Annotated in this window: 55 protein-coding genes and 1 riboswitch (1 of these 56 running past the window's edge); of the genes, 19 read left to right on the forward strand and 36 right to left on the reverse strand. The window is 45.7% G+C overall.

Annotated features, from left to right (window positions below; translation table 11 throughout):
- Nucleotides 1-66 precede the first annotated feature (66 nt).
- Both VOR_RS0114260 and VOR_RS0114265 read left to right on the forward strand, forming a co-directional pair.
- Complete coding sequence (locus VOR_RS0114260; protein ID WP_010320368.1) at nucleotides 67-1,227, forward strand: D-alanyl-D-alanine carboxypeptidase family protein; 1,161 nt, start codon at nucleotides 67-69, stop codon at nucleotides 1,225-1,227.
- A 159-nt stretch (nucleotides 1,228-1,386) separates the two neighbouring features.
- Nucleotides 1,387-1,731 carry a helix-turn-helix domain-containing protein gene (locus VOR_RS0114265; RefSeq protein ID WP_010320369.1) on the forward strand — a complete coding sequence of 115 codons (345 nt, stop codon included), beginning with the start codon at nucleotides 1,387-1,389 and terminating at the stop codon, nucleotides 1,729-1,731.
- Nucleotides 1,732-1,765: 34 nt separating this feature from the next.
- Here VOR_RS0114265 and VOR_RS0114270 read toward each other — a convergent pair whose 3' ends face one another.
- Both VOR_RS0114270 and VOR_RS0114275 read right to left on the reverse strand, forming a co-directional pair.
- The gene (locus VOR_RS0114270) at nucleotides 1,766-2,323 is read right to left on the reverse strand and encodes a hypothetical protein (protein ID WP_010320370.1); all 558 of its coding nucleotides are present in this window, start codon (nucleotides 2,321-2,323) and stop codon (nucleotides 1,766-1,768) included.
- Between the two features lie 243 nt (nucleotides 2,324-2,566).
- Nucleotides 2,567-2,962, reverse strand: a complete 396-nt coding sequence (locus tag VOR_RS0114275; RefSeq protein WP_010320371.1) for an ACT domain-containing protein — start codon at nucleotides 2,960-2,962, stop codon at nucleotides 2,567-2,569.
- A 249-nt stretch (nucleotides 2,963-3,211) separates the two neighbouring features.
- Here VOR_RS0114275 and VOR_RS0114280 point away from each other — a divergent pair, with 249 nt between their 5' ends.
- The 11 genes from VOR_RS0114280 to VOR_RS0114330 all read left to right on the forward strand — a co-directional run bounded on the left by VOR_RS0114280 (nucleotide 3,212) and on the right by VOR_RS0114330 (nucleotide 14,555).
- Complete coding sequence (locus VOR_RS0114280) at nucleotides 3,212-3,799, forward strand: class I SAM-dependent methyltransferase (RefSeq protein ID WP_010320372.1); 588 nt, start codon at nucleotides 3,212-3,214, stop codon at nucleotides 3,797-3,799.
- On the forward strand, nucleotides 3,796-6,723 hold the full coding sequence (locus VOR_RS0114285) for a DEAD/DEAH box helicase family protein (RefSeq protein ID WP_010320373.1): 2,928 nt from the start codon (nucleotides 3,796-3,798) through the stop codon (nucleotides 6,721-6,723). Before VOR_RS0114280 ends, VOR_RS0114285 begins: the two co-directional genes overlap by 4 nt.
- 293 nt (nucleotides 6,724-7,016) lie before the next feature.
- Nucleotides 7,017-7,379, forward strand: coding sequence for a transcriptional regulator (locus tag VOR_RS0114290; RefSeq protein WP_010320374.1), 363 nt, complete (start codon nucleotides 7,017-7,019; stop codon nucleotides 7,377-7,379).
- Nucleotides 7,370-7,738 carry an SFCGS family glycine-rich protein gene (locus tag VOR_RS0114295; RefSeq protein ID WP_010320375.1) on the forward strand — a complete coding sequence of 123 codons (369 nt, stop codon included), beginning with the start codon at nucleotides 7,370-7,372 and terminating at the stop codon, nucleotides 7,736-7,738. Before VOR_RS0114290 ends, VOR_RS0114295 begins: the two co-directional genes overlap by 10 nt.
- On the forward strand, nucleotides 7,735-8,028 hold the full coding sequence (locus VOR_RS0114300) for a DUF4312 family protein (protein ID WP_010320376.1): 294 nt from the start codon (nucleotides 7,735-7,737) through the stop codon (nucleotides 8,026-8,028). Before VOR_RS0114295 ends, VOR_RS0114300 begins: the two co-directional genes overlap by 4 nt.
- Before the next feature lie 24 nt (nucleotides 8,029-8,052).
- Nucleotides 8,053-8,829, forward strand: a complete 777-nt coding sequence (locus VOR_RS0114305; RefSeq protein ID WP_010320377.1) for a DUF4311 domain-containing protein — start codon at nucleotides 8,053-8,055, stop codon at nucleotides 8,827-8,829.
- Nucleotides 8,830-8,839: 10 nt separating this feature from the next.
- Nucleotides 8,840-9,487, forward strand: a complete 648-nt coding sequence (locus VOR_RS0114310) for a DUF4310 family protein (protein WP_010320378.1) — start codon at nucleotides 8,840-8,842, stop codon at nucleotides 9,485-9,487.
- Between the two features lie 45 nt (nucleotides 9,488-9,532).
- The gene (locus VOR_RS0114315; RefSeq protein ID WP_081480769.1) at nucleotides 9,533-10,696 is read left to right on the forward strand and encodes an amidohydrolase/deacetylase family metallohydrolase; all 1,164 of its coding nucleotides are present in this window, start codon (nucleotides 9,533-9,535) and stop codon (nucleotides 10,694-10,696) included.
- Nucleotides 10,680-11,804, forward strand: coding sequence for a DgaE family pyridoxal phosphate-dependent ammonia lyase (locus VOR_RS0114320; protein WP_010320380.1), 1,125 nt, complete (start codon nucleotides 10,680-10,682; stop codon nucleotides 11,802-11,804). Before VOR_RS0114315 ends, VOR_RS0114320 begins: the two co-directional genes overlap by 17 nt.
- A complete protein-coding gene (dagF, locus tag VOR_RS0114325) occupies nucleotides 11,795-12,541 on the forward strand; it encodes a 2-dehydro-3-deoxy-phosphogluconate aldolase (RefSeq protein ID WP_010320381.1) in 747 nt (248 codons plus the stop codon). Before VOR_RS0114320 ends, dagF begins: the two co-directional genes overlap by 10 nt.
- Nucleotides 12,542-12,629: 88 nt before the next feature.
- Nucleotides 12,630-14,555: a BglG family transcription antiterminator gene (locus VOR_RS0114330; RefSeq protein WP_286118490.1), complete on the forward strand. Its 1,926-nt coding sequence runs from the start codon at nucleotides 12,630-12,632 to the stop codon at nucleotides 14,553-14,555.
- A gap of 138 nt (nucleotides 14,556-14,693) precedes the next feature.
- On the opposite strand, the gene katG is transcribed toward VOR_RS0114330, so the two are convergent.
- Both katG and VOR_RS0114340 read right to left on the reverse strand, forming a co-directional pair.
- Nucleotides 14,694-16,868, reverse strand: a complete 2,175-nt coding sequence (katG, locus tag VOR_RS0114335) for a catalase/peroxidase HPI (protein ID WP_010320383.1) — start codon at nucleotides 16,866-16,868, stop codon at nucleotides 14,694-14,696.
- A gap of 305 nt (nucleotides 16,869-17,173) precedes the next feature.
- Nucleotides 17,174-17,494, reverse strand: coding sequence for a DOPA 4,5-dioxygenase family protein (locus VOR_RS0114340; protein ID WP_010320384.1), 321 nt, complete (start codon nucleotides 17,492-17,494; stop codon nucleotides 17,174-17,176).
- Nucleotides 17,495-17,710: 216 nt separating this feature from the next.
- Between VOR_RS0114340 and VOR_RS0114345 the strand changes: the two genes are divergently transcribed.
- Complete coding sequence (locus VOR_RS0114345) at nucleotides 17,711-18,316, forward strand: DedA family protein (RefSeq protein WP_010320385.1); 606 nt, start codon at nucleotides 17,711-17,713, stop codon at nucleotides 18,314-18,316.
- A 20-nt stretch (nucleotides 18,317-18,336) separates the two neighbouring features.
- Here the strand turns inward: VOR_RS0114345 and VOR_RS0114350 are convergent, their stop codons facing one another.
- The gene (locus tag VOR_RS0114350; RefSeq protein ID WP_010320386.1) at nucleotides 18,337-19,314 is read right to left on the reverse strand and encodes an ion channel; all 978 of its coding nucleotides are present in this window, start codon (nucleotides 19,312-19,314) and stop codon (nucleotides 18,337-18,339) included.
- A gap of 525 nt (nucleotides 19,315-19,839) precedes the next feature.
- On the opposite strand from VOR_RS0114350, the gene VOR_RS0114355 reads away from it, so the two are divergent.
- Nucleotides 19,840-21,384: an alanine/glycine:cation symporter family protein gene (locus tag VOR_RS0114355; RefSeq protein ID WP_010320387.1), complete on the forward strand. Its 1,545-nt coding sequence runs from the start codon at nucleotides 19,840-19,842 to the stop codon at nucleotides 21,382-21,384.
- Between the two features lie 92 nt (nucleotides 21,385-21,476).
- Here the strand turns inward: VOR_RS0114355 and VOR_RS0114360 are convergent, their stop codons facing one another.
- The 5 genes from VOR_RS0114360 to guaB form a co-directional block, all read right to left on the reverse strand.
- Nucleotides 21,477-22,085: an acetate uptake transporter gene (locus VOR_RS0114360; RefSeq protein WP_010320388.1), complete on the reverse strand. Its 609-nt coding sequence runs from the start codon at nucleotides 22,083-22,085 to the stop codon at nucleotides 21,477-21,479.
- Nucleotides 22,086-22,264: 179 nt separating this feature from the next.
- Nucleotides 22,265-23,953 carry a chitinase gene (locus VOR_RS0114365; RefSeq protein WP_010320389.1) on the reverse strand — a complete coding sequence of 563 codons (1,689 nt, stop codon included), beginning with the start codon at nucleotides 23,951-23,953 and terminating at the stop codon, nucleotides 22,265-22,267.
- Nucleotides 23,954-24,233: 280 nt separating this feature from the next.
- Nucleotides 24,234-25,091 (reverse strand): bifunctional hydroxymethylpyrimidine kinase/phosphomethylpyrimidine kinase, encoded by an 858-nt coding sequence (gene thiD, locus VOR_RS0114370; RefSeq protein ID WP_010320390.1) that lies wholly within the window; start codon nucleotides 25,089-25,091, stop codon nucleotides 24,234-24,236.
- A 100-nt stretch (nucleotides 25,092-25,191) separates the two neighbouring features.
- Nucleotides 25,192-25,302: riboswitch (TPP riboswitch) on the reverse strand.
- Between the two features lie 48 nt (nucleotides 25,303-25,350).
- Complete coding sequence (gene guaA / locus VOR_RS0114375; protein ID WP_010320391.1) at nucleotides 25,351-26,904, reverse strand: glutamine-hydrolyzing GMP synthase; 1,554 nt, start codon at nucleotides 26,902-26,904, stop codon at nucleotides 25,351-25,353.
- 95 nt (nucleotides 26,905-26,999) lie between these two features.
- Nucleotides 27,000-28,463 carry an IMP dehydrogenase gene (gene guaB, locus VOR_RS0114380; protein WP_010320392.1) on the reverse strand — a complete coding sequence of 488 codons (1,464 nt, stop codon included), beginning with the start codon at nucleotides 28,461-28,463 and terminating at the stop codon, nucleotides 27,000-27,002.
- A 230-nt stretch (nucleotides 28,464-28,693) separates the two neighbouring features.
- Here guaB and xseA point away from each other — a divergent pair, with 230 nt between their 5' ends.
- A complete protein-coding gene (xseA, locus tag VOR_RS0114385; protein ID WP_010320393.1) occupies nucleotides 28,694-30,025 on the forward strand; it encodes an exodeoxyribonuclease VII large subunit in 1,332 nt (443 codons plus the stop codon).
- 4 nt (nucleotides 30,026-30,029) lie between these two features.
- On the opposite strand, the gene VOR_RS0114390 is transcribed toward xseA, so the two are convergent.
- The 19 genes from VOR_RS0114390 to trmJ all read right to left on the reverse strand — a co-directional run bounded on the left by VOR_RS0114390 (nucleotide 30,030) and on the right by trmJ (nucleotide 47,827).
- A complete protein-coding gene (locus VOR_RS0114390; protein ID WP_010320394.1) occupies nucleotides 30,030-30,254 on the reverse strand; it encodes a zinc ribbon domain-containing protein in 225 nt (74 codons plus the stop codon).
- Nucleotides 30,255-30,873: 619 nt separating this feature from the next.
- Nucleotides 30,874-32,361: a ribosome biogenesis GTPase Der gene (gene der, locus VOR_RS0114395; protein WP_010320395.1), complete on the reverse strand. Its 1,488-nt coding sequence runs from the start codon at nucleotides 32,359-32,361 to the stop codon at nucleotides 30,874-30,876.
- A 149-nt stretch (nucleotides 32,362-32,510) separates the two neighbouring features.
- A complete protein-coding gene (bamB, locus tag VOR_RS0114400) occupies nucleotides 32,511-33,671 on the reverse strand; it encodes an outer membrane protein assembly factor BamB (RefSeq protein ID WP_010320396.1) in 1,161 nt (386 codons plus the stop codon).
- A 12-nt stretch (nucleotides 33,672-33,683) separates the two neighbouring features.
- Nucleotides 33,684-34,298 carry a YfgM family protein gene (locus tag VOR_RS0114405; protein WP_010320397.1) on the reverse strand — a complete coding sequence of 205 codons (615 nt, stop codon included), beginning with the start codon at nucleotides 34,296-34,298 and terminating at the stop codon, nucleotides 33,684-33,686.
- Between the two features lie 38 nt (nucleotides 34,299-34,336).
- Nucleotides 34,337-35,605, reverse strand: a complete 1,269-nt coding sequence (hisS, locus tag VOR_RS0114410) for a histidine--tRNA ligase (RefSeq protein ID WP_010320398.1) — start codon at nucleotides 35,603-35,605, stop codon at nucleotides 34,337-34,339.
- Nucleotides 35,606-35,630: 25 nt separating this feature from the next.
- Complete coding sequence (gene ispG / locus VOR_RS0114415; RefSeq protein WP_010320399.1) at nucleotides 35,631-36,755, reverse strand: flavodoxin-dependent (E)-4-hydroxy-3-methylbut-2-enyl-diphosphate synthase; 1,125 nt, start codon at nucleotides 36,753-36,755, stop codon at nucleotides 35,631-35,633.
- 8 nt (nucleotides 36,756-36,763) lie between these two features.
- Complete coding sequence (gene rodZ / locus VOR_RS0114420) at nucleotides 36,764-37,732, reverse strand: cytoskeleton protein RodZ (protein WP_029627235.1); 969 nt, start codon at nucleotides 37,730-37,732, stop codon at nucleotides 36,764-36,766.
- 301 nt (nucleotides 37,733-38,033) lie between these two features.
- A complete protein-coding gene (gene rlmN / locus VOR_RS0114425) occupies nucleotides 38,034-39,155 on the reverse strand; it encodes a dual-specificity RNA methyltransferase RlmN (protein WP_010320401.1) in 1,122 nt (373 codons plus the stop codon).
- Between the two features lie 209 nt (nucleotides 39,156-39,364).
- Nucleotides 39,365-39,790, reverse strand: a complete 426-nt coding sequence (gene ndk, locus VOR_RS0114430) for a nucleoside-diphosphate kinase (protein ID WP_010320402.1) — start codon at nucleotides 39,788-39,790, stop codon at nucleotides 39,365-39,367.
- Between the two features lie 72 nt (nucleotides 39,791-39,862).
- A complete protein-coding gene (gene pepB, locus VOR_RS0114435; protein ID WP_010320403.1) occupies nucleotides 39,863-41,158 on the reverse strand; it encodes an aminopeptidase PepB in 1,296 nt (431 codons plus the stop codon).
- A gap of 184 nt (nucleotides 41,159-41,342) precedes the next feature.
- The gene (gene iscX / locus VOR_RS0114440; RefSeq protein ID WP_010320404.1) at nucleotides 41,343-41,537 is read right to left on the reverse strand and encodes a Fe-S cluster assembly protein IscX; all 195 of its coding nucleotides are present in this window, start codon (nucleotides 41,535-41,537) and stop codon (nucleotides 41,343-41,345) included.
- 50 nt (nucleotides 41,538-41,587) lie between these two features.
- Nucleotides 41,588-41,926: an ISC system 2Fe-2S type ferredoxin gene (gene fdx, locus VOR_RS0114445; protein WP_010320405.1), complete on the reverse strand. Its 339-nt coding sequence runs from the start codon at nucleotides 41,924-41,926 to the stop codon at nucleotides 41,588-41,590.
- 11 nt (nucleotides 41,927-41,937) lie between these two features.
- Nucleotides 41,938-43,791: a Fe-S protein assembly chaperone HscA gene (hscA, locus tag VOR_RS0114450; RefSeq protein WP_010320406.1), complete on the reverse strand. Its 1,854-nt coding sequence runs from the start codon at nucleotides 43,789-43,791 to the stop codon at nucleotides 41,938-41,940.
- Between the two features lie 21 nt (nucleotides 43,792-43,812).
- The gene (gene hscB, locus VOR_RS0114455) at nucleotides 43,813-44,328 is read right to left on the reverse strand and encodes a co-chaperone HscB (protein ID WP_010320407.1); all 516 of its coding nucleotides are present in this window, start codon (nucleotides 44,326-44,328) and stop codon (nucleotides 43,813-43,815) included.
- A 66-nt stretch (nucleotides 44,329-44,394) separates the two neighbouring features.
- Nucleotides 44,395-44,718 carry an iron-sulfur cluster assembly protein IscA gene (iscA, locus tag VOR_RS0114460; RefSeq protein ID WP_010320408.1) on the reverse strand — a complete coding sequence of 108 codons (324 nt, stop codon included), beginning with the start codon at nucleotides 44,716-44,718 and terminating at the stop codon, nucleotides 44,395-44,397.
- 62 nt (nucleotides 44,719-44,780) lie between these two features.
- Nucleotides 44,781-45,164, reverse strand: a complete 384-nt coding sequence (gene iscU, locus VOR_RS0114465; protein WP_010320409.1) for a Fe-S cluster assembly scaffold IscU — start codon at nucleotides 45,162-45,164, stop codon at nucleotides 44,781-44,783.
- A gap of 56 nt (nucleotides 45,165-45,220) precedes the next feature.
- Nucleotides 45,221-46,435, reverse strand: coding sequence for an IscS subfamily cysteine desulfurase (locus tag VOR_RS0114470; RefSeq protein ID WP_010320410.1), 1,215 nt, complete (start codon nucleotides 46,433-46,435; stop codon nucleotides 45,221-45,223).
- Nucleotides 46,436-46,461: 26 nt separating this feature from the next.
- A complete protein-coding gene (gene iscR, locus VOR_RS0114475; protein ID WP_026027698.1) occupies nucleotides 46,462-46,983 on the reverse strand; it encodes a Fe-S cluster assembly transcriptional regulator IscR in 522 nt (173 codons plus the stop codon).
- Nucleotides 46,984-47,098: 115 nt separating this feature from the next.
- Complete coding sequence (gene trmJ / locus VOR_RS0114480; RefSeq protein ID WP_010320412.1) at nucleotides 47,099-47,827, reverse strand: tRNA (cytosine(32)/uridine(32)-2'-O)-methyltransferase TrmJ; 729 nt, start codon at nucleotides 47,825-47,827, stop codon at nucleotides 47,099-47,101.
- 177 nt (nucleotides 47,828-48,004) lie between these two features.
- On the opposite strand from trmJ, the gene suhB reads away from it, so the two are divergent.
- Nucleotides 48,005-48,808 (forward strand): inositol-1-monophosphatase, encoded by an 804-nt coding sequence (suhB, locus tag VOR_RS0114485; protein WP_010320413.1) that lies wholly within the window; start codon nucleotides 48,005-48,007, stop codon nucleotides 48,806-48,808.
- Between the two features lie 177 nt (nucleotides 48,809-48,985).
- On the opposite strand, the gene secF is transcribed toward suhB, so the two are convergent.
- The 5 genes from secF to queA all read right to left on the reverse strand — a co-directional run bounded on the left by secF (nucleotide 48,986) and on the right by queA (nucleotide 54,576).
- The gene (gene secF / locus VOR_RS0114490; RefSeq protein ID WP_010320414.1) at nucleotides 48,986-49,933 is read right to left on the reverse strand and encodes a protein translocase subunit SecF; all 948 of its coding nucleotides are present in this window, start codon (nucleotides 49,931-49,933) and stop codon (nucleotides 48,986-48,988) included.
- 14 nt (nucleotides 49,934-49,947) lie between these two features.
- A complete protein-coding gene (secD, locus tag VOR_RS0114495) occupies nucleotides 49,948-51,804 on the reverse strand; it encodes a protein translocase subunit SecD (RefSeq protein ID WP_010320416.1) in 1,857 nt (618 codons plus the stop codon).
- A 20-nt stretch (nucleotides 51,805-51,824) separates the two neighbouring features.
- Nucleotides 51,825-52,157 (reverse strand): preprotein translocase subunit YajC, encoded by a 333-nt coding sequence (yajC, locus tag VOR_RS0114500; protein ID WP_010320417.1) that lies wholly within the window; start codon nucleotides 52,155-52,157, stop codon nucleotides 51,825-51,827.
- A 107-nt stretch (nucleotides 52,158-52,264) separates the two neighbouring features.
- The gene (gene tgt, locus VOR_RS0114505) at nucleotides 52,265-53,395 is read right to left on the reverse strand and encodes a tRNA guanosine(34) transglycosylase Tgt (RefSeq protein WP_029627237.1); all 1,131 of its coding nucleotides are present in this window, start codon (nucleotides 53,393-53,395) and stop codon (nucleotides 52,265-52,267) included.
- Between the two features lie 128 nt (nucleotides 53,396-53,523).
- Entirely contained in the window at nucleotides 53,524-54,576 is a 1,053-nt protein-coding gene (gene queA, locus VOR_RS0114510) for a tRNA preQ1(34) S-adenosylmethionine ribosyltransferase-isomerase QueA (protein ID WP_010320419.1), read from the reverse strand.
- A gap of 228 nt (nucleotides 54,577-54,804) precedes the next feature.
- On the opposite strand from queA, the gene VOR_RS0114515 reads away from it, so the two are divergent.
- Nucleotides 54,805-55,251 carry a CBS domain-containing protein gene (locus tag VOR_RS0114515; protein ID WP_010320420.1) on the forward strand — a complete coding sequence of 149 codons (447 nt, stop codon included), beginning with the start codon at nucleotides 54,805-54,807 and terminating at the stop codon, nucleotides 55,249-55,251.
- 92 nt (nucleotides 55,252-55,343) lie between these two features.
- Here the strand turns inward: VOR_RS0114515 and aceA are convergent, their stop codons facing one another.
- Nucleotides 55,344-56,654: an isocitrate lyase gene (gene aceA / locus VOR_RS0114520; protein ID WP_010320421.1), complete on the reverse strand. Its 1,311-nt coding sequence runs from the start codon at nucleotides 56,652-56,654 to the stop codon at nucleotides 55,344-55,346.
- Here aceA and VOR_RS18945 point away from each other — a divergent pair.
- Nucleotides 56,653-56,826, forward strand: coding sequence for a hypothetical protein (locus VOR_RS18945; RefSeq protein ID WP_010320422.1), 174 nt, complete (start codon nucleotides 56,653-56,655; stop codon nucleotides 56,824-56,826). The genes aceA and VOR_RS18945 overlap by 2 nt on opposite strands.
- Before the next feature lie 19 nt (nucleotides 56,827-56,845).
- On the opposite strand, the gene aceB is transcribed toward VOR_RS18945, so the two are convergent.
- Nucleotides 56,846-57,671, reverse strand: the 3' portion of a protein-coding gene (gene aceB / locus VOR_RS0114530; protein WP_010320423.1) for a malate synthase A. 809 nt of this gene lie beyond the right edge of the window; only the last 826 of its 1,635 coding nucleotides appear in the window; the start codon falls outside the window, past its right edge; it ends in the stop codon at nucleotides 56,846-56,848.

Consider the following 57,671-nt stretch of genomic DNA (forward strand, 5'->3'; position numbering starts at 1 on the left):
TTTATGATGCGCTTACAACCTAGCCACCGTTATGTTGTTTTCCTCTTTGATTTTGGGATGTAAATTATGAAAAATATCAAGTCTATAGTCTTTATTTCTGCAGCTTGCTTATCTTTTATGCCCCTGATAAGTCAGGCAACACCGGTTGTGGTTCCCAACCCTCCTCAGCTTTCTGCGAAAGGTTATGTTTTGATCGATTTCCATACAGGCACTGTTTTAGTGGAACATAACGCGCACACCAAGCTAAACCCGGCGAGCCTTACGAAATTGATGACCGCTTATGTGGCTGGGCAAGAGATGAAACTTGGCAATATCACGGCCAGCGACCAAGCGGTGATTAGCCAACGAGCTTGGGCTAAAAACTTTCCTGACTCTTCAAAAATGTTTATCGAAGTCGGCACTAAAGTGAACATGATGGATCTATACCGAGGCCTAATTGTTCAGTCTGGAAACGATGCAAGTGTAGCGATTGCGGAGCATATTGCTGGCTCAGAGAATGCCTTTGTCAATCTCATGAATTCTTGGGCTTCAACTCTTGGCTTAAAAAATACAGCGTTTACCAACCCTCATGGGCTAGACAGTTCAGGCTTACACAGCACGCCTTATGACATTGCGCAAGCGATAATTCGTGACCTACCGGAAATATACCCGCTCTACAGTGAAACCGCGTTTACCTACAATGGGATAACGCAATACAACCGTAATGGGCTATTGCGCGACCGCAGTCTTAATGTTGATGGTATGAAAACTGGCTATACCAGCGGTGCGGGCTTTAGCCTGACTACATCAGCAACTCAGGGTGATATGCGATTAATCTCTGTCGTGATGGGTTCAAACAGTGCGAAAAGTCGTGAAGCGGATAGTAAACAGCTGCTGAGCTACGGCTTTCGGTTTTTTGAAACCGTTGCACCACACCAAGCTGGCATGCCTCTAGAACAGGCGCGTATTTGGATGGGAAAAAGTGATCAGTTGGCCGTTGGCGTTGCTGAAACTCACTATTTGACGCTCACCAAAGGTGAAATATCATCACTTAAAGGATTGATTTCACTTAATGGCAATTTACAAGCGCCAATCGAAAAAAATGATGTAGTAGGTAAAGTGATTTATCAAGTGGGTGACCGCTCTGTGGGTGAAGTTCCTTTGGTTGCATTAGAGAGCGTTGATAAAGGCAGTTGGTTTAAACGTATGATCGATAGCCTTAAGCGTTTATGGGTAAGTTGGTTTTAAATACTCATCATGTAAGGCACCAGCGAGCCTTTCTCTGGTGTCACTTACTCGTTTAACTTGGAAAATTTGAATAGCCTCTAACCTGCCACTGACATCATCGCGACTTGTTTTTGTCACTCTGCACCACTACAAGCGCTGATAACAGAAAGAGGATAGACAATGGAGTTTAGCGAGGAAGATCGCCAAGCCTTATACAATGCGTGGATGTCACAAAAGGCCAAAATGCATTTAACTCAAATGGAAATGGCCAAGCGGCTTAACCTCACTCAACTTGAATTTTCCCATCTTTTACGCGGAGATAGCCCTTTATCAATGCCGTTTATTAGCCAATTTTGTCGTCATCTGCATATTGAGCCGCACAGGATATTGCCGAGTTTTAAACAGACCGCCACCAGCGAGGTAAAAGCGATCTGTTTAAAAAACCGGATAAGCGTTGATGGTGATATCCAGCATGTGTCGATAGAAGGTAATCAAGTGATCATTGAATACATTCATTATGCCTAATTACTGGCCACAGCAGCTTGTTACACACCCGCTGTTATAGTTTTGTTTGTTGCTGATGGGCAGCGACTGCCGTGAGTTTATCGGCGCGGAAAAGCTTGTAAGCCATAATGCCAATAACCAACGCTTTGATGATCATCATTTGTGGGTTACCGAAATAGGCGGCCATACCAACAAACCCCGATAAGAACATGAGCAAACGGAACCTTTTCAGGTCAGTCATATACAGCGCCAACAAAATTAACGCGAGATCGCCAAACTGCAAGGCTTCGGCAAGTGTAGGGTTATTGATAAAGCTGCTTACGGCCACATAAGCAATATAAAGAATGCCGCTCGCCATCAAAGCCGCAGCAGAATTGATCACCATTTTGCTGGTGTTAGTAAAATCTTTCACATATCGATAGGCGTTAATGGCACCAACCGACAGGTTAAGGATCACTTTAGGCCACCAACCCATCAAAATTGACCAAGCAATGTCATTCGCAGCCGAAGCAAATGCAGCATAGCGAGTAAACTTCATCGAATTAAAAATAGTGAGTGATATATAGAATGCGACAGATGTCCATCCTAATACTTCGCGTAATATATCAAGCAAAACATGGTCTCTTTTTACATAGAATCATCATCCACAACAATGAAACTATCTGCTACTAATAAGGCCAGTAGTGGTTTATAAACCCACCACATAGCCGTTGGGCGCAGGATAATATCACGGCATTCGGTATAAATCCTAGAAAAGACTCTTATCCTCTACACTTAACCGATTGGTTGCATCAAACGACGCTATTTTGAATATTTATAGCCAAACAACTTGGAGTTTTAGGTAGCAAGGAAATCGTTATTGTGCGAACTCTTTGAGTGCCGCCATCGCCTTTTCTGCCTTCTCTTTTTGTACAAAAATATGGTCATGATAATAGCCCGCAATCACATTAGCGCTGATGCCATACGAAGCTAGCTTAGTTGCAAAAGCGGCCGTTAAACCCACTGCCTCTAAACTTGAATGAACCGTCAGCGTAATTAAGCTGAATACCGATTCAAAATCGAGCTGCGCCGCAACAGCCTTTTGCTGCTCAATGACCAAGGTCAGCCCTTCACGCTCTTGAAATGTCGCCACGGGTTCTAAATGCAAATAATCGGCTAATGCCCCCTGCACAGTGCAAAACACATAACTTCCGCCCACCAACTCGGGTGACATGGATTGCAGTAAAACCTCTAAATCAGTAATCGCTGTCATATTTTTTTCTCATTCAAATTGAAGTCGAAGTGCAGAGTAAAGCCCTCTGTGGAATAAGTGAAATTAATAATATTAATGGTTAATTAGTCATTCTTATTGAATAGAACATCACTTAAGTTCTATGGCGACTTTAGGCTAGCTGTCTGCGCACGAAAAACTTAAAACAACTCAGTTGATCACACTTGTACTGCAATCAATTGAGCCTTTGGTATTAGATAGTTAGAATAGCGTTCACTTTGAGGAGCGATTATGTCTATCGAGTTCTACAACCAAAATGCCCAACTGTTTTTTGCATCGACTAAAGAAGTAGATACCCATTCGCTGATGGAACACTTTACGCCCCATATTCCAAAAGGGGGCGTCATCCTTGATGCTGGTTGTGGTTCTGGCAGAGATGCAAAAAGTTTCATTGAGCAGGGTTATAAAGTGGTGGCATTTGACGCCAGTGAAGAATTAGCAAGCTTAGCATCTCAACTGCTTCAAATTCCGGTCACCGTTTCAACCTTTGCTGATTTTCAAAGTGATCAATCTTTTGATGGTATTTGGGCTTGCGCATCGTTACTGCATGTCGGTGAGTTGGATCTTCCAGATACCTTTACTCATTTAGCTTCTCAGCTAAAACCATTAGCCCCTCTATATTGTTCTTTTAAATATGGGACAGGGGAAGTGGAACGAGATGGCCGTCGATTTACCAACGGTGATGAACAGCGTTTAGCACAATGGATCGCTCATGCCCCATTGAATGTGGCAAAAATCTGGATAACCAATGATTTAAGAGCGGATCGCCAAAATGAACAATGGTTAAATGCCATTTTGATAAAAAGTGAAGAGCGATGAGCGCTCATAGAAACAAGGGTCAGGCCACTTTATATAGCGGCCCAAAATTAAGTGCGGGAGGAAAACAAGACCCGCTACTTACTAAGTTAATCCAAGCCATTAACCATGCTAGTGAAATAGAGATCTCGGTTTCTTTCGTTCAACCTTCCGGATTGGATTTACTATTTGACCCTATTCTTGACGCTCTAAAAAGTGGAGCCTCACTCAAATTACTGACTTCGGACTATCTAGCAATAACCCACCCAGTCGCATTACGACGCCTTATGATATTGGCGGAACGTGGAGCGCAATGCCGTATTTTCACTTGTGAAAGTCAACATAGCTTTCATATGAAATCCTACATTTTTGTTAAAACAGAACAAGGAACCATCAGTGAAGGGTGTGCTTGGGTCGGTTCAAATAACATCAGTAAAACAGCATTGCTACAAAGCTATGAGTGGGCTTTACGCCACGATTTTGAGCAACCAGCCACTTCACCCGCAGCGCAAGAATTTGAATATATTCGTGAGCAGTTTTCAGCTATTTTTTCTCATGAACAGAGTATGACTCTCTCCCATCACTGGATAGACGACTACTTACTGCGCTACAAAAAACTGTCAATGCAACGTTCATTAACACTGTTGGATGGAGCCGATGAAGCACCGGAGATCCCTACCCCAAACTCAATGCAAGTGTTGGCTTTATCAGCGCTCAACCAGAGCCGTGAACAAGGCTATGTACGTGGGTTGGTTGTCTTAGCGACTGGAATGGGAAAAACATGGTTAGCCGCTTTTGATGCTCAACAGATGCAAGCAAAACGTGTCTTGTTTGTTGCCCATCGAGAAGAGATTCTGACTCAAGCTGAAAGCACATTTAGTAAATTAATACCTAACGCTAAAACTGGCTTATACAACGGATCTGAAAAAACAGAGGAAGCTGATTATCTTTTTGCTTCAGTCGCCACCTTAGGTAAAAAAGCGCAGTTAGCGCGCTTCAAAGCCGATGATTTTGACTATATTATTGTCGATGAATTTCATCACGCAAGTGCGCGTAGTTACCGAGATTTACTCGCTTATTTCCAACCAGCGTTTCTTTTAGGCTTAACCGCAACACCAGAGCGCTCTGATCAAGCCGATATATTATCGCTTTGCGACAACAATTTAGTGTTTGAGCGTAACTTGGTGCATGGCATTGATGAGAAAATTTTAGTGCCATTTCATTACTACGGTATTTACGATCAATTCGTCGATTATCAAGAAATCCCTTGGCGCAATGGCAAATTTGACCCCACAGCTTTGGACAGTGCATTTGCAACCAAGCAGCGTGCCGAACATATTTATCAACATTGGTTTGACAGAAAACAACAGCGCACATTAGCTTTCTGTATTTCTAAACGTCATGCCGATTACATGGCGAAATACTTTTCCAAACAAGGCGTTCGCGCTATCGCTGTCTATAGTGACTCTCAAATACGTCGAAACGACGCCTTAAAACAGTTGAATGAAGGAAGCATCGACATTCTTTTTTCTGTCGACCTATTCAATGAAGGAACCGATCTACCAGCGATTGATACCATTTTGATGATTCGTCCCACCGAATCAAAAATACTCTTTTTACAGCAATTAGGCCGCGGTTTGCGCCAATCTCCGAGTACAGGTAAACAGCAATTACTGGTGTTAGATTTTATCGGTAATCACTCTTCATTTTTAAATAGGCCAGCAACCCTACTCAATGTGGGTTCACTGAAAGAAATAGTCAAAACGATCAACCAAACTACTTCGTTAGCGGCTGGTTGCTATGTCAACTTTGATCCACAACTGCTGCAATTTTGGCAAACCTTAGCAAAACAGATACGTTCAACTGCGGCTGAAGATTACCAAGATCTTAAGCATCAACTGGCACACCGACCGAGTGCCGCCGAGTTTTTCCACCATGGTTATGATCTCAGTAAAGTACGCCGCTCGATGAAAAGTTGGTTTAGGTTCGTGGCAGACCAAGAAAGTGACTTAGCACTGACTCAACGACTGACGAAACATGGCGATTTTTTGCTCAAAGCAGTCGAAATCACAGCGATGAGCAAATGCTTTAAAGCCGTTTTACTTGAAGCACTATTAGAGCTTGATGGTTTGCGAAAGCCCCCGACATTGAATGAGCTAGCGATTCAAAGTCATAAAGTGCTATCACGTAGACCTGATTTAATGCGACGAGATCTCACCGAACAAGCCAAGCAATTTAGCGCAACAGGATCCGAATGGCTAAATTACTGGAATCGAAACCCAGTCAAAGCGTTTACAAGCCCAGACTCTTCTGGCCATGCATGGTTTAAGGTGGATAATCACCGCTTTTTACCCACTTTTGCTGTAGACAATGCCGATTTGCCACAGCTTCATGATCTTATTCAAGAACTTGTCGATTTGCGTTTTGCCGAATACATACAGCGAGTCAGTAAGCAAGAAGCACACTCAAACTCGAAGCCAATCCAAACTTCGGCCAAGATCCTTCCGTTGCCAAGCCAAGCAAACGAAAAAGGTATCTATTTGCCCCTCTACCCCGATCTAAAAATTGCTTGCGGTCATTTCAAGCAAGGTACTCATGATACGCAAGAGCAATATTTAGTCGCCGCTGGTTACGGTAAGCTTGATCCAACAAGACATTTCATTGCCCCCGCTTCAGGTAACTCAATGAATGGAGGTAAAAACCCGATTCAAGATGGTGATTTACTACTACTTGAATGGGTCACACCAAAGAGCGCTGGTTCAATTTCTAATCTGGTCATGGCGATTGAAACTCAAGATGAAACGGGAGATAACCACTACTTGCTACGCGTAGTACGCAAAATGGGACCAAACCATTATCAGCTTGAAGCACAAAACGCTGACTACGCTCCTATGCTTGCAACCGACAGCATGCGCACTTTTGCTCGGCTCAAAGCCATCCTCCGTTAATATTGCATGCTTCCTGACGCCCGGTTGGGAAATAAACATAAAACCAAAATAACCACCCGTTGTTTTGTGACGGTTAGCAAATAAATAGACGATAAATTTGCGCTTGAAATAGCGATTCAAATCACCTTTTCAGCGCATTTACTCCCATAAATCTTCTTCACACATCACATAAAACCGCGCGAATGTCACTGGCCACGGTTTATTTCCATTTGGAAGTGGAAATAGGGCCTATCTACCCTTGCTCCCTTTTACGCTATTTTCTTCTCCAAGCTAAACATTTGGAGAACCCCACGGTGCAAAACTCTCAACCCATTAGCATGGATGATGCACAGATTATAGAGCTTGGTTTGTCGCTCACAGAACGAGCCATTGCCTTGCTTAATTCACACGCTATCTACCCCGATTCGCTACAGAAAAAAATGCTCGAAACACACATCAAAGCGATGGTTTGGCGCTCATTTAGCGGTGAATCGTTGCCTGAACTCGATATGGAGATGTTTGATGAAATCTCTCCCATTTGTTTCACCTTGGCCGAGCAAGTGTGTCGTTGGATAGAGAACCTCGCTTATGAAGAAGCGCATCTGCTTTCGGTCCATTTTGAAGTAGCTAAAGAAAACGAATTAAACCCAACAGCAGGAGAAACAACATGTCAGTAATCAAAGTCGTTATTGGTGATCGCATGGGCAAAGGTCAAAAAGTAGGATCTGGTGCTCAAGCGGCAGGCGCTGAAGTGACCGTTATTCCCGGCATGGCCGCAGACATGAAGTTAGGTGATGTCATGCATCAGCAGCAAGCCGATTTAGGGATCTCTTTTTGCGGCAGCGGCGGCGCTGGTGCTATCACAGCGCAAACAAAATATGGCTATCAATGTCGTTATGGAATGCGCTCTGTTGAGGAAGGGATAACCGCGATCAATGAAGGCTGCGTGGTTTTGGGTTTCGGCTTTATGGATAAAGAAGAGCTGGGCGAAAAACTGGTGAAGGCGTTTGTGGCTAAGCATGGCGTCAAAGCATGAAAGAGCAGTTAACCACTAAGGTAACCGTGAGTGGCAAGGGCGAAACAAAGCAGCAGGCTTTTGCCGCGGCTTTAAGCCAAGTACAACCCACGTTACTTAAGAATAACGCAAAAGTGCTCCTCCGGATTGAGCCGTTAGACGTCAACGTTTTGCAAGCAGAAGAGAAAGTAAAGCGAGAGAAATTCCTTTTCTTCTTTCTTGCAAGAGATCGACGCCAATACAGCGTCAAGCTAGAGGTTACGGTCAGCCTGACCCACATCGATGTGGAACAGGTCGATTTCAAACGTTAACAGGTCACTATAAGGATCCCTGACATGTTTCTTATCATTCTCTTTAAGTCCATCATCATTGGTGGCTTAGTCGGTATCGGCGTTGGAGTAGGAGCGGCAAGGATGTTCCATGCTCCAACTATCCAAGGTATGGGTGCATTTCGTACTCTGGGAGAGTTGAACTCGTGTGAAGGCGACCCGGCCTCTCACTTCTCTTTTGGGCTTGGATTCTTCTTTAATGCTTGGGCCTCAACGGTTGCGGCAGGGGCATTCACTCAAGATGTTGACCACCGCATCATCCCGAACTGGGGCGCAGCGGCGCTGATGATAAAAAACCGCGACCTTGCCACTATCTTGCATGATCCAAAACGAATGGGCATTGCTTGCGCCATTATCGGTGCGATTGTGGTTGCGTTTCTTAACTCAACGGCGGCGGCCGTTCCTGCGGCTCTGCAAGTCACGGCGGTAAAGGTATTAGTACCAGCGGCAAACTTACTGGTGAATACCGTCATGCCGGTTATTTTCTGGCTAGCGGCAATTGAAGCGGGTAAGAAATCGGGCTTTTGGGCCACTATTTTTGGTGGTTTAGCGCAAATGATCATGGGCAACGCCGTTCCTGGTTTGGTGCTGGGTATTTTGATTGGTAAAGGTGTTGAAGAGAGTGGTTGGAACAGAGTAACTCAGATCATGATGGCGGCGATTATTGCACTGTTTGCGTTAAGTGCTTTCTTCCGCGGGTTCGACATGAAATTTATCGAAGCTTTCCATATGCAAGTTCCTCTGTGGCTTGAAAATATCCATCTCATGATCAGTGGCAAATAAGGAGTTGACCATGGACGAAAAAATGAAAAACAACTTTTGGTATGCCGACTGGTCTTTCCCAATTTTCGTCGGCTTGCTTTCAGCCGGGGTTTTTGCCGGAACGCACATGTACTACTTATACGGTGTCGGTGCTTCTAACGAAGTGGCGTTTGTGTCCATGCTGCGAGCAGGGATGGATACAGGCGCGTACGGTGCGGTGGCGGCTTTTGGTGCAAGCTTTTTGTTTGCACGCATCATTGAAGGTTCGCTCGTGGGCATTTTGGATATCGGTGGCGCAGTGCAAACCGGTGTGGGTTTAGGGATTCCAGCTTTATTACTGGGTGCTGGCATTGTTTATCCTCTTGAAAATTTCACCGCTTCGTTAATCACAGGCATGCTCGCTGGTTTGGCGATTGGTGGCTTAATTGTGCTGGCACGTAAATTCACCATTAACCAAAGCGATTCAACCTACGGGGCTGACGTAATGATGGGTGCAGGCAATAGCTCCGGCCGTTTTCTTGGACCATTGATCATTTTATCTGCGATGGCCGCTTCTATCCCAATTGGGATCGGCTCTCTAGGTGGCGCATTGATTTTCTATGTGTGGGGTAAACCGATTACAGGTGGTGCAATTCTCGGAGCGATGGCGTTAGGAGCTCTTTTTCCTATCGCACTGTAAAACAAGCTGGGGTTTAAATTCTACTGATAATCGCTCTTCGCGCCGATGAGCGAAGAGCGTGAGATGCAAATTATGTATGACATCCTGATCAAAAATGCCCAACAAGCGGGTGGGTCTAGTATCGATATCGCCCTTCAGGGCAACAAAATAGCGGCGGTGGGCGATCTTGCTGGTTCATTGGCAAAACAGACCGTCGATTTAGATCATGACGTTTTTGTGAGTGCTGGTTGGATTGACGGCCACACTCACTGCTATCCGAACTCGCCGATTTATAACGACCACCCCGATAACGTTGGGGTGTCAGGTGGCGTGACGACTGTCATTGATGCGGGCAGCACAGGCGCAAACGATGTGGATGATTTTGCACAGCTTGCAGCGCAATGCACAACCCATGTGCGAGCTCTACTGAATATCTCGAAAATTGGCTTGTTGCGCCAAAATGAACTGGCCGATGCCAACGACATTGATCTGGATAGCGCAAAGCAAGCGCTGCTTCGTCATCCCGAATTTATTGTCGGCTTAAAAGCACGCATGAGCGGTAGTGTTGTCGGCCACAATGGCTTAATGCCACTTCAGGCTGCCAAAGCATTACAGCAGCAATGCGGCTGCGTTCCATTGATGGTGCACGTCGGTAATGCGCCGCCGGATTTGGATGAAATTGTCGCTCTGCTGGGCAAAGGCGATATTCTCACTCACTGCTTTAATGGCAAGCCTAACCGCATTCTTGATTGTCATGGGGAAATAAAAAGCAGCGTTCAGCAGGCCAGAGCTCGAGGCCTGAAACTTGATATCGGCCACGGCAGTGCCAGTTTCAGTTTTGAAGTGGCTGAGCAGGCCATCGCACAAGGGATTTTGCCCGATACGATCAGTTCTGACATTTACTGTAAAAACCGGCTCAATGGCCCGGTTTACGGTCTTGCCCACCTGATGTCGATGTTTTTTACGCTCGGATTATCCCATGAGCAGATCATTGAGCGCGTGACGAGTCAAGCAGCGCAAGCACTTCGCCTAGCGAAAAAGGGGCACTTAATTGCAGGCTATGATGCCGATTTAACGCTCTACACCATCGATAAAGCGTCGGTTAACTACACCGATACTCATCACCAGCATCGAACTGGACAACAGAGATTTACGCCTCTTGCTGCCATTATTGACGGCAAACTTGTATTGACTGAACAAGGACAACAGCATTATGCCTTCCATTCTTGAAAAATATCACTTGAAACAAGTGATCAACGCATCTGGCCGTATGACAGCTCTTGGTGTTTCTACTCCGCAACCCGAAGTGGAGCAGACTGTCTGTTTTGGGATGAACAACTACTTTGAAATGAGCGATTTGGTGAACAAAACCGGCCAATATATTGCTCGTTTGCTGCAAGTTGAAAATGCGGTCGTCGTCTCATGCGCTTCAGCGGGAATTGCACAGAGTGTCGCGGCAGTCATTGTGCGTGGTAACCCTTATCTGCTTGAGCATCTGCATGCAAAAACGCACCCGATCGCAACGGATATTGTGATCCCCAAAGGGCATAACGTCAATTATGGCGGCCCGGTTGGTACCATGGTAAATCTTGGCGGCGGTAACCTGATTGAGGCCGGTTGGGCTAATGAATGCAGCGCAGAACAATTAGCCGCGGCAATCACCCCCAATACCGCCGCCATTCTCTACATTAAATCGCACCATTGCGTGCAAAAAAGCATGTTAACCGTGCCACAAGCAGCCAAAGTGGCTCAAGACCACCAGCTTCCGCTGATTGTTGATGCAGCAGCAGAAGAGGATCTACAACTCTATTATCAGCAAGGGGCTGATCTGGTTATCTACAGTGGTGCGAAAGCGATTGAAGGCCCAACCAGCGGTTTAGTGATTGGGAAACATCAATATGTGGAATGGGTTAAGCAGCAATCTGCAGGGATTGGCCGTGCGATGAAAGTAGGTAAAGAAGGCATTTTAGGCCTAACGCATGCCATTGAGTTGTACTTAAGCCGCCAACAAGAAACCGGCCAACAAATGGTGGATAAAATGACGCCATTTATCGAGGGGTTAAACCGTATTGAAGGGATAAGCGCGCGCGTGGTTTGGGACAGTGCAGGCCGAGATATCGCACGCGCAGAAGTGAGTTTTGATGCCAAACAATTTGGTATCAGCGCTAATCAAGCCGTCACACGCCTCCAAAATGGTAACCCAGCGATTTACTGCCGCGCTTACAAATCCAATGAAGGTTCGGTGGAATTTGATGTCCGCAGTGTTTCATCTCACCAACTTGAACTTATTCTTAGCGCCATGAACCAACTGAATCAGGAGTCATTAGAATGTCTTTAAGCCCTAATTTTTACGCTGACCGTGTATGTCTCAATGTGCTGGCGGGCTCTCATCATAATGCGATTGAAGTCTACCAATCCGCACAAGGCCATGTGTTGGTTGGTATGCTCTCGAAAGATTACCCAGATACGGCAAGTGCTGCAGCTGATATGAAAGCGTGCGCTGAAAAAATCGAGAATGCTTTATCGATTGGCCTTGGCGCAGGGGATCCAAAACAATCGGATATGGTGACGGCTTTAGCCGGAATACTGCAGCCTCAGCATGTCAATCAAGTCTTTACTGGTGTCGGGGCTACGCGTCAAGCGCTAGGTCAACATCACACTATCGTGAATGGTTTGATTTCACCATCAGGCACTGTTGGCTTGGTTAAAATCTCAACTGGCCCGAAAAGTTCCGGCATGGAAGAAGCGGTTGTTCCCGTTGATACGGCGATAGCCATGTTGCAAGATATGGGCTGCAGCTCAGTCAAATTCTTCCCAATGCAGGGGCTAAAATGCAAAGCTGAGTACCAAGAAGTTGCCAACGCCTGTGCTCGTCACCACTTTTGGTTAGAGCCTACTGGTGGTATTGATTTGGACAACTTTGAAGAGATTTTACGCATCGCTCTCGATGCGGGTGTCGAAAAAGTCATTCCACACATTTATAGCTCAATCATCGATGAGAAAACCGGACAGACTCGCCCTGAGGATGTGAAAACCCTGCTGGCCATGACTCAAAAACAGCTGGCACATTCATAACACCGACGCCGGAGCATGTGCTCCGGCATAACAAAGCGTTGGCTATCTATTGCCTTTAGTGCATTTTACCTTTTAGATAGCGCTGTTCATGCTGGAATGGGAATCGATGATGTACAAGCTACCGCACCCTCGCCTAATTCATTTGTTGGATGCTGTATCCGCCTCGCCTTTGACTCAGGACGAACTTGCGCAACGGCTTAATGTTTCGACACGAACCATACGCACCGATGTCGCGCTGCTCAATAATGTGATGGTCAACCATGGCGCGCATCTTCTCCACCAGCGCGGTTCCGGTTACCAACTCAATATTTACAACCCGTCAACTTTCGAGCATTTTTTGTCGAGGGTGCAAAATGCAGAAACGATTCCAAGGACCAGTAAAGAGCGCATCATTCAGATTCAAGTTCTGCTATTAACGGCAGAACAAGGCGTAAAAATTGACGAATTGGCCGAGACATGGAATCTAAGCCGCACCGTTATTCAAAATGATATGGCCGATGTACGCAGCCAACTGGCCACGTTTGGTTTATCGATTGAAAGTAAACCTCGTTTGGGCATGCTGATCCAAGGCCCAGAAATGGCGATTCGCTCCCGTTTAACCCAACTTATCTACATCGAACAAAAAGAGACAAAACAAGCTCTGGGCTTTATTAGTACGATTTTCCCTGAAAAATCTCAGCAAATTTTTGCAGCGCGCTTTCGTGAAGTGTTGACCAACCATACACTCTATATCAATGATATTGGGCTGCGTTGGTTAACCCTTTATGCCGCCGTCACACTGCACAGGCTCGCGTGTGGCAAAGAGCTTACCGAATTTTCTAAAAACGATGTTCATGAAACGACGCTACCGATTGCCAAAGCGTTATTTTCTGCGCTACCGATGCTGCTACCCGCCAATAACCATGAAATTGCCGCCTTAGCGATTCACATTCAAGCGAGAATTGCGACGAATCAAGCCCTCCTTAGCCAGGGTGTACAGCATGAAGCCGATGATCTAGTCACTCACATCTTTGATTATATCTATCAAAATTACCCTTACGATGTGCGTGACGATGCGCTATTACGCCGCGATCTTCACAACCACATCAGCCATATGATTATTCGTGTCAAACATCATGTCGCCACAATTAACCCATTGGCCGAACATATCAAACAGCACTACCCACTCGCTTACAGTATTACCTTATCAGCCATCGCAGACTGGATCAGAGAGACGGGTTACTGCATGACGCAGCACGAAATAGGCTATCTTGTAATTCACATTGGTGTGGGGCTTGAACGTAATTACCATTTAGGTCACCGTACACCCAAAGCGCTCCTGTATTGCGACGCAGGTAATGCCGCGACACTTGGGCTAGAAGCGATCATCCGCCGCCAGTATCCGCAATTGGATATGAAAACGGTTTATTCCCCTGAACAGTTGATCACCGCTGATGCCACGCAAGCGGACCTCATTATTACCACCATGCCCTTAGCCAATAGAGAGATTCAGAGCTTTGTGGTTGACCCCTTCCCTACCCAACATCAATTGGAAGAGCTGGGCAAACAAGTGTTGGTTGATCGCACGCACTCTTATCTTTTGGATAAGTATTTTTCCAAGGCTCAATTTCTCTACCTTGATGACGTCATTGAGCAATCACACCTCTTTGAACAGGTTTGCTCGCATCTTGAATCAACGGAATTGGTAGAGGAAGGATACCGAGCTTCACTGCAAGAGCGAGAGAGTTTGGTTTCAACCATGATGGGTGAATACATTGCTCTACCTCACTCGATTGAGCTCTTTGCTAAACGTTCGATGGTTTACACCGTCGCTGCACCGCGTGGAATTGAATGGGGTAATGGTGAAAAAGCCTATCTGATCTTTTTCCTCGCCTTAAGTAAATGTGACTATGAAGAGGCGATGGGGCTGTATGATCTTTTCCAAGTGCTGATTAATAAAAAATTAGGCAAAAGTCTGTCGCAATGCGAAACCTTCAAGCACTTCAAAACACTGGCGCACTTGGAATTACAATAGAATAACTGATCCCTATAAGTATTTCTTTTAAAAACAATTATCAATTCTTTTATAAATCAAAATTTTAGAGGAAAACCTAGCCACAACAAGGCCCTCGCTAAGAGGGCCTTAATATCAAGATTACTAAGTGGAGAGGGCTTACAACACGTCGAAGCGATCGGCGTTCATGACTTTGGTCCAAGCAGCGACAAAGTCTTTGACGAACTTCTCTTTGTTATCGTCCTGCGCGTAAATTTCAGCGTATGAGCGCAAAATGGAGTTTGAGCCAAACACCAGATCAACACGAGTCTCTGTCCATTTTGTTTTACCGCTCTTACGCTCAACCATATCGTAAGAATTACGGCCCGTTGGCTTCCAAGTGTAATTCATGTCGGTGAGGTTAACGAAGAAATCGTTAGTCAACGCCCCAACACGGTCTGTCAATACACCATGTTGACTGCCGCCGTAGTTTGTACCGAGCACTCGCAATCCACCAATCAATACGGTCATTTCTGGGGCGGTCAGACGCAATAGTTGCGCTTTATCTAACAGCATCTCTTCTGGGTTAACCACGTAATGTTGCTTCTGCCAGTTACGGAAACCATCCGCCAGTGGCTCAAGCACATCAAACGATTCCACATCGGTTTGTTCAAGCGTTGCATCACCACGTCCTGCAATAAAAGGCACAGTAATATTAACGCCTGCCGCTTTGGCCGCTTGTTCAACACCGACGTTACCCGCCAAAACAATGGTATCGGCGATGCTAATACCCGCATCAGCGGCAATTTTCTCCAGAACAGCCAACACTTTGCTGAGTCTTTCTGGCTCATTACCTTGCCAATCTTTTTGAGGAGCTAAGCGAATGCGTGCACCGTTAGCGCCACCACGTTTATCGGAACCACGGAAAGTACGTGCACTATCCCATGCGGTGCTGACCATCTCACTGATGCTTAAGCCACTGGCCGCTATTTTCGCTTTTACTGCATCCACATCATAATCTTTACGACCTGCGGGGATGGGATCTTGCCAAATGAGATCTTCTGCTGGAACATCAGGGCCAAAGTAACGCGCTTTAGGCCCCATATCACGGTGAGTGAGCTTAAACCAAGCACGAGCAAACACTTCAGAGAAATACGCTGGGTCTTTGTAGAAGCGCTCTGAGATCTTGCGATATTCAGGATCCATCTTCAGCGCCATATCGGCATCGGTCATCATCGGGTTATAACGAATGCTTGAGTCTTCCACATCAACCGGTTTATCTTCCTCTTTGATGTTGATTGGCTCCCACTGCCACGCACCGGCGGGGCTCTTCGTTAGTTGCCATTCGTAAGTAAATAGCAGGTGGAAGAAACCGTTATCCCACTGGGTTGGGTGCGTAGTCCATGCACCTTCAATACCACTGGTGACCGTATTACGGCCAATGCCGCGGCTGGTGTGGTTATTCCAACCCAAGCCTTGTTCGTGCAAGTCCGCCCCTTCAGGATCTGGCCCTAAGTTCGCAGCGCTACCATTACCATGCGCTTTACCCACCGTATGCCCGCCCGCTGTCAGCGCCACGGTTTCTTCATCATTCATTGCCATCCGCTCAAAAGTAACGCGCATGTCATGTGCGGTTTTAAGCGGGTCTGGATTACCGTCAACGCCTTCAGGGTTTACATAAATCAGGCCCATCATCACGGCAGCAAGCGGATTTTCTAAATCACGCACACCGGAATAGCGGCTATTTTCTCCGCCACTTGGCGCTAGCCACTCTTTTTCTGAGCCCCAATAAGTGTCTTTTTCTGGGTGCCAAATATCTTCACGACCAAAAGCGAAACCAAAGGTTTTAAGCCCCATGGATTCATAAGCCATATTACCCGCCAAGATCATTAGATCCGCCCAACTGATTTTGTTGCCATATTTCTGCTTGATTGGCCACAATAAGCGACGTGCTTTATCTAAGTTGGCGTTATCGGGCCACGAGTTAAGCGGAGCAAAACGCTGGTTGCCAGTGCCCGCGCCACCGCGACCATCTGCAATTCGATAAGTACCCGCGGAGTGCCATGCCATGCGGATCATCAAACCACCGTAATGCCCCCAGTCGGCAGGCCACCACTCTTGGCTATTGGTCATCAATGCTTTGAGATCTTTTTTCAAGGCATCAACATCCAATGCTTTTAGCGCATCGCGGTAATTAAAATCCGCACCCATTGGGTTGGTTTTCGCATCATGCTGGTGAAGGATGTCAAGATTCAGTGCTTTTGGCCACCAATCCATGTTGGACTTTTCAGCTGATGTTACTCCGCCGTGCATGACTGGGCATTTACCGCCCGAATTCATACCTTTGTTCTCCATTGCGTTCTCCTTGCTTCGCATTACTGCGGCTATTTAAGTGTGCTTGATTTATTCTAAAAACACTCAGCACAGTCGATATTGGCTGAACATTCACTGTGTTAAATTCAAATGCAACAAAACTTAGAACAAGATTATATATATGCAATAACAACGGGAGGTAATGTGCCTGCGATCACGACTTGGTCGGAAAACCTTTATCTTCAAAACATTGCCACAATTATTGTGCTCTGTTGCTTCATGTACAGACTAGACAAGATGAGCATTAAACACTAATTCAATGTGGCTATTAATTCGATAGGCATCCTCTAACGCAATACAGCTAAGTTGACACCTAAAGCATCACCTAACCACAGAACTTGTCCCTCAGAATGGTCATACCTATCGTTTCCAGAAACCGGATGGATCAACACGCTAAGACCTTCCCGATGTTCATCTAACCACTCGATAAATCCGTGGCTATTGTCAGCAAGGTGTACTTCAAACATCGGCTTTAAGTGCGGGCCAACAAGCCGAGGTACCAAACCAAACATAGCTTGTACATCATGTCGTTGTTGGGCAATTTTTTGTTGTACGCGTTGTGCTTTCGCTTGCTCGGCGAGATCAAAATAAACATGGGCATGAAACATAAAATAACTCCTCTTGATTTTTAAGCAGTGTACTACGCCAAAAGAGCATAGAAACCACAACAAATTTGCTGATGATTTTCAGCTAATTTGAAGGTACTTACCGCAACACATTCTATTTTAAGCGCCAAGAAATGGGCATAATCACAGGATGACGTTGATTCAAACGAAGAACCAGCGTATTAAATAACATCAAACTTTCGATGGTGGATACTCGCTTTGCAACCTATCAATCAACTGCTCCTCTCAATGCAGCCGTTATTGGAACAGTACGGCTACCTAGCACTGATCATCAGCATCTTTTTCGAAGGGATTGGCATTCCAATGCCCGGCCAATCGCTCATGATTGCCGCGTCTATTTTGTCATCCAATGGCGTAATGAATTTCTCGCTGGTTATGATTGTATCGTGGCTAAGCTGCTTTATTGGTAACAGTTGCGGTTATCTGATCGGCTATTATTTTGAAGGTTGGTTGGATAGAAAAGGCTATATTTCCGGAGCGAAATTTCAAAAACTGCAAAGTGCTATTCAAAAATACGGCCCGATTTGCTTAATCATCAGTCGCTTTGTTGAGGGGATGAAACAATTCATGCCATTAGCCTGCGGAGTGGCGAAAATGCCCATCAGAGTATTTTTACTGGGTAACCTGCTTGCCACCACCGTTTGGGTCGCGGTCTTTGGTTTACTCACCCATTTTGCGTTTGAACATCTTCACCAAATCAGTGCTTTTTATTCCGCGCACCGTTACTGGATTTGGGTGGCCGCTGCGATTGCCTTTGCTTTAATGATTTATGCGGTTTTGAAGCACAAACATACTCAGCGCTGAGAGTTCACTTCGAGTGAGTTCTAACGCGTCATTTTTTTAACGAACACCACAACAAATAGTGCCATAGTAAAACTGCCTAAGAAGGCTTCCAATGCAGCAATAAATCGCGCAACACCTACTGGAGAGATATCGCCATAACCTAAAGTGGTAAAGGTGACGACACTAAAATAGATCGCGTTGAAAAACTCTAATAAGTAAAATGTCCACCCTGTTACATCATCATAGATCGGGTTTGCAGAGGTGGTACCTAAGAAAAAGTAAGCCGTTGCACTGGCCAGAATGACAAAAAGCGAAAATAACACCACTCTTAACGGCTCTTCCCCATAACCGCAAAACAAATCAACGGTTTTCGACAACATTCTCTGAAGACTAAACTTGGGCATTTGGTAACGTCTGAAACGCATCTCTTTTTTAAAAAACGTTCCGGCCATTTCGAACAAGCCTTGCTTTTCACACTGCTTACGAACTCCCCTGCTCACTTCCTCAGCTTCTTGCCATAGTGCACAAGCCTGCTTGTACTCTCCTTTTTTTAAGGCCACTTTAGCTTCTTGCTCTTGCTTCAACTCCTCTCCCCATTCAATATTTTCCAACCTAGCGCGAGAAAGATCAGCCCCCAGCAAATTGACTTTTTGCAATTTGGCGCAATGGAGGTTAGCACACACCAACTTGCTCTTCATCAAAGAAGAACCTCGTAAATCCAAACCAAAAAAGTGAGCATTGGTCAGATCTGCTCGATAAAAATCGGCGTTCCGGCATTGATAACCAGTTTTACGGCCCCGATTGACGAGGTTGAGATCGGCTAAATTTGCTTTAGCCAACTGAAATCCATCTAAAGGTTTACCTGAGGCCGCCCATTGTTCAACCTGAGATTTGATGTCGTCATTACTTTTATCTATTTTGGGGTCATGCCAATAACAAAGGCCAGACTCACCACTAGGTTGATCACAACACCAACCATCAGGGTTTTTATAGCAGCATAGACCTGTCTCTGACTTCATTTACCGCCCCTTTTGTTATCGTGATATAAAAATAAGTGTAGGGGCTAGTGATGGTGTTGCCACTCAATTTGATGTTTGACGTTGATATTATGTGAACATTTATACTAACTCTGAATGTGCTCAGAGAACGAGAATGACTACGGTAGTTGATCGTCAATCACAAGCCGCAAAAGAAACAAGCTTTACTCACGAAGGGCACATATCTTATGGCGACTCTTCACCTAGGGCTGCACCCTGTATTCCACAAAAAGCATTAAAGTGGCGGTTTGAAGCGCATGGAACCACGCCGCTTCTTACTAAGATTATCAGTAAGCAAACTTGTACTTAGCCAATCCATGAGCTGAAATTTCAGTCAATTCTTATTAACCCACCAAAAATTTAACATTTCATTATCATTTGTGTTCTTCATCACGCTAACGATTATTTACTGACAAATAAATTAACAACTGAGTTACAAAAAGATTAATATGTTGCCCACAAAGCAAACACAACACTCATCAAAACTACTAAAACAGGGAAATGCATATGCAGTCATTTGTTGATTTTCTGAATGGAATAATCTGGAGCCCGGCGCTAATTTATTTATGCCTTGGTGCGGGTTTATTCTACTCAATTGTGACCCGATTCGTTCAGGTCCGTCACTTTTTTGAAATGTGGCGACTTCTTCTTTCCGGCAAAAGCTCAACCAAAGGGATATCCTCTTTCCAAGCTTTGGCCGTTTCACTTTCGGGACGCGTCGGTACGGGTAATATTGCAGGCGTAGCTGCAGCGATTGGTTTTGGTGGCCCTGGTGCTATTTTCTGGATGTGGGTAGTGGTCTTTTTTGGTGCCGCGACTGCCTATGCCGAATCAACTCTGGCACAGATTTATAAAGAAGAAGATGAAGGCGAATTCCGTGGTGGTCCTGCTTATTACATCGAAAAAGCGATGGGGCAAAAATGGTATGCATGGATCTTCGCCATTTTCACTATTTTTGCTTGTGGTGTGCTTTTACCTGGCGTCCAGTCCAACAGTATTGGTAATGCTGTAGAGGCCGCTTTTGGTGCTGGCCCAACCATTGAAACCGCTATCGGTAGCTTCACTTTTGCTAAAATTTTTACCGGTACCGTAGTGTCGATCATTTTAGCGTTCATCATCTTTGGTGGTGTTAAGCGTATCGCTAACTTCACACAGGTCGTGGTGCCATTTATGGCTTTGGCCTATGTGATTACTGCGTTTGTTATCATCCTGCTTAACATCAGTGAAGTACCACGTATTTTTGCTATGATCATTGGTGATGCGTTCACACCAATGGCAGGCATTGGTGCTGCGATTGGTTGGGGGGTAAAACGAGGTGTTTACTCAAACGAAGCAGGCCAAGGTACTGGCCCGCACGCCGCGGCTGCCGCAAGTGTTGATCACCCAGCTCAGCAAGGTTTAGTGCAAGCATTTTCTATCTACATTGATACTCTGCTGGTCTGTTCCGCAACCGCGTTCATGATTCTGATCACTGGTGCTTATAACGTGCACGGCGGCGCAGAAGGTGCATTTTTAGTACAGAACATCGCGGCGGATATTAGTGCCAATGGCCCAGTATTTACTCAAATGGCGATTGAGAGCGCACTACCAGGCGTCGGTAAACCTTTTGTTGCGTTTGCTCTGTTCTTCTTCGCCTTTACCACGATTTTGGCATACTACTATATTGCTGAAACGAACATTGCTTACATTCGCCGCACCTTTAAAGTCGATGGCCTGATGTTTCTGCTTAAAGTAGTGATCGTTGCAACGGTATTCTACGGCACGGTGAAAACCGCAAACCTTGCTTGGGCAATGGGTGATGTGGGCGTGGGTTTGATGGCATGGTTGAACATTGTCGGGATCTTGATCATCTTCTTTATGGCTAAACCAGCCATTGCTGCACTCAAAGATTATGAAGAGCAACAAAAACAAGGTGTCGATGAGTATCTTTTCAATCCAGTAAAACTCGGCATTAAAAATGCGACGTATTGGGAAGGGAAATATAAACGCAAAACGGGACAAGAACCAACCGTAGAAGAGAGCTCCGTGGGTGTTGAACAACCATCATCCTAACGGATTAGCTAAACTCATCAGCAAAAAGCATTCAAGGTAAACGCAAAAAGGGTTAGCAAACGCTAACCCTTTTTCTTTTTCATCAACCCGTATTAGGCTGCGATTTCTTGTGTCGTCAACTTTTCGACAACAGCGTTTTGCGCTTTCTTTTCACCAATCGGCAAAATAACACGGCCGTATTCGTTATTCAGAACTTGAGCCATTGCAAAATAAATCGCACTTGCGCCACAGAAGATACCTTCAAAGCCGGCAATCGTGCCGATAAGCTCGCTACCAGTGAAATCACGCGCCGCTAGCAAAGCAAATAGAATGGTCAGTGAGCCGAATACCACTTGTTTAGCTCGTGGGTAGCACAATGAACCGATAAACATGAAACCAGTGAAAATACCCCACAACGCTAAGTACCAACCCATAAAATGAGCAGGGCTTGCTGGTAGTCCCATGTATGGCATGACAATCAGTCCAACCAATGTGAGCCAAAATAGACCGTAAGAGGTGAACGCTGTGGTGCCAAAAGTGTCACCACGTTTGAAACACATGATACCCACGATGACTTGACTTAAGCCGCCGTAGAAAATACCCATCGCCAAAATCATAGAGTCGATAGGGAAAAAGCCTGCATTATGGATATTAAGCAGGATAGTCGTCATGCCAAAACCCATTAGGCCTAGCGGCGCTGGATTGGCCAATTTAGTAGACATTCGCGAGTACCTTAAAAAATGTTGATAAAAATTACGCGCGGATTTTAGTGGAGTAACACACAAAATGGAAAGAACGTTAACGGAAACTAAGATTGTAAATTTAGCTACTTGATTGTTCAAAAATAGAACAGCACGACCTAAATCGATCGTGCTGATATTTTTCTACCGAACATCACTCTCTATTGACAGTTTATTTCATCCCAAAACCAGTTACTTTGCGTGGGTGATTCCCATACTCCGGGGTTATTTTTAGCCATAAAACACTTTCCATTATGCGTAATTTTATCGCCATTTTTTGCAACAGTAACCCCTGCAACCCAGCTTGAAAAATCACTTCTTGGTGGCGTCGGCTCTGATGTGACGGGCGGTTCTGGCTCATTGACGACTGGCGGAGGCTCAACAGGGTCAGGCGTTGTGGGCGCTGTTGGTTCACCTGTAATAAGCTTCCAAGGATCACCTTGAGTGGGTTCATTACCTTGTGACCACCACTTAGCTTCATAAGTAGCGTCTTTATAGCTCACCTTATCGCCCGTGTTATATACCTTTGTCGCTTCCCAGCCGACGATGCCATCCACTGGCGGCTCTGGTGGCGTACCGGGATCAATCGCATCCACAACACGCACTTGTGGCCAGCTTGAATGTGAACCATAAAAGTTAGTCACACACTTTTCGTAATCACCAGCCACAAGGGCTGAATACGCGGTTTGGAAACCAACCAGTTCACATTCAAACGAGTAGCCACCTGGCCGATCAGAGTAATATTTCCAATTACCATCCCAGTTGGTATACAGCACATCTGTCGCACCGTTCAAATTTAAGCTGCCGTAAGGTGTTTGCTGCCAACAGGTGTTCTTTTCATCTGACTCAATCGGTATTTGATAATGATCCGCTAGCCATTCCCAGTAGCGAATGCGATTAACCGGTTGACCTTTATCCTTATTCTGTTCACCGCACTCAATGCCGACATTGATAACGTTAATTGTGGTGCCAAAACCATAGCCAATACCAGCATCGCTTTCACGTTGCGAAGGTGTCCATGTACGGTCAATTACGTGCAACATTGCCGGTTTCGGTGCTTGAGGTGTTAAGAAGAACCAAATCGCTGAGGCTAAATTCAACCAAGAATCTGCTACTAATCCGGGGTTATTGAGCAGTACTTTGGCATCACCATCAAACATCACTTCAGAAAAAGCGCCATAGTTGAAATGGTAAGAGAGCTGCTTCGCGCCTCGACCAAAATACCCTTGCCCGGCGGCGCACGGCCAACGAGCATTTTGCCAATCATTTTGGCCACAACCGGTTGTATAGCCACTTTGCCCTTCAGACCACCCCATTTCACGTACATGAACCAGTGCTTGCTGCCACTCTTCAATCCCATTAGGGTTATCAGATACGTTGTCTTTCGCAATGTGGCCACCCGTTTCTTGTGAGAAATGAGCAAAAGCCGTCACGATGGATTTTTTACAAATTGCGTCTGAATCTCGGCCATCCGTATATTCGCCACAAAACGCGGGGAATTTGCCTATTGCCCGTAAGAAGCGCGTATAGGTGTATTCGGGAGCCGCCATTTGAGTTAAGAAATCCCACTCGTACTGTGGAAATACCCGTTCAACACGCTTGACGTTTTCAGGGTTAGAACTTAACCCCGGTACTATTGCTTCAACAATCGCATTCGAACGCGTTTCTAGTGCTTCCGACCAAATAGCATACATAGGATCCGCTGTTTTGGCTTTTTCTGCCGCTTGTAGCTCTACTTTAGAGACAATATAACCCGCGGAATTTTCAGGGTCAGGTAAGATATTTAACGCGTAACTGTTTGCGGCTAAAACACTGCTAATCAGCACGGCTAAATGCTTTGTTTTCAACATATCAATCCCTTATTTTTTGCTTAGTGGGTACCGCAAAATAGTATGGATAGTTGAGTCATTGTGGATAGTGAAACTTATCAATTAAATGTCAAAATGCGAGTAGTTTCATCATGATGTAAACCAATTATCGTACGGCGACATTGCCCTTTGAAGGCGAGTCGATAAATATGAAAAAGCTGCAAAAAAGTTTGAGGATTTTAGAGTCTAATCTATTTTCCATCAGGTTAAGTGAACAACCAATGTCTCAAATTTCTCAAACATCATCGCATCGGCAATGGCTTTAGCGCACATGAACGTGGCCTGTAAAAAAGTGATGAACTGGGCCGCGACCTTGGCCAACATCCAGCTCATCGGCATGGCCAATGGCTTGCGAGATATACTGTTTAGCCAAATACACGGATTTGTGCAGGTTATTTCCCTGAGCAAGGTAAGAAGCGATTGCAGAAGAGAGCGTGCAACCCGTCCCATGGGTATTTGGGGTTGGAAAACGCTTCGCACTGAGTAATTCTGACGAATATTTCATGATCAAAAGATCATTGCTGTTTTCAGCGTGTTCTAAATGCCCACCTTTTAGCAACACCGCCTTTGCACCCAACGCTCGTAAATCAGCCACCATGTCGTTCATTTCTGCTTCAGATTGAGGAACCGGCTTGCCAGTAAGTACTGCTCCCTCAAATAAATTGGGGGTAATGATGTCAGCCAAAGGGATCAACGTTTCTTTTAATGTGCTGATTGCCGATTGCTCAAGTAATAAATCACCACTGGTCGCCACCATTACGGGGTCTATCACAAGGCTCTTGGGTTGGTATTGCTGCATTTTTTTGGCAACGATCTTGATGATACCGGCATCGGCTAGCATGCCAATTTTAACGGCCACGATCTTCAAGTCGCTAAAGACAGCATCTAACTGGCTTTCGATGTGATCAAGTGGAATGGGGAAAATGGCAGAAACGCCTTGAGTATTTTGTGAGGTAATGGCGGTAATAACGGAACACGCGAAACTGCCGGTTGCCGATATCGCTTTGATGTCGGCTTGAATGCCTGCCCCTCCACCGCTGTCAGACCCTGCGATAGTGAGTACAACAGGTATGTTTAATCGCGTCGTTTCTTGTGTGTGTTTCTGTATTGATTGTACCATGGTCGCTCCTATGACAAGACATACAGGAACTGACTTTGACCGTGGTTTGGAAAGTTCGGTAATCGAATTTACAAAGGTTAGCCGTTGTTATTCGGCTCGTGACAAAGTGCTCATAGTTCCCTACGTCAGTATTAACTGAATCAGGTTCGACGGGTCTCGAATTTCGATCTCAGCCGATGCAGAATCTGCATCGGCTCCCCGACTATTTCGCAGCAATCATAACAGGGCACTCACCGAAAGAGTACGCTTTTTTGGAGGATTATTCCCACTCAATCGTTGCTGGTGGCTTACCTGAAATATCGTAAACCACACGAGAAATACCATTCACTTCATTGATGATACGGTTAGAAACCTTACCCAAGAACTCATAAGGCAGGTGCGCCCAATGTGCTGTCATAAAGTCAATGGTTTCCACAGCGCGTAGTGATACAACCCAATCGTATTTACGTCCATCACCCATAACGCCTACTGAACGAACAGGTAAGAAAACCGTGAAAGCTTGTGACACTTTGTTATACAGATCAGCGGCATGCAGCTCTTCAATGAAAATAGCATCGGCGCGGCGCAGCAAATCACAGTACTCTTTATTCACTTCGCCCAACACGCGTACGCCAAGGCCAGGACCAGGGAACGGATGGCGGTAAAGCATGTTGTAAGGCAGACCAAGCTCTAGGCCAATCTTGCGTACTTCATCTTTGAAAAGCTCACGCAGTGGTTCAACCAATCCCATTTCCATATCATCAGGCAAACCGCCAACGTTATGGTGAGATTTAATCACGTGCGCTTTGCCTGTTTTAGAGGCGGCCGATTCAATCACATCTGGGTAAATCGTGCCTTGCGCGAGCCATTTTGCATTTTTCAATTTCTTTGACTCTTCATCGAAGATATCAACAAACACATGGCCAATAATTTTGCGTTTCGCTTCCGGATCAGACTCACCTTGCAGTGCGTTGAGGAAACGATCTTCTGCATTAACATGAATGATGTTTAAGCCAAATTTGTTGCCAAACATATCCATTACTTGCTGAGCTTCATTCAGACGCAATAAGCCGTTATCAACGAACACACAGGTTAATTTATCACCAATCGCTCGGTGAGCCAGCATCGCCACAACTGACGAATCTACACCACCCGATAGGCCAAGGATCACTTCATCGTCGCCGACTTGCTCTTTAATACGAGCAACCGCATCTTCGATGATAGACTCAGCCGTCCATAGACGCTCACAACCACAAACATTGAGAACGAAATTCTCAAGCATTTTTAGACCGTTTTTGGTGTGCGTGACTTCTGGGTGAAACTGCACGCCATAATATTTTTTCTCTTCATTCGCCATTGCCGCATAAGGGCAAGTTTCCGTTTGCGCTGTTTTGACAAAATCAGCCGGAATTTGCACCACTTTATCACCGTGGCTCATCCAAACATCTTGCGTTAGCTCAAGGTCGCTAAACAGGGCCGATTCACCCATTAACTGTACGGCTGCATAACCAAATTCACGTTCCTCAGAACTGGCCACTTTTCCGCCCAACTGTTCAGCCATGGTTTGCATGCCATAACAAACACCAAATACAGGCACACCAGAGTCAAACACATATTGTGGCGCACGCGGAGAGTTGGCTTCAGTCACGCTTTCAGGGCCACCAGAAAGAATAATGCCATCTGGGTTGAATTCACGGATGTCCGCCTCTTCAACATCCCAGCTCCACAGCTCACAATAAACACCGATTTCGCGAACACGGCGGGCAACCAGTTGTGTGTACTGAGAGCCGAAATCTAAGATCAGAATACGTTGGTCATGGATATCTTTAGTCATTTAAGGTCAATCTCAATCATTAATGTAGTGGATGGGGAGCATCGCGCTCCCCTAAGCTTCAATCTATTAAGCTTCAATCTATTCGTGGTTCGTCATTAACCCAAGCGGTAGTTTGGCGCTTCTTTGGTAATTTGAACGTCGTGCACGTGTGACTCTTTCATACCTGCACCAGAGATACGAACAAACTCGGCTTTAGTGCGCAGATCTTCGATGGTGGCAGAACCGGTTAGACCCATGCTTGAGCGTAAACCACCCATTTGTTGATGGACGATCTCTTTTAGACGGCCTCGATAAGCGATACGGCCTTCGATCCCTTCAGGTACAAGCTTGTCAGCTGCATTGTCAGATTGGAAATAACGATCAGAAGAGCCTTGAGACATTGCCCCCAGCGAGCCCATACCTCGGTAAGCTTTATATGAACGACCTTGGAACAAAATAACTTCACCAGGAGCTTCTTCAGTACCCGCAAACATGGAGCCGACCATCACGCAAGATGCACCAGCAGCAATCGCTTTACAAATATCGCCAGAAAAGCGAATACCGCCATCAGCAATCACAGGAATACCGTATTGATCAGCCACTTCAACTGCATCAGAAATCGCCGTAATTTGAGGAACACCAACGCCCGTAACAATACGCGTTGTGCAGATTGAGCCAGGGCCAATACCCACTTTGACCGCGCTTACGCCCGCGTCAATTAGAGCTTTCGCACCGGCACCCGTTGCAACATTACCGCCGATAATATCGAGATCAGGATAAGCGGCGCGCGTTTCACGAATACGGTTAAGTACACCTTCTGAATGGCCATGAGAAGAGTCAATCAATAGAACATCCACTCCCGCTTCCACTAATGCTTTTACGCGCTCTTCATTGCCAGCACCGGCACCAACAGCCGCACCAACACGTAAACGCCCTTGTTCATCTTTACAAGCATTCGGTTTGCGTTCTGCTTTATGGAAATCTTTCGCGGTGATCATACCAGTCAGTTTGAATTCATCATTCACTACCAAGACTTTTTCAACACGCGCTTTGTGCATGCGCTCTTGTACATCCTGACGAGATGCGCCCTCTTTAACTGTGGCTAAGCGATCTTTTGGTGTCATGACTGCTTCAACTTTTTTTGTTAAATCAGTAACAAAGCGAATATCGCGGCCGGTGATGATACCGACAAGCTCATTGTGATCGCTCACCACAGGGAAACCGGCAAAACCATGTTTCTCTGTCAAAGCAATCACATCTTGAATGGTTGCATCAGGGCGAACTGTTACTGGCGCAGTGACTACACCCGCTTCAAAAATTTTGACAAGACGGACTTGTTCAGCCTGCTCTTCAATGGGCATATTTTTGTGGATAAAACCAATACCACCCTCTTGGGCAAGAGCGATCGCAAGGCGAGCCTCTGTCACTGTATCCATAGAAGCTGAGATCATCGGAATGTTCAGTGCGATATTTTTGGTCAGCTGAGTATGGAGATCGGCTGTGTTTGGGAGAACGGTGGAGTGTGCTGGTACGAGAAGAACATCATCGAATGTCAGCGCTTCTTTGGCAATTCTTAGCATTTGCAATATCTCACAATTAAGAGGAGTGAATAAAAGGTAAATCCAAGTTGTCTCAATTTGCCCTAATACACAATGAACAGGATAAATCGATTTGGATTTGATATTGCGGTCGGATTATACGCCCGAGGTAATCGCTTGACCACTCATTTTTTCATTTTTAATTTGCATTCCAACCCTTGATATGTATTATATTGCCGCTAATTTCCATACCCTCGTCTAGGGGATTAGCCTTGCCTTCTTTGACCAACGAAAACATCTACACTGTCTCCCGTCTCAATGCTGAAGTACGCCTGTTACTTGAAAATGAAATGGGCATTGTGTGGCTCGTTGGTGAAATATCGAACTTCTCCGCTCCAGTTTCTGGCCATTGGTATCTCTCGCTCAAAGATTCTCGCGCGCAGGTAAAATGTGCGATGTTCAAAGGCAATAATCGCTTTGTGACCTTCAAACCTAAAAATGGCCATCAGGTACTTGTTAAAGCGCGTCTTTCTCTTTATGAACCCAGAGGTGACTACCAAGTCATTATCGAGAGCATGCAACCCGAAGGGGATGGTCGTCTCCAGCAAGAGTTTGAAAAGCTGAAGATGCAGTTGGCCGCGGAAGGGCTGTTTGCACAATCCAATAAGCGCCCCTTGCCGGAAAATCCTCAATGCGTCGGAGTTATTACCTCAAAAACTGGCGCAGCCCTGTTTGATATTCTTGATGTGCTCAAGCGGCGCGATCCAAGCTTGCCCGTCATCATTTATCCTACACTGGTTCAAGGCGAACAAGCGGCCATTCAAATTGCTCAAGCAATTGGTAGAGCGAATGCAAGGCAAGAGTGTGACGTATTGATTGTGGGTCGCGGTGGCGGTTCTTTAGAGGACTTATGGTGTTTTAACCACGAGATCGTAGCGCGCACAATTGCCGCTAGTCAGATCCCAATTATCAGTGCCGTCGGGCATGAAATCGATGTGACGATTGCTGATTTTGTGGCTGACGTACGTGCCCCAACCCCCTCCGCTGCTGCAGAATTAGTCAGCCGAGACAACAGTAATAAGCGACAAGCTTTCGCCTCATACCAGCACAAGCTACAAAGTGCGATGCGCTATTACACCAGTCAACAAGCGCATCATTTACGCGCTTTGGTTCACGCGCTAGAGAAACAGCACCCCACTTATCGCTTGCAGCGTCAAAGCCAACAACTTGATGACACAGAAATGCGCCTACAGCGGGCGATACAGCGCTATATTTCGACTCAGCGCGATCACATTGGCCAGCAATACCATCAACTGCAGTTGCATTCTCCCGTACAAACCTTGGCGAAGCAGCAGCATCGACTAGCCAAAAGCGAGCAACGATTACTGGACGTAATGGAGAAAAAACTCCTGCGCACAGCACACCGTTTAACGCTAGCCGCAGAGAAGCTTGACGCAGTAAGCCCATTAGCGACACTAAAACGAGGCTATTCGATCACGCGAGATAGCTCAGGCAAAGTGATTCACCGCGCTCGCGATCTAAAAACTGGCGATCAATTGATCACGCGAGTGGCGCATGGTGAAGTTTTCTCTACCGTTAATTAATCACTTAATCTTGTGCTTGAAACTCAAATCGAATCTTAGATTTTGATTTGAGCTCATTGCATGAATTACAGAAAAAATTTGCCGCGCCACACGCCTGCAATTTCTCCAGCTCCGAATCACACTCAGGGCAAAAACCAATTTTGTTAAAGTGATGTTTGCACTGAGCACAATGGTAACGCCCATCCCACACCAGTGGATTTTGGCAACAAGGGCAAAGATTTTCCTGCATATTGATCCCATCTCTCTTTGTGTCTTTCACATAACATCTTTCACATAGTGTGATTTTGGTAGATGTTTTATATCGTTCGTTTTAATAGATAGCTCGTTTGCGTAGATAGTTCGTGCATGTGATAGCCGACACTTCATCAAACGGCACGTATGGTCTCGGATTATCGAGAGTTCAGCTTTGATCTCTATCACAATACCTTTAGGCTCACCAACCACCTCATACACATTAGGCTATGATCGATAAAAGATCTCAGCCTGATCATTTGCTTTATCTGCTCCGTTCAGCGATCTACTCTCAAAAGAACATTTATATAACCACACGCCGAAAGCATAAGTTACATATTCTGCATATGGATTTATAACGATATAAAACTCCACTTGATAGCTAATAAATCAAAAAAACCAGAATATATTAAAATGATCTTTTGGCGAAATGTTCTACTCATTTTGTTTGATACTTATACAAAGCAGCAACGTTGCCATGCTCTGTTTTTCACTCAATCATTTTGGCACTGCACTTCATTTTCAGACCGCCACGTTAGTGAAGCTCTATTGCCAATGATAAATTTTAGGCAAAAAAATACCCAAGCTTAGCTTGGGTATTTTAGTTATGAGAAAGGCTACTTGCTGCGTCCTTTCATCATCGTCATTAAGCGTTTACGTTTACGCTCTTGAGATAAGGTCAGCTTATTCACTTTTCCTTCAAATGGGTTATCACTGCTTTGGAACTGGATACGAATAGGCGTACCCATGATTTCTAAAGACTTACGGTAATAGTTCATCAAATAACGTTTGTAAGAATCTGGCAGCTCATTCACCAAGTTACCGTGTACAACGATAATCGGCGGGTTATAACCACCTGCGTGAGCGTATTTAAGTTTTACGCGGCGGCTACGAACCATAGGTGGCTGGTGATCATCGGTTGCCATTTTAAGAATGCGAGTCAATACCGATGTACCAACACGTGTTGTCGCCGATTTATACGCTTCTTGAACCGATTCAAATAGATGACCCACACCCGTACCATGCAATGCAGAGATAAAGTGGATACGAGCAAAATCTACAAAGCCTAAACGGCGATCGAGCTCTTTCTTGACACGTTCTTTGACGTCGTTATCGAGCCCATCCCACTTATTGACTGCAAGCACTATCGAACGTCCGGAGTTTAGTGCAAAACCTAACAGGCTAAGATCTTGATCTGAGATATTCTCACGAGCGTCAATGACTAACAGAACAACGTTTGCATCTTCAACTGCTTTTAAGGTTTTGACGACCGAGAATTTCTCAACCGTTTCGTTAATGCGAGTACGACGACGCACGCCAGCAGTATCAATCAATACATACTCGCGCTCATCACGCATCATCGGGATGTAGATGGAGTCACGCGTCGTTCCGGGCATATCGTAAACCACAACACGTTCTTCACCGAGAATACGGTTGGTGAGCGTGGATTTACCGACATTAGGACGGCCAATGATCGCCAGTTTTATCGGCTGATCTTGCAGGCGTTTGTATTCAGCTTCGGCTTCTTCTTCGGTGTAATCTAACTTTTCTTCTTCGGCATCTTCAAATTCGCTTAGATCTTCGATTTCGCCTTCGGCCTGCTCGATCATTTCTTCAGCAAGTGGATTCAAAGCTCGGTCGATAAGGATCCCAACACCACGGCCATGAGCGGCAGCAATTTGGTACATTTGATCAACGCCCAATTGCCAAAACTCAGCGCTTGCAGCATCAGCGTCAATGCCATCCACTTTATTCACGACCAAAATAGCTCGCTTTTCAATTTTACGCAGATGTTGGGCGATCATTTCATCAGCCGCCGTTAAACCAGCGCGACCATCAACCATAAATAGCACAACATCAGCTTCATCAATCGCGGCCAATGACTGTTGAGCCATTTTCGTTTCTACACCCTCTTCACTACCATCAATACCGCCGGTATCGATAACAATGAAGTCGTGCTCACCCAATTTAGCTTGGCCATATTTACGGTCACGCGTTAAACCGGGGAAATCCGCCACCAACGCATCGCGAGTGCGAGTTAATCGGTTAAACAACGTAGATTTACCGACATTGGGGCGCCCAACAAGAGCAACAACAGGAACCATACTAACCTCTACAATATTTTCTCTTATGTAGTTATAGGTAAACACTTGCTAGCAAGCATTAAATTTTTACCTATAACCACATCTATTTATCCAATAAAACGGCCCCTAACTGTTACCAGCCAGGAGCCGAATGTGAATTATATCACGATTTATTTTTTAATCGTCAGTTTCTTTACATTGCCACTACGGGTGATGCTGACATAGCCATCGTCGACAGCGAGAGGACTCACCGCAAAACCACTCTTATCAACCAATTGTTGGGCAACGAATTCGCCACTGCTACGATCAATCCAATGTAGATACCCTTCACTGTCACCTAGCACAAGGTAGCCATTGATAATCGCTGGCGCAGTTAGCAAACGGTGTTCAAGCTGTTTGTTGCTCCAAAGTTCGGTACCGCTTCTTGTATCCACAGCCACCACATGATCTTTGTCGGTCACCACAAATAATCGGCCACCATCGCTAGCCATGTCTGTTGCTGAAGAGTAATTCCGCTTCCAAGCTGGTTTGCCCGAACGCAGATCAATGGCGATCAACTGGCCATTAAAACCCACCGCATACAGCATGCCGCCAATCACGATAGGTGAGGCATCAACATCGACTAGGCGGTCAATTTCAGTGGCACCTTTAGGCATGCCAATTGGTTGCTGCCAAATCAACTGACCACGCTCAACGATCGCGGCAGCAAGACGGCCACCAGCCGTTCCCCAAAAAACACCGCCCGATACCGCAACAGGTTTGCTGTCGCCTCTCAGCGTTAAGTTAGGAACTTCAGTACTGATGGTCCATTTTTGCTCACCCGTCGCTTGGTCTAAACTCAGTAAAGTGCCACGACTGGTATTAACAATGATCATGTTCGCATCTGCAGCCGGAGCTGCTAGCACTTCACCGTCGACTTTAACTTGCCATACAAGCTCACCCGTCGCTTCATTAAGCGCAGTAACTAAACCGTTTTCACTACCAATGTAAATTTGGCTATAGGCCGCCGCTATACCGCCGGATAAACGCATGGTGCCATCTTGTTCAAGATCGGTTTTCCACAGCTCTTTACCCGTCTTAGGATCCAAGGCTTTTACCAAGCCATCACGATTGGCAATAAACACCTTGTCGTAATCGTATTCTGGAGATAACTTTGAGAAGTAATGCCCTACGCCATCACCAATCGATGCGCTCCACTGAGTTGTAGGCGTAAATTCACTGGTTACCATTGGCACAGGAGCCATGATAATGGTGTCTTCTTCACTGGCACACCCTGCAAGTGCTCCAAGCACAACGGCAGAAACGAGCACTTTGTTGAACAACTTTTTCATCAACTTGTGCCCTTATTTGGCAAGATCGTCCAGTTTCATCTGTAGCGTTTGGCTTGCATCATCAGCTTGTTGTGCTTCCGTGTATGCCGCATAAGCCGCGTCCGTGTCGCCTTTACGCAGTGAAATATCACCACGCAGTTCCGCAATGCGTCCCGCCCACCCTTTCTCTGTGATGGTCGTAAGATCAGCTAAGGCGGCATCAAACTGGCCTTGTTCCGCTTTAATGCGGGCCAGGCGATAGGTCGCTAACGGTAGAATAGCATCATCTTTGGTGTTTGCTTTTGCCCATTCAAGCTGTGCTAAAGCTTCATCAATTTGACCCGCTTCCACTTGAACTTTTGCAAGTTGTAGTGCGGCTAAAACGGCATATTCTGTGCCTTTATTACTGTCAATAAAGCTCTGAACAACCATCTCCGCTTCTGCGCCTTTTGCAGCTAACTGAGTTACCGCTTTGCTATAACTTTCAGAAGCGGCTTCTTGCGCAGCAATAACGTTATCTTGATAATAACGCCAACCAAACAAGCCACCAAGGCCAATTACAGCACCAAAGATCACGGCTTTACCGTTCTCTTTCCACCAATCTTTTATCGCTTCAACTTGTTGTTCTTCAGTATCGTAGAGTTCCACTTCCTGTCCTCTTTAATAGATATCTCAAATGCGCTTGCTTACACAAGATGCGTGAGTTTGCTGGCGACTTCAGTTTGAGAAATCGTAATTTGTTCACCACCGATAAGATCTTTGAGAACTACTGTGCTTTCTGCGACTTCATCTTCGCCTAATACCAAAGCCACCGCAGCGCCCACTTTATCAGCACGTTTAAATTGTTTTTTGAAGTTACCACCACCAAAATGGTTCATAACACGCAGCCCCGGAACCTGTTCACGCAACTGCTCAGCAAGTTTCATTGCTGTCATCATAGTGCCTTCACCCGCACTGACCATGTACACATCGACACTGCGACGCACGTCGGTCAGTTCCAGTGTTTCCATCATCAGCACTAAGCGCTCTAACCCCATGGCAAAACCCACTGCCGGTGTCGCTTTGCCACCCAGTTGTTCTACCAAGCCATCATAACGTCCACCGCCACAAACCGTACCTTGAGCACCTAAGCTTTCGGTGATCCACTCAAATACGGTGCGGTTGTAGTAGTCTAGGCCGCGCACCAAGCGCTCGTTAACTTGGTATTCGATACCCGCAGCGGTAAGAAGTTCACATAAGCCGGCAAAATGTTGCTTGGATTCTTCATCTAGATACTCAGACAATTTGGGTGCGTCACCTAAAATCGCTTGAATATCTGGATTTTTAGTATCGAGTACACGCAGTGGGTTGGTGTACATGCGACGTTTGGCATCCTCATCCAACACCTCTTGATGCTGCTCTAAATAGTCAATCAAGGCGGTGCGGTAATTGGCTCGCGCTTCAAGAGAACCAATTGAGTTCAGTTCCAAACGAACATGTTTGTCGATGCCCAATTCACGCCACAAACGCGCGGTCATCATAATCAGCTCGGCATCAACATCAGGACCATCCAGACCAAACACTTCAACCCCACATTGGTGGAATTGACGGTAGCGCCCTTTTTGCGGACGTTCATGACGGAACATCGGCCCCATGTACCATAAACGTTGCTCTTGGTTGTAGAGCAAACCATTTTCGATACCAGAACGGACACAACCTGCGGTACCCTCTGGACGAAGCGATAAACTGTCACCATTGCGATCTTCAAAAGAATACATCTCTTTTTCAACCACATCGGTCACTTCACCGATCGCACGGCTAAATAGATGTGTCATCTCAACGATAGGCATACGTACTTCATTGTAGCCATATGCACTAATCACGTTTTTCACTGTGCCTTCCACTTTTTGCCAAAGTGGAGACTGAGTTGGGAGGCAGTCGTTCATGCCTCGAATTGCTTGAATTGTTTTTGCCACAATACTTACCGTAAGGTCGTTGAGATTAATTTTGTTCGATTTGAGTCACGTTGATTCGGTTCTTCTCATCGAGAATAGAGGCCTTGGCGCGAATTTTCGCTTCGAGTTGGCTGACCAGATCATCGTTATCAAAACGCTCTTTCTGGCGGACGCCATCTTCGTAGAATGCACTTTTCTTGTTGCTGCCAGCCAAACCAAGATGAGAAGCTTCAGCTTCACCCGGGCCATTAACCACGCAACCGATGATCGAGACATCCATAGGTGTCAAAATGTCTTCCAAACGTTGCTCTAACGCATTGACTGTGGCGATCACATCAAACTCTTGACGTGAACAGCTTGGACAAGCGATGAAGTTAATGCCTCGCGAGCGAATACGCAGCGATTTAAGAATATCAAAGCCGACTTTGATCTCTTCGATCGGATCTGCAGCCAGTGAAATACGCAGCGTGTCGCCGATGCCTTCGGCAAGCAGCATACCTAAGCCCACTGCCGATTTAACTGCACCGGCTCTTGCGCCTCCTGCTTCCGTAATACCAAGATGCAGAGGTTGGGCAATCTGTTTAGCCAGTAAACGGTAGGAATCAACGGCGAGAAAAACATCCGATGCTTTGACGCTGACTTTGAATTGATCAAAGTTGAGTCTTTCAAGAATATCAACATGACGCATCGCTGACTCGACTAAAGCGGCCGGTGTTGGCTCACCATATTTCATTTGGATCTCTTTTTCGAGCGACCCACCATTCACGCCAATGCGAATGGGTATATTCTTGTCACGTGCGCAATCGACCACGGCGCGAATACGTTCTTCGTTGCCAATATTACCAGGGTTGATACGCAAGCAATCAACGCCATATTCGGCGACTTTCAACGCAATGCGGTAATCAAAATGGATGTCAGCCACCAGCGGAATGGATACTTGCTGCTTGATCAACTTGAACGCTTCTGCCGCGTCCATTGTCGGTACAGAAACTCGTACGATATCAGCCCCGACTTTTTCTAACGCTTTAATTTGGGCGACGGTTGCCGCAACATCGGTAGTGCGCGTGTTGGTCATAGATTGAACAGCAATAGGAGCACCATCACCGATGGGCACATTACCGACATAAATACGCGTCGATGAACGACGCTTAATTGGAGATTCGTGTTGCATAGTATTTTCTAAGGTAAGGTGAATCGAGCGACTTTACCGGAAGTATACCCAGAAAGGTCTACAGGTTCACTTGCAAATGTCATTGAAACGCTTTCAGGGGCGCCAAGAATGATTTGAAACGGAGCTTCACCTTCCAAAGTTACGGTTTGCCCTGATTTTTTAATCCCAGTGGAAAGGGTTTTACCTGACACATCTTTCACTTGAATCCAGCAGTCTGCGCTGAAGGTGAGTGTCAAAGGATCGTATGGATTGCTTGCATTCTGAGGCGGCATAATTTTATCTGGCGCAGGAATATCGATCACATTGGGCTCTGCTTCTGCTGCATCATCTTCAGGGGAAGGTATAAGCTCAGCCGCTTGAGTATTGACTTCTATCTGATTATCAACCTCAACATCAACGGGCATATCAGCGACGGCATCGACCTGAGGGGCACTATCTGTAGGAACGAATTCACTAACGGTTGTGAAATCTTCATCTTGTAAGCGTTCAACGGACGTCGAACTTATCGATGGAGAACTTTCAATGACAGCGTGCTCTTGTTCTTGATTCTGCCACCACCATAGCGATGAAATACCGATAATGACGGCAAAAATACCCCAAGTTAACGTCATAATACGGCTATCATGCAGCTCTCGCTTGGTCTTCTTAGAAAAACTTTGCATCGGTTGCTCTGCCGCAACAGTAGGATAGCAATCATCAAAAGAAGCTAAAATCACCGACTCTTTGATCCCAACCGCCTTAGCATAAGAACGGAAATAACCGCGAGTAAAGGTCGCGACTTGATCTGAAGCGAAGTTATTCTCCTCTAAACTTTGAATGATAGAGAGACGTAACCGCAACCTATCGGCAACTTGCTTTTGCGTTAATCCCAACGCTTCGCGTTTTGCCTTTAATAAAGTGCCGGGTTGTACCGAGTCTGTTTTTACCTCTGCAATAATCTGTTCTTGTTCAGTAGTCATCCGTTTTATACATCTCATTATGTTATGGCTCGAATGGCACCGTCATCACTTTTATTGTTATTAGTTCGTAGTAATAAAATTGTGCATTCCAACGCGGTGAAAAAGCTGCATTCATTGATGCAGGCGGCAGTTAAAATTTAACATTACATCAATTAGCAATTCTAATTGATATTTGGCGTTAAACAACATGGCTTTAGCAAAGAAATTACCGCTAGGTCAATATTTTTCATAAAATTGACGTCAAAATCGAAGAAAATTATTTCAAATGGTAAAAATGTACAAAGCCAGAGGAATCTCTGGCTTTGTTTTATCGTCTAACTTAAACCGCTTTAATAGGAATGACATCGCCACCCATCTGTTTCATTTTGGTCCGTTTGGTTCTATCAATCACATCACCCACTAGCTGCCCACAAGCGGCATCAATATCATCACCACGAGTTTTGCGCACCGTCACTGTGTGTTCATACTGCATCAGTGTTTTTTGAAAACGGTCAATACGTGAATTACTCGGTTTTTTATAAGGTGAACCGGGATAAGGGTTAAATGGGATCAAGTTAATTTTGCACGGCGTGCCTTTCATTAACTTAGCCAATTCGTGTGCATGTTCCATATCGTCATTGACGTGATCCAGCAGCACGTATTCCACTGTAACCTTACCACGATTGGCGTTTGATGTAGCAATGTAACGGCGCACTGAGGCTAAGAAATCTTGAATATCCCAGCGATCATTGATCGGCATAATTTCGCTGCGTAATTTATCGTTAGGGGCATGCAATGAAATCGCTAATGCAACATCAATTTGCCCTGTCATTTGATCAAGACCAGAAACCACACCCGAAGTCGACACCGTCACGCGACGTTTTGATAGACCAAAACCCAAATCATCCAGCATGATCTCTAACGCTGGGATCAAGTTTTTCATGTTGAGCAGAGGCTCGCCCATCCCCATCATTACTACGTTAGTAATCGGACGACGTCCCGTCTCTTTCTCAAGGCCAATTTCTCTCGCTGCGCGCCACACTTGCCCGATAATTTCAGACACTTTGAGGTTACGGTTAAAACCTTGCTGAGCCGTTGAACAAAATTTACACTCCAGAGCACAACCAACTTGAGAGGAGACGCACAAAGTCGCTCGCTCTTCCTCTGGGATATAGACCGTTTCAACATCTTGATCGCCGACACGCATCGCCCATTTAATCGTACCATCAGACGAGTGTTGTGCTTGTGAAACGATCGGCGCGCGAATTTCACAGCGTTGTTGCAGTTGCTCACGCAGTTTTTTGTTGATATTGGTCATTTGTTCGAAGTCATCACAACCAAAATGGTAGATCCACTTCATGACCTGATCAGCGCGGAACGCTTTTTCACTGAGCTCTTCAGCAAAAAATTTACGCAGACCTTGGCGATCAAAATCAAGCAGATTGACTTTTTCAATAGTCATGTGGCCTCTCAACGACGGAAACAATAAATAAGGGCGCGAATTGTACAGCCTTTATGCAGTAACAACAAGGGTTGTACAACCATTCAATTACTAAGTCATTCAATGCTTGGCGGATTGTTTTCACTCTACAGCTCCCAACCATACGAGTATAAAAAAGCCTCACAAAGTGAGGCCTTAATCGAAAGAATTTTGGATAGAAAATACCAAGATTAACGAGGGCAAATTTCTGATTCAGGGAAGAAAAAGGCGATTTCACGCGCAGCCGATTCAGGGCTATCACTGCCATGAACTGAGTTATAACGCATACTTAACGCATAATCAGCACGAATGGTTCCACATGCCGCTTCTTCTGGGTTCGTTTTACCCATTAATTCGCGGTAACGAACAATAGCACCTTCACCTTCAAGCACTTGAACCATTATAGGTCCTGACGTCATGAATTTTTTTAGTTCAGGAAAGAAGGATTTACCTTCATGCTCAGCATAAAAGCCGCTCGCTTGCTCTTCGCTCAAATGTACCATTTTCGCAGCGATAATACGCAATCCTGCTTTTTCGATACGATGATAGATTTCACCAATTAAGTTACGTTCTACCGCATCGGGTTTAATGATAGAAAATGTTCTCTCTAGAGCCATAAGGATATCCTTTTTCTTTTGTTTTTTTAGTTATAGCAAAGCGCCCAAAACAGAGATTTGAGCAGCTTTTCATTATTGGGCTTGGTCGGTCAAAATGCGCGCTAATGTACGCACCCCCATCGCCGTTGCACCTGCGGCCCATTTATCACTTGCTGACTTGCGGTAAGTACCGGCGCAGTCAAAGTGTAGCCACCCATTTTTGTAATCTTCAACAAAATAGGAGAGGAAAGCGGCTGCGGTACTTGCTCCTGGAGAATAGTCACCTGAGCTGATGTTAGAGAGATCCGCAAAGCTTGAAGGTAACATAGAGCGATGAAACTCAGCCAAAGGCAGAGGCCATAAGCCTTCTTTCTCTTGGTGAGCTGCCGCCAATGCCTGCTGTGATAAGCGCTCATCAAAGCTGAGTAGCGCATGGTAATCATTGCCGAGTGCATTTTTAGCGGCACCCGTTAATGTCGCGCAATCAATAATAAGCTGCGGTTTTTGCTCGTTGGCATAAATCAAGCCATCGGCCAACACTAGGCGGCCTTCTGCATCGGTATTCATGATTTCAACTGTGGTGCCGTTTTTATAAGTGATGATATCACCCAGTTTCAAGGCGCGTCCGGAAACCATATTTTCTGCACAACATAAAATGAGTTTCACACGTTTATTAAAACCACGCATGATGGCCAAACCAAGGCCACCAGTGATCGTTGCAGCGCCTCCCATATCCGCTTTCATCGCCGACATAAAGTTGGACGTTTTTAAACTGTAACCACCAGAATCAAAAGTAATGCCTTTACCAATTAAGCAAGCAAAAACAGGAGCACTCTCTTTTCCTGTCGGATTGTAATCAAGTTGTAGCATGGCTGACGTGCGCTCTGAGCCGCGACCAACCGCATAAATACCTTCCCAACCTTCGGTGAGTAGATCTTTATCTTTGACAATACGATAGCTGACATGCTCAGGGGCTAGCGATTTGATGAACTCAGCCGCCATGGTCGCTAACTGACGCGGCGCGACTTCTTCGGCGCTTTTATTGATGATATCGCGCGTCCATTCCGTCGCTTTAATACGATATTCTAACTCGGCTTGATCCGACTCATTCAGCGGTTGCCATTCTAGCGTATTGAGTTTTTTCGCTTCACGATAACCTTGGTAGAAAGCCCAGATATTTTCTAAGTGCCAACCGTCACCTTGTAGGCTGATCGCTCTGATAGCTTGCCCATCAAGCTTACGCGCTGCGCGCTGAACCGCGCTGAGTTCATGCCCACTCTCAATAGCATGAATTGTGGCACCATTTTCTGAAAACGAAACAATCGCCTTTTCTCCCCACTGAGGCTGGGCAGCTTGTTGGCTGATAAATACGGACATCTTTGTAGACATGGTTTCTCCTTGCCTGAATATGGCCTCACCTGTGCCATTACGATTAAATAACCAAGGGATGTTAGCATTTTGTAGGGTCAAAATGTCAACTTGATAAAAAAACGGACCATTCGGTCCGCTCTTTTTAGTTAAAATTGTTAACTCTGTGATGTTTTACTGAATAACCATCATGTTAGCAATAGTCTTAGTCGATCTCTTCCATCCAACATAGAATAATCGCTTCGAGAATTTTTTCGTTGGAACGGTTTGGCTCATCATCAAACTCTTCCAGTTCCATCACCCACTGGTGTAGATCCGTAAAACGTACATTTTTAGGATCTACGTCTGGGTATTGCTCACAAAGCTCGATCGCAATATCACGAGAATCGGTCCATTTCATTTTGCTTTCCTTTTACAAACAGTGAACGGGCGTTAATACGCTCAATAGGATTAATGATCTTCAGAAGCCAGATTGAGTGTGTACTTTGGAATTTCAACCACTAAATCTTCGTTAGCGACTCTAGCTTGGCAGCCAAGGCGAGATTCAGGTTCAAGACCCCACGCTTTATCAAGCATGTCATCTTCCAACTCATCACTCTCATCAAGTGAGTCAAACCCTTCGCGAACGATAATATGGCAAGTCGTGCATGCGCAGGATTTTTCACACGCATGTTCAATAGCGATACCATTTTTCAGCGCCACATCCAGTACGGTTTCTCCTGCTTGAGCTTCCAGAACGGCACCTTCAGGACAAAGCTCTTGGTGAGGTAACACAATAATCTTAGGCATAATTTTTCTCTTTAAATATCATCTACCGATTGACCAGCAAGTGCACTGCGAATGGATTTATCCATACGGCGTGAAGCAAAATATTGGCTGGCTTTGTCTGTCTCTTTAATTCCTTGCTCGATGGCATCGGCGCTATCACCATTACGCAGCACAATTAAATCTTCTATTGCATTCAGAAGGATCTGCTTTTCTGACTCAGATAACAATTCATCACCATCGGCCTGTAAGGCAGAGATCAAACCTTCGATAACGCGATCGGCTTCTACACGTTGCTCTGCCAGAGAGCGAGTCTGCATATCTTGTTTGGCAAACGTCATCGAATCTCGCAGCATATTTGCTACTTCATTATCACTCAGTCCATACGAGGGCTTAACTTGAATTTCCGCCTGAACTCCCGTACTTTTTTCCATCGCTGTCACAGAGAGTAAGCCATCGGCATCAACTTGATAAGTTACGCGGATATGCGCGGCACCCGCCGTCATTGGTGGAATACCTTTTAGTGAAAAACGAGCCAATGAGCGGCAATCGTCTACCATCTCACGTTCGCCCTGCACCGTATGGATGCTCATGGCTGTTTGACCATCTTTGAAGGTGGTGAATTCTTGAGCTTTAGCAACAGGAATGGTGGTGTTACGTGGGATGATTTTTTCCACTAAGCCACCCATGGTTTCAATACCCAGCGACAGAGGAATGACATCCAGCAGGAGCATTTCTGAATCGGGTTTATTACCGACCAAAATGTCGGCTTGAATTGCTGCACCAATCGCGACAACTTCATCAGGGTTGATGTTAGTTAGCGGTGTGCGGCCAAAAAACTCACCAACTAAGTCTCGAACCAGTGGCGTACGAGTTGAACCGCCGACCATCACCACTTCCAATACTTCATCTGCCGTAATCTCAGCATCTTTGAGTGCTCGACGACACGATAGTAAGGTTTTCTTTACTAGTGGCGTGATGAGTTGGTTAAACTCATCGCGAGTTAAACGCCCTTGCCAACCCAGCACAGAAACCTTGACACTATCGCTATCAGATAAGGCAATTTTCGCTTCGGTGGCCGCATCAAGCAATGCTCGTTGCTGCTCTGCACTGAGCGGTTCAGCTAAGCCGATTTGGCTCAAAAAATGGTCAGCAATCAAATGGTCAAAATCATCACCACCGAGCGCAGAATCGCCACCAGTCGCGAGTACCTCAAACACGCCTTTCGACAGACGTAAGATAGAGATATCAAACGTACCGCCACCTAAATCATAAACCGCAATCACACCTTCTTGCGCTGAGTCTAAGCCATAGGCAATCGCTGCAGCGGTAGGTTCATTGAGTAAACGCAGTACGTGCAAGCCGGCAAGTTGAGCGGCATCTTTGGTGCCCACGCGCTGCGCATCATCAAAGTAAGCAGGTACGGTAATCACCACGCCCGCTAATTCACCACCTAACGACGCTTCGGCACGCTGAGCAAGAGATTGAAGAATATCGGCGGAAACTTGAATCGGGTTCTTATCACCTTGCGCCGTTTGCAAAATAGGCAAACCGTTGTCACTGGCTTTGAAACGATAAGGTAATGTGGGATAACGCGCCTGAATGTCAGCCAGTGAACGGCCGATCAAACGCTTCACAGAAATGATGGTATTGGCAGGATCAACTTGCGCGTGTGCTCTGGCATCAAAGCCTACGCAACGCTCTTGAGCCGAATAGTGGACCACCGAAGGGAGGATCGAGCGTCCTTGTTCATCAGCAAGCGTCGTCGCATTACCGCTTCGAACCGATGCGACTAATGAGTTGGTTGTCCCCAAGTCGATACCCGCTGCGAGTTTATGCTGATGCGGCGCAGAGCTTTGACCGGGTTCTGCAATTTGAAGTAATGCCATGGGTTGGTCCTTATTATCGAACTAGCCGAGTAACTGTTCTTCGACTCTTTCTATTTCATTTTTGAGCTTGGCAATAAATTTAAGCTTGCGAACCGTATCAGCCGCAAGGCTCCATTGAGCATGATTAAGTTGTTGCTCAACCAAAGTAAGATGCTGTTTATACATCTTGCTGACTCTGTTTTCAAAATCGAATAACGCACTTTCAACATCAGGCTGTGAGGCGATGGCTTCAAGCTCTTCTCGCAGCTCCATTTGCTCCATTAAAAACAGCGGATCTTGCATGGTTTGGTGTTCTGCGCGTAACTCTATGCCTTGTTCGAGCAACAAGTATTCTGCACGACTGATCGGCGATTTTAATGTTTGATAAGCATCATTGATTTGCGAGGCGTTTTGCACAGCAAGCAGGCGATCTCGCTCAGACGCAGTGGCAAAATTGTCGGGATGAAACCGTTTTTGCAGCGCACGAAACTGAGAAGAAAGAAGGCTACCATCCAGTGCAAACTGACTTGGTAGCCCAAATAATTCAAAATAGTTCATTAACACATTGCTCCTAGTGCTCGACACTAGGCTCAAGTGAGCCTAGTCACGCCGAAAGCCAATCCGTTACACGTTGAAGCTTTCACCACAACCACATTCGCTTTTTGCATTCGGGTTGTTGAACTCAAAACCTTCGTTTAGCCCTTCTTTGACATAGTCAAGCTGTGTGCCATCAAGATAGACGAGGCTTTTCGAATCGATAATCACTTTGACACCATGATCTTCAAACACTTCGTCTTCTTCGTTAACGTCATCAACGAATTCAAGCACGTAAGCCATACCCGAGCAGCCTGTTGTTTTCACTCCAAGACGTAAACCTACGCCTTTGCCTCGGTTATCTAGGAATGCTCGAACGCGATGCGCTGCTGTTTCAGTTAAGGTAATGGCCATACTACAACCTTAGATTCTTAGTTTGAACTTATGGGAGTGAACCATCATTCACTCCCTTAATATTATTGTTGGTGTTTCTTTTTATAATCGGCAACGGCAGCTTTGATCGCATCTTCTGCCAAAATCGAACAGTGAACTTTCACTGGTGGAAGCTCTAGCTCTTCCGCGATTTCAGAGTTCTTAATGGCTGCTGCTTCGTCAATGCTCTTGCCTTTGACCCATTCAGTAACCAGTGAGCTCGAAGCAATCGCGCTACCACAACCGTAGGTTTTAAATTTTGCATCTTCAATGATGCCTTCTGGCGTCACTTTAATTTGTAGCTTCATTACGTCGCCACAAGCTGGAGCGCCAACCATACCACTACCAATGGTTGGATCTTCTTTATCAAAAGAGCCAACATTACGTGGGTTTTCATAGTGATCAATTACTTTTTCGCTGTATGCCATGATAGTTACCTCTAATCCTCTATTTCCTTGGGAATAAACCAGTGCCTTTTAAAGGACTAGTGATGTGCCCATTCAACGGTGTTTAAATCCACACCCTCTTGATACATATCCCATAGAGGAGACATGTCACGTAATTTGCTTACGGCTACGCGGATTTGTTCAACGGCGTAGTCCACTTCCTCTTCGGTCGTAAAACGGCCAAATGAGAAACGAATTGAACTGTGCGCCATTTCATCGTTCAAGCCAAGCGCACGTAGTACATATGACGGCTCTAAGCTGGCCGACGTACAAGCACTACCTGATGATACTGCTAAGTCTTTCAAAGACATCAGCAGCGATTCGCCTTCAACAAAGGCAAAACTAATATTCAGGTTGTGCGGAACACGCTGATCTAAATCGCCATTCACACTCACGGCTTCCATGTCTTGTACACCTGCGAGTAGACGATCACGCAATGCTTTTGCGTGGTCAAAATCTTTTTGCATGTCTTGCTTAGCAATGCGGAATGCCTCACCCATACCTACGATTTGGTGCGTTGGTAATGTGCCTGAGCGGAAACCACGTTCATGGCCGCCACCGTGCATTTGCGCTTCAAGACGAATACGAGGTTTACGGCGAACATATAATGCGCCAATCCCTTTAGGTCCATACGCTTTATGCGCTGAAAGGGAGATAAGATCCACTTTCATTTCTTGTACATCAAGGGGAACTTTACCGGCAGATTGCGCTGCATCTACGTGGAAAATTATCTTGCGTTCACGGCAAAGCTCACCGATCGCCATGATGTCCTGAATTACGCCAATTTCGTTATTCACGTGCATGATCGACACCAAAATTGTGTCATCACGCATTGCCGCTTCTAATTTTTTTAGATCAATCAAGCCATTCGTTCCTGGCTCAAGATAGGTCACTTCATAACCTTCACGCTCAAGCTGACGACATGGATCAAGCACCGCTTTATGCTCGGTTTTACAGGTAATGATATGCTTACCTTGCTTGGCATAGAAATGCGCCACACCTTTAATCGCAAGGTTATCTGACTCTGTCGCACCGGATGTGAATACGATTTCGCGAGGATCAGCATTAAGCAGTTCAGCAATTTGCTCACGCGCAGTGTCTACGGCTTCTTCTGCCTGCCAGCCATAACGATGCGATCGCGATGCTGGATTACCAAAAACACCATCCATCGTCATGTACTGAACCATCTTTTCAGCCACGCGAGGGTCAACTGGACAGGTAGCTGAATAGTCAAAATAAATAGGCAGTTTCATTTTCTACTCCAATGTAAACATTGCCGCTATGAGCGGGCATTAAGACCTACGGGCACCGAGCCGATAATCACGGTATTGGTATTTTTATTGGTTAGCCCGTGGTTCACCGTCAGGCCCAAGCCTTGGCGGTCAGAAATTTCTAGTACTTCATTATCAATCATTAACTCACCAAGAGTAATGTTGTTCAGAAAGTCACTAATGCGAGAGCTAAGATCTCGCCATAATGTATGAGTTAAGCAGCGAGTACCACCTTGGCAGTCGGCTCTTCCATTACATTTTGTTGCATCAACTGATTCATCAACAGCGGCAATCACAGTACCAATCGAAATTGAGCAGGCATCAGCCCCTAAGCGGTATCCACCACCTGGACCACGCACACTAGCAACTAGCCCCGCTTTACGCAGTTTAGAAAACAGCTGCTCAAGGTAAGAGAGCGAAATGCCTTGCCGTTCGGAAATATCCGCCAGTGGCACTGGGGTTTGCTGCGAATGCAGAGCCACATCTAACATGGCTGTAACCGCATATCTTCCTTTAGATGTAAGTCTCATATCACCGTATCCACATTGATTATGTGGTTGGAATTTTTCCATACCCGACTAAATAGGTCAAGTATTTATTTGACTAATTTAGTCAGGTATTTAACCCTATTATTAGTCTGGATAATTATTGATTGCTGCGATGCTTCTCAATTGAGGTCAGAACGCCACGCAACATATTGATTTCTTGAGACTCAGGACGCGAACGAGTAAATAGCCGACGGAGTTTGTTCATCACCTGACCAGGCTGATCCTTTGAAATAAACTGCGTCTCTATAATCACTTTTTCAAGATGCTGATAGAACATTTCTAATTCGTGATGCAGAGGATACGCTTCTTCTGGCTGGGCTTGATAAGCTTTTTTTTCATTATTTAGGTAAGCAACACGCACCTCATAACTCAATGTTTGTACGGCCATAGCCAGGTTTAACGAACTGTATTCAGGATTAGCCGGAATGCACACATGAAAATGGCACTTTTGCAGTTCATCATTGGTCAGCCCGGTTTTTTCTCGGCCAAACACTAAAGCAACAGGATAATGTAGCCCCTCTTGCGCAAATTTTTCGCCACATTCACGTGGTTCAAGCATTGGCCACTCTAAAGTTCGTGAGCGCGCACTTGACCCAACCACCAGGCCACAATCTGCGACAGCCTGCTCTAGCGTATCCACGATCTCCGCATTTAAAGCAATGTCGCTTGCTCCAGCAGCTAGAGCGATCGCTTGGGCGTCTACCTCACATTGAGGCGAAACCAAAATCATTTTACTTAGTCCCATGACTTTCATCGCTCGGGCAGCAGAACCAATATTTCCTGAATGAGATGTCCCTACTAAAATGATTTTTACATTGTCTAGCATTACGTTGTGCGCCACTCTATTTTAAACGACAGAATACTAACATAAAGCTGACTAAAATGGTCAGGTCCTTTAGCTACATATGAACAACCGAGCAAAAAATAGCCACTTCCTTTTTAATAAAACTTTGTTATACTGCTGCCCGCTTTTTCGTTCTTTAACATCCGTTGGGAAAACTGTATGCATCCAATGCTAAACATTGCTATTCGCGCTGCGCGAAAAGCTGGTAACCATATTGCTAAATCACTAGAAAATACTGAGAAAATCGAAACAACTAAGAAAGGGACTAATGACTTTGTTACTAACGTAGACAAAGAAGCAGAAACTATGATCATCGATACAATCAAAAGTTCTTACCCAGAACACAGTATCGTTGCTGAAGAAAACGGGCTTATCGACGGTAAAGATAAGGACGTTCAATGGATCATCGACCCACTGGATGGCACAACAAACTTCGTCAAAGGTTTACCCCACTTCGCCGTTTCTATCGCAGTTCGCATTAAAGGCAAAACGGAAGTTGCTTGTGTTTATGACCCAATGCGCAATGAGCTGTTTACCGCTCAACGTGGCGCTGGTGCGCAATTAAACAACTCACGCCTTCGTGTAAAACAGTTAAAAGATCTTCAAGGCACGATTCTCGCCACAGGTTTCCCATACAAACAAAAGCAACATGCCGAATCTTTCATGAAGATTATGTCTGCACTGTTTGTTGAATGTGCCGATTTCCGTCGTACTGGTTCTCCTGCGCTTGATTTATGTTACCTAGCTTCAAACCGTGTCGATGGTTACTTTGAACTGGGTTTAAGACCTTGGAATTTAGCCGCTGGCGAGCTGATCGCTCGTGAAGCAGGCGTTATTCTTACCGATTTCTCTGGCGGTACTGAATACATGAAATCGGGCAACATTGTAGGTTCAAGTGCCCGTGGTGTTAAAGCGATTTTGAAACACATTCGTGATAACGGTAACAGCGCTATTCTTAAATAGGTTGCACTAAATACCATCAACACCGTCAAAATTGATTCAAGCCTCGTATAGCAATATACGAGGCTTTTTTAGTTTCGTTTTATACTTTGCTACTGAGAGTGACCGCGGTGTGGGATGGGTTAGAAAAAAGCCGCAGAATATTCTGCGGCTTTGGCTATTTAAGAAACTTTCAGGCTGCTAAGGAAGTTCGTCGAACTCCGCACCCTCTTTTTCCACTTGAGGTGGAAGTAGGTTCTCACGGGTAATTCCTAATTTCAGTGCCAACGCTGACGCAACATAGATAGATGAATAAGTACCCACTGTGATACCGAGCAGTAAAGCAGTGGCAAAACCATGTATGTTCGCCCCACCTTGCACAAAGAGTGCGATCACCACCAGCAAGGTGGTTCCCGATGTAATCAAAGTCCGGCTCAAGGTTTGGGTAATTGAGCTGTTCATGATCTCGGCTGAATCACCTTTACGCAATTTACGGAAGTTTTCACGGATGCGGTCAAATACCACAATCGTATCGTTGAGCGAGTAACCGACAACGGTCAGCAAAGCGGCAACAATCGTTAAATCAACCTCAATTTGCATGATAGAGAAGATACCAAGCGTGATGATCACATCGTGTGCCAATGACATTACCGCACCCGCTGCGAGCCGACATTCAAAACGAACAGAGACATAAAGCAAAATACAGATGAGCGAAGCTAAAATCGCTAAGCCTCCTGCTTCAGCTAATTCATCGCCCACATTCGGACCAACGAACTCAATGCGACGCATCTCGACACTTTTTCCTGTCCCCTCTTTAATAGCAGAAAGAATTTGATTGCCTAACGTCTCGCCAACCATGTCCGCACGTGGACGAAGGCGAACCATCACTTCACGCGCAGAACCAAAGTTCTGCACGGTTGCATCACCAAACCCTTTTGCTTCAAGTGCACCACGGATATCTTCAAGATTAGCTGGGTGTTCAAACCCAACTTCAATCAAAGTACCGCCGGTGAAGTCCAGTCCCCAGTTCAACCACTTGGTTGATAAAGTGAAAATAGACGCACCAATCATTAAAAGAGAGAATAAAAACGCAAATTTAGACCAACGCATAAAGTCGATCGTTTTATCTGCTTTTAGAATCTGAAACATAGTAATTCCTAGCCTTAGATCGACAATTTTTTAATGCGTTTACCACCGTATATCAAGTTCACGATACAGCGAGTCCCGATAATAGCGGTAAACATTGAGGTTAAAATACCGATGGAAAGTGTGACGGCAAACCCTTTGATGGCTCCAGTACCCACAGCAAATAGAATAATTGCCGTGATCAACGTAGTGATGTTGGCATCAGCAATGGTACTGAACGCGTTAGCATAGCCTTGGTGGATAGCTTGTTGTGGATTTCGGCCATCACGGAGCTCTTCACGAATACGCTCGAAGATCAGAACGTTAGCATCCACGGCCATACCGACCGTCAATACGATGCCCGCAATACCCGGCAAGGTCATTGTCGCACCGGGGATCATCGACATTACACCAATAATGAGCACAAGGTTCGCCATCAATGCAATATTGGCAATCAAGCCAAAACCACGGTAGTAAAGCAGCGTAAAGAGCATCACCGCAACCATACCCCAGATGCAGGCTTGAATGCCCATATCAATATTTTGCTGTCCCATTGATGGGCCAATGGTACGCTCTTCAACAATAGAGATTGGCGCAATTAACGCACCTGCACGCAGTAAAAGTGCAAGGTTTTGAGCTTCTGCAGCAGAGTCAATTCCCGTGATACGGAAGTTACGCCCAAGAGCCGACTGAATCGTTGCTTGGTTGATCACTTCTTCATGCTTATCGAGAATCACTTTGCCATCAGCTGTCCGACGGCCGCTGTCTTTGTACTCTGCAAATACCGTTGCCATAAGCTTGCCAATGTTCTTTTTAGAGAACGCCGACATCTTATTTCCGCCTTCGCTATCTAACGAAATGTTCACTTGCGGGCGACCATATTCATCCATGCTAGAGCTGGCATCCGTGATACTTTGACCACCTAGAATCACGCGTTTTTTCAAGACAACCGGGCGACCATTACGATCGGATTTGATTTCACTCCCAGCAGGAGCACGACCAGAAGCCGCGGCGGCTAAATCAGCCTTGTCATCAACTTCACGAAACTCAAGAGTCGCGGTTGCGCCAAGAATCTCTTTAGCACGAGCGGTATCTTGAACCCCCGGTAACTCAACCACAATGCGGCTGGCACCTTGACGTTGCACTAAGGGTTCAGCGACCCCTAATTCGTTAACACGGTTACGCAAAATCGTGATGTTCTGCTCAACGGCGTAATTTCGAACTTCCTGCAAACGCTGCTCGGTAAATAGAGCAATCAGCGCAAAGCGACCGTCAGCCTTAGACGTAGTAAAAATCATATCAGGATGTTTCGACGTTAATGCTTGCTGTGCTTGCGCTAATTGCTCATCGTCACGCAAAGTGACTTCCACTCGGTCGTTGCCCACTGAGCGAATGGCTCGGTAGCGAATTTTGTCATCACGCAGTTCGCTGCGAAACGCTTCTTCTTGCTGGCCAATCAATTTTTCCATCGCAGCGTCCATATCCACTTCCATTAAGAAGTGAACACCACCACGCAGATCAAGGCCAAGCTTCATCGGTGCCGCGCCAATCGATTCCAACCAAGAAGGCGTTGAAGGAGCAAGGTTAAGTGCAACAATTGTATCTTTGCCTAACGCTTCACTCACCACATCACGCGCACTGATTTGGGTATCGGTATCGTTAAATCGAACAAGAATTGATCCATTCTCTAGAGCAATGGATTTATGAGAAAGGCTCTCTTTATCAAGAGCTTTGGTGACAGCATCCAGCGTTGACATATCAACAGAGGCGCCACGCGCCCCTGTAATTTGAATTGCCGGATCTTCACCGTAAATATTTGGAAGTGCATATAAAGCAGAGAGAGTGATGGCGAACACCACTAACAAATACTTCCATAACGGATAACGGTTTAGCACAGCGAGGATCCTTTAGCTGTTTATAAAGACTTAAGCGTACCTTTTGGTAGCACCGCTGTAATGAAATCTTTTTTGATTACAATTTCATTGTTCACGTTCAGTTCGATAGAGATGTAATCGCTGTCTTCTGCGATTTTAGTGATTTTACCCACTAAACCGCCACTGGTTAGCACTTCATCACCTTTACTCATCGCTGCCATCAAGTTTTTATGCTCTTTAACACGCTTGGCTTGTGGGCGGTAAATCATGAAATAGAAAATAACCGCAAACATACCAAGCATGATCAGCATTTCATAACCGCCACCTTGTGATGCACCTTCACCTGCTGCGTGTGCTACAGAAATTAAACTCATTGAAAACGTCCTCTAAAATATTGTTGTGTAATGTAATTCTAATTGGGCTGCGTTGGCTTAATTTCAAGTTTATCACTTCACAAATTAAGCAAAACGCAGCAAAACCGTTATTGGCCCATTGGTGGAACTTCACGATTGCGACGAGCATAAAACTCCTCAACAAACGCGTCGAAGCGATCTTCTTCAATCGCTAAACGAATGCTTGCCATCAGGCGTTGGTAATAACGTAAGTTATGAATAGTATTTAAACGCGCACCCAGAATTTCGTTACAACGATCCAGATGGTGTAAATACGACTTCGAATAATTTTTGCAAGTGTAACAGTCACAATGTGGATCCAGCGCAGTTGTATCGGTTTTATGTGCTGCATTACGGATCTTGATCACACCACCCGTCACAAATAGATGGCCATTACGTGCATTTCGCGTTGGCATCACACAGTCAAACATATCGATACCGCGACGTACCCCTTCCACTAAGTCTTCAGGTTTACCTACGCCCATCAGGTAGCGTGGTTTGTCTTCTGGCAATTGTGGACAGGTGTGCTCAAGTACACGGTGCATGTCTTCTTTAGGTTCACCCACCGCTAAGCCACCAACCGCGTAGCCATCAAATCCGATCTCGGTTAAGCCTTTCACGGAAACATCACGCAAATCTTCGTAAACACTGCCTTGCACGATACCAAATAGCGAGTTGGTGTTCTCTAATTTGTCGAAATGGTCACGTGAACGCTGCGCCCAACGTAAAGACATCTCCATTGATTTTTTCGCTTCGTCGTGCGTCGCAGGGTACGGCGTACACTCATCGAAAATCATCACAATGTCAGAGCCCAGATCTTTTTGAATTTCCATCGACTTTTCTGCGTCCATGAAAATCTTGTCACCATTTACTGGGTTACGAAAATGCACCCCTTCTTCCGTGATTTTGCGAATATCACCCAAGCTAAACACTTGGAAACCACCAGAATCGGTGAGGATTGGGCCTTGCCAGTTCATAAAATCATGCAAGTCGCCGTGCATTTTCATCACTTCTTGGCCAGGGCGCAGCCACAGGTGAAAAGTATTACCGAGCAAAATTTCTGCGCCCGTCTCTTTTACTTCTTCCGGTGTCATACCTTTTACTGTGCCGTAAGTACCTACAGGCATGAATGCCGGTGTTTGCACTATGCCACGTTCAAAGGTTAATTGCCCACGGCGAGCATTTCCGTTTTTCTTTTTAAGTTCGTATGTTAACTTCACGAAGCCTCCAATGTCAGAGAAACAGTCTGACGTATCATGATTAGGTGCAAGCACCCCTCTAGAGCGGTCGCCAATTCCTAGCGAAAAACGAAGCGGAGCTTCTTCTCCTAGCGTAATGCTAGCACTCGTTAATTGGTGTTCTTGGTGATAAACATCGCATCACCATAACTAAAGAAACGATATTGATGTTTCACGGCATGCGCGTACGCGGCCATAGTATGCTCATAACCTGCAAAAGCGCTGACGAGCATAATCAGTGTCGACTCTGGCAAGTGGAAGTTGGTGATTAAGCAATCCACCAACTGATATTCATAACCAGGGAAGATGAAAATTTCAGTGTCACCGAAAAAAGGAACCAGCTCAGTGCCCTTTTTAAGCGCATCTTGCGCGGCACTTTCCAGTGAGCGCACCGACGTAGTTCCAACAGCGATCACTCGACCACCACGCGCTTTCGTCGCGTTGACGGCATCGACTACCTCTTGTGGCACTTCAACATATTCTGCATGCATATGGTGATCGTGAATATTGTCGACTCGTACTGGCTGGAAGGTTCCAGCACCAACATGCAAGGTTACATAAGCAAATTCGACGCCTTTCGCTTTGATTTGTTCAAGCAGAGCCTCATCGAAATGCAAACCGGCGGTCGGTGCAGCGACAGCTCCCGGTTTTTGGTTGTATACGGTTTGATAACGCTCTTTATCAGCATCTTCATCAGGACGGTCAATGTAAGGCGGCAACGGCATATGACCAATCTCATTTAAGATCTCCAGTACCGTCTTTGACGCTGTAAAACGAATCTCGAACAACGCGTCATGGCGAGCCACCATCTGTGCATGATATTCGTCACGCTCTCCCAAATACAACTCACTGCCCGGTTTTGGCGGCTTAGATGAGCGAACATGAGCTAAAATCGTCTGTTCATCCAACATTCGTTCGACCAATACTTCCAGTTTTCCGCCTGAAGCTTTGCGCCCAAACATGCGAGCCGGGATGACACGTGTATTGTTAAAAACCAATAAATCGCCGGGCTGAACTCGGTCAAGAACGTCTTTAAATGAGCCATCCGCCAGTTCACCGCTGTTACCGTCTAATTGCAGTAAGCGACTCGCCGTACGTTCAGCCGTTGGGTAACGAGCAATCAGCTCATCGGGAAGTTCAAAGTGAAAGTCTGAAACTTGCATAGTTCTTATCTTGTTCGTTTTGAGTGGATGACGTAATTTTTTTAAGCGCCGTAGTATATACGCAAACTGCTTCGCTCGTCAGACCCAGATCTAAATTTAATGTAATTAAACATGAAAATGGCACCCAATCTTTACGCATCAATCAAAGTAAAAATAGCGGGAGCTCTCAGATCTTTTGCGCAGAAAAAACTATAGTTGAATCAGGTCAATAATAAAAAGGAGCTCGTTATGATCAAAATTGAAGACATGATGACTCGCAACCCCCATACCCTGTTGCGTACACACACGTTAGCCGATGCTAAGCACACTATGGAAGCGTTGGATATTCGCCATATCCCTATCGTCGATCCACACAAAAAACTGCTCGGTATCATTACTCATCGAGATATTCTTGCCGCGCAAGAGTCGAGCTTAAAAAACATCCCTGAAGATCAATCATATACACTGACAACGCCGTTATATGAGGTGATGCATACTGAAATTATGACGGTTGACCCACGAGCGGGCTTAAAAGAGAGTGCCATCTACATGCAAAAACATAAAGTAGGCTGCTTACCCGTTGTAGATAAAGGCCAACTAGTGGGCATTATTACTGACACGGACTTTATTGGAGTAGCTGTTACCTTACTTGAGCTACAAGAAGAGAGTGAACCGGACGAAGTCGATATTGATTAACGCTCACTCCCTATATAAGTACCTCACATAAAAAAGAGCGGCTTACGCCGCTCAAAGGTGTTACACAGATAATGATTGGGAAGTATAGCTAATTAAAATTGGTCTTCTTCGGTAGAGCCCGTTAACGCGGTCACGGAAGAGCTGCCACCTTGGATGGTATTGGTCATCCGGTCAAAGTAACCCGTTCCCACCTCTTGTTGGTGTGCAACAAAGGTATAACCTCTTGATGCTGCTTCAAACTCTGGACGCTGAACTTTCTCAACGTAATGACGCATACCTTCGCCTTGCGCGTAAGCGTGTGCTAACTCAAACATGTTGTACCACATGTTATGAATGCCCGCTAAGGTGATGAATTGATATTTGTACCCCATGTCCGACAACTCTTGCTGGAAACGAGCAATGGTGTCTGCGTCCAAGTTTTTCTCCCAGTTGAAAGAGGGAGAACAGTTATAAGCCAGCAGTTGATCTGGGTATTGCGCTAAAATTGCTTCGGCAAATTGGCGCGCTTCATCCAAATCAGGCTTAGCGGTTTCACACCACACGAGATCAGCATACGGCGCATAAGCGAGGCCGCGTGAAATCGCTTGCTCAATCCCAGCATTCACACGGTAGAAACCTTCTTGAGTACGCTCACCCTGAATGAAATCACGATCGTATTCATCACAATCAGAAGTCAGTAAATCGGCCGCATTTGCATCAGTACGAGCAATAACCAGTGTCGTTGTCCCCGCTACATCAGCAGCTAAACGAGCGGCAATCAATTTTTGAACCGCCTCTTGAGTCGGAACTAAAACCTTGCCGCCCATGTGTCCGCATTTTTTTACTGACGCCAACTGATCTTCAAAGTGCACACCGGCCGCTCCAGCTTCAATCATCGACTTCATCAACTCGTAAGCATTGAGTACGCCACCAAAACCGGCTTCAGCATCGGCCACAATCGGTAAGAAGTAATCAATACCACCTTCATCTTCCGGTGATTTTCCGGCCGCCCACTGAATTTGATCGGCACGACGAAACGAGTTGTTGATGCGCTTGACCACCGATGGAACAGAATCGACTGGATAGAGTGATTGGTCTGGGTACATGGTGGAAGCGGTGTTGTTGTCTGCCGCTACTTGCCAGCCGGAGAGATAAATCGCCTCAATTCCCGCTTTGGCTTGTTGTACCGCTTGGCCACCTGTCAATGCACCCAAACAGTTCACATAACCTTTTTTGGCACTGCCGTTAACCAGTGACCACAATTTATCAGCGCCACATTGGGCCAAGGTGTTGGCTGGAGTGATTGAACCGCGCAGGTCAACCACTTCAGCAGCAGTATAAGTACGCTTTACATTTTTCCAGCGTGGGTTGGTTGCCCAATCTTTTTCTAGAGCTTCGATTTGTTGGCGGCGAGTTAATGTCATGGTCTATCCCTCTTATTTTGATGCGCAAGCGCACTGTCATCCTTTTCTCAGCAGTACGACCTATTCTGCTTTCGAAAACAGCTTCACGTTATTGGTTGTCAGTAATTGGTTATTGGTTATTGGTTATTGGTTATTGGTTATTAGATATTGGTTATTAGATATTGGTTATTAGATATTGGTTTTAAATCTCATCAATCTAGGTAGTCATAACCCGGAACGGTGAGAAAATGAGTCAGCTCATCGCTGGTAGTTAAGCGAGCCATCAATTGTGCCGCTTCGCTAAATCGTCCTTGTGCAAATCGCTGCGTGCCGATTTCCTGTTTCACGACTTCAATTTCTTGCGCAAGATACTGCTCAAAAAGCGCTTTGGTCACAATCTGACCGTTATCCAAGGCTTTTCCATGCTTGATCCATTGCCATATTGACGCTCGAGAAATCTCTGCGGTCGCCGCATCTTCCATCAAACCATAAATGGGGACACAGCCATTACCGGAGATCCATGCTTCGATGTACTGAAGTGCAACTCGAATATTATGACGCATGCCATGTTCGGTACGTTCCCCTTCACACGGGGTCAACAGCTCATTGGCATGAATCGGCGCATCAGACAGACGCGTAACATCTAATTGGTTACAACGTTCGCCAAGTACTTGGTCAAAGACCGCTTTTGCCGTATCCGCTAAACCGGGATGGGCAACCCAAGTACCGTCATGACCATTATTGGCTTCGAGTAATTTATCGTGATGAATTTTATCGAGAACCAACTGATTTTCTTGGGGATCTTTAGCTGGAATGAACGCGGCCATACCGCCCATCGCAAATGCGCCACGCTTATGACAGGTGTAGATCAGTAAGCGTGAATAGGCGTTAAGAAACGGCTTTTCCATTGTGACAACTTGGCGATCGGGTAGCACCCGATCCGGATAATTTTTCAATGTCTTGATATAACTGAAAATGTAATCCCAGCGGCCACAATTTAAGCCGACAATGTGTTCTTTAAGCGAGAACAATATTTCG

Source organism: Vibrio ordalii ATCC 33509 (genome assembly GCA_000257205.1).
Classification (GTDB): Bacteria; Pseudomonadota; Gammaproteobacteria; order Enterobacterales; family Vibrionaceae; genus Vibrio; species Vibrio ordalii.

Excerpts from the sequence above, each read along its gene's own strand:
- hscA (WP_010320406.1), bottom strand. The coding sequence starts at position 43,791 with ATGGCATTACTTCAAATTGCAGAACCCGGTCAAAGCTCTGCGCCGCAT.
- VOR_RS0114260 (WP_010320368.1), top strand. The coding sequence starts at position 67 with ATGAAAAATATCAAGTCTATAGTCTTTATTTCTGCAGCTTGCTTATCT.
- VOR_RS0114275 (WP_010320371.1), bottom strand. The coding sequence starts at position 2,962 with ATGACAGCGATTACTGATTTAGAGGTTTTACTGCAATCCATGTCACCC.
- VOR_RS0114295 (WP_010320375.1), top strand. The coding sequence starts at position 7,370 with ATGTCAGTAATCAAAGTCGTTATTGGTGATCGCATGGGCAAAGGTCAA.
- VOR_RS0114390 (WP_010320394.1), bottom strand. The coding sequence starts at position 30,254 with ATGCAGGAAAATCTTTGCCCTTGTTGCCAAAATCCACTGGTGTGGGAT.
- VOR_RS0114265 (WP_010320369.1), top strand. The coding sequence starts at position 1,387 with ATGGAGTTTAGCGAGGAAGATCGCCAAGCCTTATACAATGCGTGGATG.
- yajC (WP_010320417.1), bottom strand. The coding sequence starts at position 52,157 with ATGAGTTTAATTTCTGTAGCACACGCAGCAGGTGAAGGTGCATCACAA.
- der (WP_010320395.1), bottom strand. The coding sequence starts at position 32,361 with ATGGTTCCTGTTGTTGCTCTTGTTGGGCGCCCCAATGTCGGTAAATCT.
- hscB (WP_010320407.1), bottom strand. The coding sequence starts at position 44,328 with ATGAACTATTTTGAATTATTTGGGCTACCAAGTCAGTTTGCACTGGAT.
- iscR (WP_026027698.1), bottom strand. The coding sequence starts at position 46,983 with ATGAGACTTACATCTAAAGGAAGATATGCGGTTACAGCCATGTTAGAT.
- iscA (WP_010320408.1), bottom strand. The coding sequence starts at position 44,718 with ATGGCCATTACCTTAACTGAAACAGCAGCGCATCGCGTTCGAGCATTC.
- katG (WP_010320383.1), bottom strand. The coding sequence starts at position 16,868 with ATGGAGAACAAAGGTATGAATTCGGGCGGTAAATGCCCAGTCATGCAC.
- VOR_RS0114365 (WP_010320389.1), bottom strand. The coding sequence starts at position 23,953 with ATGTTGAAAACAAAGCATTTAGCCGTGCTGATTAGCAGTGTTTTAGCC.
- VOR_RS0114310 (WP_010320378.1), top strand. The coding sequence starts at position 8,840 with ATGGACGAAAAAATGAAAAACAACTTTTGGTATGCCGACTGGTCTTTC.
- VOR_RS0114340 (WP_010320384.1), bottom strand. The coding sequence starts at position 17,494 with ATGTTTCATGCCCATGTTTATTTTGATCTCGCCGAGCAAGCGAAAGCA.
- VOR_RS0114470 (WP_010320410.1), bottom strand. The coding sequence starts at position 46,435 with ATGAAACTGCCTATTTATTTTGACTATTCAGCTACCTGTCCAGTTGAC.
- thiD (WP_010320390.1), bottom strand. The coding sequence starts at position 25,091 with ATGGTACAATCAATACAGAAACACACACAAGAAACGACGCGATTAAAC.
- VOR_RS0114515 (WP_010320420.1), top strand. The coding sequence starts at position 54,805 with ATGATCAAAATTGAAGACATGATGACTCGCAACCCCCATACCCTGTTG.
- iscX (WP_010320404.1), bottom strand. The coding sequence starts at position 41,537 with ATGAAATGGACCGATTCTCGTGATATTGCGATCGAGCTTTGTGAGCAA.
- VOR_RS0114360 (WP_010320388.1), bottom strand. The coding sequence starts at position 22,085 with ATGTCTACTAAATTGGCCAATCCAGCGCCGCTAGGCCTAATGGGTTTT.
- guaB (WP_010320392.1), bottom strand. The coding sequence starts at position 28,463 with ATGCTAAGAATTGCCAAAGAAGCGCTGACATTCGATGATGTTCTTCTC.
- VOR_RS0114285 (WP_010320373.1), top strand. The coding sequence starts at position 3,796 with ATGAGCGCTCATAGAAACAAGGGTCAGGCCACTTTATATAGCGGCCCA.
- VOR_RS0114315 (WP_081480769.1), top strand. The coding sequence starts at position 9,533 with ATGAGCGAAGAGCGTGAGATGCAAATTATGTATGACATCCTGATCAAA.
- queA (WP_010320419.1), bottom strand. The coding sequence starts at position 54,576 with ATGCAAGTTTCAGACTTTCACTTTGAACTTCCCGATGAGCTGATTGCT.
- trmJ (WP_010320412.1), bottom strand. The coding sequence starts at position 47,827 with ATGCTAGACAATGTAAAAATCATTTTAGTAGGGACATCTCATTCAGGA.
- VOR_RS0114305 (WP_010320377.1), top strand. The coding sequence starts at position 8,053 with ATGTTTCTTATCATTCTCTTTAAGTCCATCATCATTGGTGGCTTAGTC.
- suhB (WP_010320413.1), top strand. The coding sequence starts at position 48,005 with ATGCATCCAATGCTAAACATTGCTATTCGCGCTGCGCGAAAAGCTGGT.
- bamB (WP_010320396.1), bottom strand. The coding sequence starts at position 33,671 with ATGAAAAAGTTGTTCAACAAAGTGCTCGTTTCTGCCGTTGTGCTTGGA.
- VOR_RS18945 (WP_010320422.1), top strand. The coding sequence starts at position 56,653 with ATGGTCTATCCCTCTTATTTTGATGCGCAAGCGCACTGTCATCCTTTT.
- VOR_RS0114320 (WP_010320380.1), top strand. The coding sequence starts at position 10,680 with ATGCCTTCCATTCTTGAAAAATATCACTTGAAACAAGTGATCAACGCA.
- VOR_RS0114300 (WP_010320376.1), top strand. The coding sequence starts at position 7,735 with ATGAAAGAGCAGTTAACCACTAAGGTAACCGTGAGTGGCAAGGGCGAA.
- VOR_RS0114330 (WP_286118490.1), top strand. The coding sequence starts at position 12,630 with ATGCTGGAATGGGAATCGATGATGTACAAGCTACCGCACCCTCGCCTA.
- iscU (WP_010320409.1), bottom strand. The coding sequence starts at position 45,164 with ATGGCATACAGCGAAAAAGTAATTGATCACTATGAAAACCCACGTAAT.
- rodZ (WP_029627235.1), bottom strand. The coding sequence starts at position 37,732 with ATGAGATGTATAAAACGGATGACTACTGAACAAGAACAGATTATTGCA.
- dagF (WP_010320381.1), top strand. The coding sequence starts at position 11,795 with ATGTCTTTAAGCCCTAATTTTTACGCTGACCGTGTATGTCTCAATGTG.
- pepB (WP_010320403.1), bottom strand. The coding sequence starts at position 41,158 with ATGTCTACAAAGATGTCCGTATTTATCAGCCAACAAGCTGCCCAGCCT.
- aceA (WP_010320421.1), bottom strand. The coding sequence starts at position 56,654 with ATGACATTAACTCGCCGCCAACAAATCGAAGCTCTAGAAAAAGATTGG.
- fdx (WP_010320405.1), bottom strand. The coding sequence starts at position 41,926 with ATGCCTAAGATTATTGTGTTACCTCACCAAGAGCTTTGTCCTGAAGGT.
- ispG (WP_010320399.1), bottom strand. The coding sequence starts at position 36,755 with ATGCAACACGAATCTCCAATTAAGCGTCGTTCATCGACGCGTATTTAT.
- guaA (WP_010320391.1), bottom strand. The coding sequence starts at position 26,904 with ATGACTAAAGATATCCATGACCAACGTATTCTGATCTTAGATTTCGGC.
- secF (WP_010320414.1), bottom strand. The coding sequence starts at position 49,933 with ATGTTTCAGATTCTAAAAGCAGATAAAACGATCGACTTTATGCGTTGG.
- VOR_RS0114280 (WP_010320372.1), top strand. The coding sequence starts at position 3,212 with ATGTCTATCGAGTTCTACAACCAAAATGCCCAACTGTTTTTTGCATCG.
- ndk (WP_010320402.1), bottom strand. The coding sequence starts at position 39,790 with ATGGCTCTAGAGAGAACATTTTCTATCATTAAACCCGATGCGGTAGAA.
- VOR_RS0114350 (WP_010320386.1), bottom strand. The coding sequence starts at position 19,314 with ATGAAGTCAGAGACAGGTCTATGCTGCTATAAAAACCCTGATGGTTGG.
- rlmN (WP_010320401.1), bottom strand. The coding sequence starts at position 39,155 with ATGACTATTGAAAAAGTCAATCTGCTTGATTTTGATCGCCAAGGTCTG.
- VOR_RS0114355 (WP_010320387.1), top strand. The coding sequence starts at position 19,840 with ATGCAGTCATTTGTTGATTTTCTGAATGGAATAATCTGGAGCCCGGCG.